At 65.0% G+C, this 50,438-nt stretch carries 51 protein-coding genes, 2 pseudogenes and 1 riboswitch; of the genes and pseudogenes, 24 read left to right on the top strand and 29 right to left on the bottom strand.

The window, feature by feature from the left end:
* A partial coding sequence (locus VFH65_RS05615; RefSeq protein WP_353320162.1) for a DUF3039 domain-containing protein occupies positions 1–165 on the top strand: 165 nt, incomplete at its 5' end.
* Here the strand turns inward: VFH65_RS05615 and VFH65_RS05610 are convergent.
* Positions 155–1,138 (bottom strand): YihY/virulence factor BrkB family protein, encoded by a 984-nt coding sequence (locus tag VFH65_RS05610; RefSeq protein WP_353320161.1) that lies wholly within the window; start codon positions 1,136–1,138, stop codon positions 155–157. The two genes, VFH65_RS05615 and VFH65_RS05610, sit on opposite strands and share 11 nt — an antisense overlap.
* A gap of 62 nt (positions 1,139–1,200) precedes the next feature.
* Positions 1,201–1,392, bottom strand: a complete 192-nt coding sequence (locus tag VFH65_RS05605; protein ID WP_353320160.1) for a DUF7455 domain-containing protein — start codon at positions 1,390–1,392, stop codon at positions 1,201–1,203.
* Positions 1,393–1,523: 131 nt separating this feature from the next.
* Here VFH65_RS05605 and VFH65_RS05600 point away from each other — a divergent pair, with 131 nt between their 5' ends.
* Positions 1,524–1,889, top strand: a complete 366-nt coding sequence (locus VFH65_RS05600; protein ID WP_353320159.1) for a DUF952 domain-containing protein — start codon at positions 1,524–1,526, stop codon at positions 1,887–1,889.
* Here the strand turns inward: VFH65_RS05600 and VFH65_RS05595 are convergent.
* A complete protein-coding gene (locus tag VFH65_RS05595) occupies positions 1,886–2,254 on the bottom strand; it encodes a RidA family protein (RefSeq protein WP_353320158.1) in 369 nt (122 codons plus the stop codon). The genes VFH65_RS05600 and VFH65_RS05595 overlap by 4 nt on opposite strands.
* Before the next feature lie 61 nt (positions 2,255–2,315).
* Here VFH65_RS05595 and VFH65_RS05590 point away from each other — a divergent pair, with 61 nt between their 5' ends.
* Positions 2,316–3,104 (top strand): hypothetical protein, encoded by a 789-nt coding sequence (locus VFH65_RS05590; RefSeq protein ID WP_353320157.1) that lies wholly within the window; start codon positions 2,316–2,318, stop codon positions 3,102–3,104.
* A 1-nt stretch (position 3,105) separates the two neighbouring features.
* Here VFH65_RS05590 and VFH65_RS05585 read toward each other — a convergent pair whose 3' ends face one another.
* The 3 genes from VFH65_RS05585 to ppgK all read right to left on the bottom strand — a co-directional run bounded on the left by VFH65_RS05585 (position 3,106) and on the right by ppgK (position 6,704).
* The gene (locus tag VFH65_RS05585) at positions 3,106–4,200 is read right to left on the bottom strand and encodes a methyltransferase (protein ID WP_353320156.1); all 1,095 of its coding nucleotides are present in this window, start codon (positions 4,198–4,200) and stop codon (positions 3,106–3,108) included.
* 6 nt (positions 4,201–4,206) lie between these two features.
* Complete coding sequence (locus VFH65_RS05580) at positions 4,207–5,679, bottom strand: RNA polymerase sigma factor (protein ID WP_353320155.1); 1,473 nt, start codon at positions 5,677–5,679, stop codon at positions 4,207–4,209.
* 215 nt (positions 5,680–5,894) lie between these two features.
* Positions 5,895–6,704, bottom strand: coding sequence for a polyphosphate--glucose phosphotransferase (ppgK, locus tag VFH65_RS05575; RefSeq protein ID WP_353320154.1), 810 nt, complete (start codon positions 6,702–6,704; stop codon positions 5,895–5,897).
* A 116-nt stretch (positions 6,705–6,820) separates the two neighbouring features.
* On the opposite strand from ppgK, the gene VFH65_RS05570 reads away from it, so the two are divergent.
* Positions 6,821–7,657 carry an inositol monophosphatase family protein gene (locus tag VFH65_RS05570; protein ID WP_353320153.1) on the top strand — a complete coding sequence of 279 codons (837 nt, stop codon included), beginning with the start codon at positions 6,821–6,823 and terminating at the stop codon, positions 7,655–7,657.
* 35 nt (positions 7,658–7,692) lie between these two features.
* Here the strand turns inward: VFH65_RS05570 and cei are convergent, their stop codons facing one another.
* Positions 7,693–8,346: an envelope integrity protein Cei gene (gene cei, locus VFH65_RS05565; RefSeq protein ID WP_353320152.1), complete on the bottom strand. Its 654-nt coding sequence runs from the start codon at positions 8,344–8,346 to the stop codon at positions 7,693–7,695.
* A gap of 165 nt (positions 8,347–8,511) precedes the next feature.
* On the opposite strand from cei, the gene VFH65_RS05560 reads away from it, so the two are divergent.
* Positions 8,512–8,814, top strand: a complete 303-nt coding sequence (locus tag VFH65_RS05560) for a DUF4193 domain-containing protein (protein ID WP_024445904.1) — start codon at positions 8,512–8,514, stop codon at positions 8,812–8,814.
* 13 nt (positions 8,815–8,827) lie between these two features.
* Here the strand turns inward: VFH65_RS05560 and VFH65_RS05555 are convergent, their stop codons facing one another.
* On the bottom strand, positions 8,828–9,304 hold the full coding sequence (locus tag VFH65_RS05555) for a DUF3093 domain-containing protein (RefSeq protein ID WP_353320151.1): 477 nt from the start codon (positions 9,302–9,304) through the stop codon (positions 8,828–8,830).
* Positions 9,305–9,329: 25 nt separating this feature from the next.
* On the opposite strand from VFH65_RS05555, the gene dut reads away from it, so the two are divergent.
* The gene (gene dut, locus VFH65_RS05550; RefSeq protein ID WP_353320150.1) at positions 9,330–9,794 is read left to right on the top strand and encodes a dUTP diphosphatase; all 465 of its coding nucleotides are present in this window, start codon (positions 9,330–9,332) and stop codon (positions 9,792–9,794) included.
* 50 nt (positions 9,795–9,844) lie between these two features.
* Positions 9,845–10,549: a DUF3710 domain-containing protein gene (locus VFH65_RS05545; protein ID WP_414688365.1), complete on the top strand. Its 705-nt coding sequence runs from the start codon at positions 9,845–9,847 to the stop codon at positions 10,547–10,549.
* 5 nt (positions 10,550–10,554) lie between these two features.
* On the opposite strand, the gene VFH65_RS05540 is transcribed toward VFH65_RS05545, so the two are convergent.
* A complete protein-coding gene (locus VFH65_RS05540) occupies positions 10,555–11,253 on the bottom strand; it encodes a serine aminopeptidase domain-containing protein (protein WP_353320148.1) in 699 nt (232 codons plus the stop codon).
* Positions 11,254–11,388: 135 nt separating this feature from the next.
* Between VFH65_RS05540 and VFH65_RS05535 the strand changes: the two genes are divergently transcribed.
* From VFH65_RS05535 to VFH65_RS05525, 3 genes are read left to right on the top strand one after another with little or no spacing between them, the layout of a single operon-like run.
* Positions 11,389–11,760 carry an OB-fold nucleic acid binding domain-containing protein gene (locus VFH65_RS05535; RefSeq protein WP_353320147.1) on the top strand — a complete coding sequence of 124 codons (372 nt, stop codon included), beginning with the start codon at positions 11,389–11,391 and terminating at the stop codon, positions 11,758–11,760.
* Positions 11,757–12,437, top strand: a complete 681-nt coding sequence (locus VFH65_RS05530) for a DUF3159 domain-containing protein (protein WP_353320146.1) — start codon at positions 11,757–11,759, stop codon at positions 12,435–12,437. The genes VFH65_RS05535 and VFH65_RS05530 overlap by 4 nt, the downstream gene beginning before the upstream one ends.
* Positions 12,438–13,877, top strand: coding sequence for an MFS transporter (locus VFH65_RS05525; RefSeq protein ID WP_353320145.1), 1,440 nt, complete (start codon positions 12,438–12,440; stop codon positions 13,875–13,877).
* A 6-nt stretch (positions 13,878–13,883) separates the two neighbouring features.
* Here the strand turns inward: VFH65_RS05525 and VFH65_RS05520 are convergent, their stop codons facing one another.
* Both VFH65_RS05520 and VFH65_RS05515 read right to left on the bottom strand, forming a co-directional pair.
* Positions 13,884–14,549 carry a potassium channel family protein gene (locus VFH65_RS05520; protein WP_353320144.1) on the bottom strand — a complete coding sequence of 222 codons (666 nt, stop codon included), beginning with the start codon at positions 14,547–14,549 and terminating at the stop codon, positions 13,884–13,886.
* Positions 14,546–15,220 (bottom strand): potassium channel family protein, encoded by a 675-nt coding sequence (locus tag VFH65_RS05515; protein WP_353320143.1) that lies wholly within the window; start codon positions 15,218–15,220, stop codon positions 14,546–14,548. Before VFH65_RS05515 ends, VFH65_RS05520 begins: the two co-directional genes overlap by 4 nt.
* Before the next feature lie 99 nt (positions 15,221–15,319).
* Between VFH65_RS05515 and VFH65_RS05510 the strand changes: the two genes are divergently transcribed.
* Genes VFH65_RS05510 through VFH65_RS05495 form a run of 4 tightly spaced genes read left to right on the top strand, consistent with a single transcriptional unit; the run spans position 15,320 to position 21,140 of the window.
* Positions 15,320–17,314: an APC family permease gene (locus VFH65_RS05510; protein WP_353320142.1), complete on the top strand. Its 1,995-nt coding sequence runs from the start codon at positions 15,320–15,322 to the stop codon at positions 17,312–17,314.
* Positions 17,311–18,537 (top strand): class I SAM-dependent RNA methyltransferase, encoded by a 1,227-nt coding sequence (locus VFH65_RS05505; RefSeq protein WP_353320141.1) that lies wholly within the window; start codon positions 17,311–17,313, stop codon positions 18,535–18,537. The genes VFH65_RS05510 and VFH65_RS05505 overlap by 4 nt, the downstream gene beginning before the upstream one ends.
* A 37-nt stretch (positions 18,538–18,574) precedes the next feature.
* The gene (locus VFH65_RS05500) at positions 18,575–20,686 is read left to right on the top strand and encodes a catalase (protein WP_353320140.1); all 2,112 of its coding nucleotides are present in this window, start codon (positions 18,575–18,577) and stop codon (positions 20,684–20,686) included.
* Between the two features lie 4 nt (positions 20,687–20,690).
* Positions 20,691–21,140, top strand: a complete 450-nt coding sequence (locus VFH65_RS05495; protein WP_353320139.1) for an SRPBCC family protein — start codon at positions 20,691–20,693, stop codon at positions 21,138–21,140.
* Here the strand turns inward: VFH65_RS05495 and VFH65_RS05490 are convergent.
* Positions 21,137–21,613 carry an Lrp/AsnC family transcriptional regulator gene (locus VFH65_RS05490; protein WP_353320138.1) on the bottom strand — a complete coding sequence of 159 codons (477 nt, stop codon included), beginning with the start codon at positions 21,611–21,613 and terminating at the stop codon, positions 21,137–21,139. The two genes, VFH65_RS05495 and VFH65_RS05490, sit on opposite strands and share 4 nt — an antisense overlap.
* Positions 21,614–21,779: 166 nt before the next feature.
* Between VFH65_RS05490 and VFH65_RS05485 the strand changes: the two genes are divergently transcribed.
* On the top strand, positions 21,780–22,274 hold the full coding sequence (locus VFH65_RS05485) for an MSMEG_6728 family protein (protein WP_353320137.1): 495 nt from the start codon (positions 21,780–21,782) through the stop codon (positions 22,272–22,274).
* On the opposite strand, the gene VFH65_RS05480 is transcribed toward VFH65_RS05485, so the two are convergent.
* Genes VFH65_RS05480 through VFH65_RS05470 form a run of 3 tightly spaced genes read right to left on the bottom strand, consistent with a single transcriptional unit; the run spans position 22,249 to position 25,069 of the window.
* A complete protein-coding gene (locus VFH65_RS05480) occupies positions 22,249–23,514 on the bottom strand; it encodes a D-amino acid dehydrogenase (RefSeq protein WP_353320136.1) in 1,266 nt (421 codons plus the stop codon). The genes VFH65_RS05485 and VFH65_RS05480 overlap by 26 nt on opposite strands.
* Entirely contained in the window at positions 23,511–23,648 is a 138-nt protein-coding gene (locus tag VFH65_RS05475; protein ID WP_353320135.1) for a hypothetical protein, read from the bottom strand. The genes VFH65_RS05480 and VFH65_RS05475 overlap by 4 nt, the downstream gene beginning before the upstream one ends.
* On the bottom strand, positions 23,645–25,069 hold the full coding sequence (locus VFH65_RS05470; protein WP_353320134.1) for a sodium:solute symporter family protein: 1,425 nt from the start codon (positions 25,067–25,069) through the stop codon (positions 23,645–23,647). The genes VFH65_RS05475 and VFH65_RS05470 overlap by 4 nt, the downstream gene beginning before the upstream one ends.
* Before the next feature lie 108 nt (positions 25,070–25,177).
* Here VFH65_RS05470 and VFH65_RS05465 point away from each other — a divergent pair, with 108 nt between their 5' ends.
* Positions 25,178–26,383 (top strand): CdaR family transcriptional regulator, encoded by a 1,206-nt coding sequence (locus tag VFH65_RS05465; RefSeq protein WP_353320133.1) that lies wholly within the window; start codon positions 25,178–25,180, stop codon positions 26,381–26,383.
* On the opposite strand, the gene VFH65_RS05460 is transcribed toward VFH65_RS05465, so the two are convergent.
* Both VFH65_RS05460 and VFH65_RS05455 read right to left on the bottom strand, forming a co-directional pair.
* Positions 26,301–26,774 (bottom strand): hypothetical protein, encoded by a 474-nt coding sequence (locus VFH65_RS05460; protein ID WP_353320132.1) that lies wholly within the window; start codon positions 26,772–26,774, stop codon positions 26,301–26,303. The two genes, VFH65_RS05465 and VFH65_RS05460, sit on opposite strands and share 83 nt — an antisense overlap.
* Positions 26,775–26,813: 39 nt before the next feature.
* Positions 26,814–27,287 carry a GbsR/MarR family transcriptional regulator gene (locus tag VFH65_RS05455; RefSeq protein ID WP_353320131.1) on the bottom strand — a complete coding sequence of 158 codons (474 nt, stop codon included), beginning with the start codon at positions 27,285–27,287 and terminating at the stop codon, positions 26,814–26,816.
* Positions 27,288–27,402: 115 nt separating this feature from the next.
* Between VFH65_RS05455 and VFH65_RS05450 the strand changes: the two genes are divergently transcribed.
* Genes VFH65_RS05450 through VFH65_RS05440 form a run of 3 tightly spaced genes read left to right on the top strand, consistent with a single transcriptional unit; the run spans position 27,403 to position 29,761 of the window.
* Positions 27,403–28,305 (top strand): ABC transporter ATP-binding protein, encoded by a 903-nt coding sequence (locus VFH65_RS05450; protein ID WP_353320130.1) that lies wholly within the window; start codon positions 27,403–27,405, stop codon positions 28,303–28,305.
* The gene (locus VFH65_RS05445) at positions 28,302–29,015 is read left to right on the top strand and encodes a fluoroquinolone transporter permease (protein ID WP_353320129.1); all 714 of its coding nucleotides are present in this window, start codon (positions 28,302–28,304) and stop codon (positions 29,013–29,015) included. Before VFH65_RS05450 ends, VFH65_RS05445 begins: the two co-directional genes overlap by 4 nt.
* Entirely contained in the window at positions 29,015–29,761 is a 747-nt protein-coding gene (locus tag VFH65_RS05440; protein ID WP_353320128.1) for an ABC transporter permease, read from the top strand. Before VFH65_RS05445 ends, VFH65_RS05440 begins: the two co-directional genes overlap by 1 nt.
* An 81-nt stretch (positions 29,762–29,842) precedes the next feature.
* On the opposite strand, the gene VFH65_RS05435 is transcribed toward VFH65_RS05440, so the two are convergent.
* Positions 29,843–32,752, bottom strand: coding sequence for a UPF0182 family protein (locus VFH65_RS05435; RefSeq protein WP_353320127.1), 2,910 nt, complete (start codon positions 32,750–32,752; stop codon positions 29,843–29,845).
* Between the two features lie 232 nt (positions 32,753–32,984).
* Here VFH65_RS05435 and VFH65_RS05430 point away from each other — a divergent pair.
* Positions 32,985–33,848: pseudogene (locus tag VFH65_RS05430) on the top strand (SAM-dependent methyltransferase).
* Between the two features lie 461 nt (positions 33,849–34,309).
* Here VFH65_RS05430 and VFH65_RS05425 read toward each other — a convergent pair.
* A complete protein-coding gene (locus VFH65_RS05425; RefSeq protein WP_353320126.1) occupies positions 34,310–35,599 on the bottom strand; it encodes an ArsB/NhaD family transporter in 1,290 nt (429 codons plus the stop codon).
* Between the two features lie 5 nt (positions 35,600–35,604).
* Positions 35,605–36,048 (bottom strand): CBS domain-containing protein, encoded by a 444-nt coding sequence (locus VFH65_RS05420; RefSeq protein ID WP_353320125.1) that lies wholly within the window; start codon positions 36,046–36,048, stop codon positions 35,605–35,607.
* Between the two features lie 251 nt (positions 36,049–36,299).
* Between VFH65_RS05420 and nhaA the strand changes: the two genes are divergently transcribed.
* On the top strand, positions 36,300–37,583 hold the full coding sequence (gene nhaA / locus VFH65_RS05415) for a Na+/H+ antiporter NhaA (protein ID WP_353320124.1): 1,284 nt from the start codon (positions 36,300–36,302) through the stop codon (positions 37,581–37,583).
* 28 nt (positions 37,584–37,611) lie between these two features.
* Positions 37,612–39,525, top strand: a complete 1,914-nt coding sequence (dxs, locus tag VFH65_RS05410) for a 1-deoxy-D-xylulose-5-phosphate synthase (RefSeq protein WP_353320123.1) — start codon at positions 37,612–37,614, stop codon at positions 39,523–39,525.
* Between the two features lie 176 nt (positions 39,526–39,701).
* Here dxs and VFH65_RS05405 read toward each other — a convergent pair whose 3' ends face one another.
* The 3 genes from VFH65_RS05405 to VFH65_RS05395 all read right to left on the bottom strand — a co-directional run bounded on the left by VFH65_RS05405 (position 39,702) and on the right by VFH65_RS05395 (position 42,770).
* Positions 39,702–40,376: a maleylpyruvate isomerase family mycothiol-dependent enzyme gene (locus tag VFH65_RS05405; RefSeq protein WP_353320122.1), complete on the bottom strand. Its 675-nt coding sequence runs from the start codon at positions 40,374–40,376 to the stop codon at positions 39,702–39,704.
* A 49-nt stretch (positions 40,377–40,425) separates the two neighbouring features.
* A complete protein-coding gene (locus tag VFH65_RS05400) occupies positions 40,426–41,880 on the bottom strand; it encodes an FAD-dependent oxidoreductase (RefSeq protein WP_353320121.1) in 1,455 nt (484 codons plus the stop codon).
* A 284-nt stretch (positions 41,881–42,164) separates the two neighbouring features.
* Positions 42,165–42,770, bottom strand: a complete 606-nt coding sequence (locus VFH65_RS05395) for a TetR/AcrR family transcriptional regulator (protein ID WP_353320120.1) — start codon at positions 42,768–42,770, stop codon at positions 42,165–42,167.
* 72 nt (positions 42,771–42,842) lie between these two features.
* On the opposite strand from VFH65_RS05395, the gene VFH65_RS05390 reads away from it, so the two are divergent.
* Positions 42,843–44,018 carry a cytochrome P450 gene (locus VFH65_RS05390; RefSeq protein WP_353320119.1) on the top strand — a complete coding sequence of 392 codons (1,176 nt, stop codon included), beginning with the start codon at positions 42,843–42,845 and terminating at the stop codon, positions 44,016–44,018.
* A gap of 22 nt (positions 44,019–44,040) precedes the next feature.
* On the opposite strand, the gene VFH65_RS05385 is transcribed toward VFH65_RS05390, so the two are convergent.
* The 6 genes from VFH65_RS05385 to VFH65_RS05360 form a co-directional block, all read right to left on the bottom strand.
* Positions 44,041–44,700, bottom strand: coding sequence for a (2Fe-2S)-binding protein (locus VFH65_RS05385; protein WP_353320118.1), 660 nt, complete (start codon positions 44,698–44,700; stop codon positions 44,041–44,043).
* Positions 44,697–45,482 (bottom strand): ABC transporter ATP-binding protein, encoded by a 786-nt coding sequence (locus VFH65_RS05380; RefSeq protein WP_353320117.1) that lies wholly within the window; start codon positions 45,480–45,482, stop codon positions 44,697–44,699. The genes VFH65_RS05385 and VFH65_RS05380 overlap by 4 nt, the downstream gene beginning before the upstream one ends.
* Positions 45,479–46,555 (bottom strand): FecCD family ABC transporter permease, encoded by a 1,077-nt coding sequence (locus tag VFH65_RS05375; protein ID WP_353320116.1) that lies wholly within the window; start codon positions 46,553–46,555, stop codon positions 45,479–45,481. The genes VFH65_RS05380 and VFH65_RS05375 overlap by 4 nt, the downstream gene beginning before the upstream one ends.
* Positions 46,552–47,409 carry an ABC transporter substrate-binding protein gene (locus VFH65_RS05370; protein WP_353320115.1) on the bottom strand — a complete coding sequence of 286 codons (858 nt, stop codon included), beginning with the start codon at positions 47,407–47,409 and terminating at the stop codon, positions 46,552–46,554. Before VFH65_RS05370 ends, VFH65_RS05375 begins: the two co-directional genes overlap by 4 nt.
* 168 nt (positions 47,410–47,577) lie before the next feature.
* A riboswitch (cobalamin riboswitch) is annotated at positions 47,578–47,719 on the bottom strand.
* A 6-nt stretch (positions 47,720–47,725) separates the two neighbouring features.
* Entirely contained in the window at positions 47,726–48,982 is a 1,257-nt protein-coding gene (locus tag VFH65_RS05365) for a ribonuclease D (RefSeq protein WP_353320114.1), read from the bottom strand.
* 1 nt (position 48,983) lies between these two features.
* The gene (locus VFH65_RS05360; protein WP_414688364.1) at positions 48,984–49,520 is read right to left on the bottom strand and encodes a DUF3000 domain-containing protein; all 537 of its coding nucleotides are present in this window, start codon (positions 49,518–49,520) and stop codon (positions 48,984–48,986) included.
* A 186-nt stretch (positions 49,521–49,706) separates the two neighbouring features.
* Here VFH65_RS05360 and VFH65_RS05355 point away from each other — a divergent pair.
* Positions 49,707–50,438, top strand: a pseudogene (locus tag VFH65_RS05355) (hypothetical protein); the annotation flags it as partial.

Genomic DNA, 50,438 nt, shown 5'->3' with positions numbered 1-50,438 from the left:
AAGTTCTTTCACTACGTCAAGAAGGACAGGATCGCTGAAAGTGCGGTGATGGGTACGCACGTCGTCGCGCTGTGTGGCGAGGTGTTCCCGGTGACCAAGGCCGCGAAGCCTGGCTCGCCCGTCTGCCCGGACTGCAAGCGGATCTACGAGAAGCTCAAGACGTAGCGCCGTCTGTCTTCGCGACGGCGGTCGCCGGCTGGGCGGGCGTCTCGCCGTTGAGCGAGTCTGCCTTTTCCTCCAGCCACCACCTCAAGCGGCGCGCATGCGTGTCGGGCGCCGGCCACTCCTCCTGAATCGCGGCGTTCAGCTCCGCGCCCACCATGATCGCGAAGCCCAGGAAGAACGCGAACAACAGGAACGCGATCGGGGTCGCCAGCGCGCCGTAGGTGTAGCCGGTGGCGGTGATCCAGGTCAGATACACGCGCAGGCCGAGTGTGGTGAGCAGAAAGACGACGGCCGCCAGGACGGAGCCCAGGAGCAGCCGATGGGACGGGAGTGGCTTCGGCAGCGAGACCCGGTAAAGGACGTTCACCGCGACCACCAGACCGAGGAACAACGCCGGGTAGTAACCGAAGCGCAGTGCGTTATCCCAGCTGTCAGGGAGAAACTCGGCGATCTTGAGCGGACCCAGCGCGATGAAGGGTGCGGAGGCGATCGCGAGCACCAGCATGACCACGTACAGGCCCAGCGCGTAGAACCGCTGCCGCACCGGGTGACGCAGCGGGGTCTGGTCGTGGGCTTCGGTGATCGAGTCGACGAACGCCGAGATGGCCGAGGAGCCCGCCCACAACGAGATCACAAATCCGACCGAAACCACCTCACCGCGGGCACCCTTGACGATGTCTCGGATCGTCGGCGCGATGATCTCGTTGACGACGTTGGGGGAGAAGAAGCTGTTCGCCGTATTGATGATCTGATTCTCGATCGTCGGCAGCGTCTCCGGACCGAACAGCGGCGCCACGTAGGCGAGACTGCCCAGCATTCCCAGCAGCAGCGGCGGCAGCGACAGCGCGCACCAGAACGCAGCCTGTGCAGATTCGGAGAAGATCGAATCGTCCCAGCTTTTCGACATCGTGCGACGCAAGAGGTGCAAAACGTGGTGACGCGATGGCTTAACCGGTGCCGGCTGGTCCTTCATGACCAGTCCAGCATTACTGACAATCGGCAGTACTGCCCACAATCGCGGCGTACCAGGCGGTACTAGGCGTCAACCGGGCTGATTTCGATCACGGCGGCGAGTTCGATCAGCTTGGCCTCGTGCTCGTTCGCGTGGTGCTGGCAGAACAGCAGTTCGGCGCCAGACGGCAGCTTCGCGCGTACCCGGGCAGCGGCACCGCAGCGATCGCAGCGGTCAGCCCTGGTGAGTTCGGGACTGGTCAACGTTGCGTTCATTGGCTCCTCCGTTACCTCCGGCGTTGTTCTACTGTCTCAGACGCTTTGGGTTCCGGCCTTGTTCCCCGGGGGTTTACCGGTGTGTCGTGTCTCACGATTGCGCCGGGTTGCCGGCACGGCAGGCTGGCGGTATGACCTCCCCGAGTGCGCTGGTGCACCTCTGTAGTGCCGACGAGTGGCGGCTGGCCCAGGTCCGTGGCGAGCATCGGCCCGATTCCCTGGACGCAAACGGCTTCGTGCATCTGTCGACACCTGAGCAGGTACATCTACCGGCCAACCGGCTCTACGCCGGCCGCGCCGATCTGGTGCTGCTGCGCATCGATCCTGCATGCCTGACCTCTGAAGTCCGTTGGGAGCCGGGGGTCGCCACTGATCCCGATTCGATGGTGTTCCCACATCTGTACGGACCATTGCCCGCGGCGGCTGTGACAAGCGTCACGCCGTACCGGCCCGGTGCCGACGGTCGCTTCACGCCGCTGGAAAAGGAATGCGGCTAAGCCTCGTGGTAGGCATCCGCCTCGATCTCGATCAGCAGCTCGGGTGAGATAAGGGCGGACACCTCCACCATGGTCGTGACCGGAGCGATGTCGCCGAACACCTCGGCGTGCACCGCGCCGACGTCCCGCCACAGCGAGATGTCGGTGACGTACATGCGCGTACGCACCACGTCTGACATTGACGCGCCAACCTTGTTCAGCGCAACCTCGATGCGCCGCAGCGCTTCCCGCGTCTGTTCGACGATGCCGTCGCCCGATCCGGTGGTCCCGGCGACCACGATCTGGGCGCCCGTTCGCACTGCCCTCGAATAGCCGACTGTCGACTCATATACCGAGCCGGTTGACACTCTGCGGCGCTGGGTCATCACTACAAAATAGGGCCCGACTGTTACGTGCTGAGCATCGGAGTCTCTACACTGACCCATCGTGGGCATTCTGGTTGGCTTCGCGCCGTGGATCGTTTATTGGGTGCTTGTCGGCAACGTTCCCTTCACGCTTGCCGCGGTGATCGCGCTGGTGATCGCCGTGGCCGCGTTGGTGGTCGGGCGGGTCACCGGTAAGCCGGCGCGCATCATCGAAATCGGGGCTGCTGCAACCTTTTTGGTGCTCATAGTTCTTTCGTTCTCGCTGAGTGCTTCGTTCGTGGAGCGCTGGACACTGCCGCTGAGCAACGCGGGGATCTTCTTGGCCGTGCTTGCCGGTGCGCTGATCGGCAAGCCGTTCGTGCGTGAATTCGCCGAATCGGAGCAATCCGCCGAGGTGATCAAGAGTGAGCCGTTCGGCCCGACCACCGCGTTGGTGACGTGGATCTGGGTAGCCACGTTCGCCGCCATGACGGTGTCGTCGGCGATCCCGCCAATCGTCGCTGCGGACGCCACGATCCTGGACAGGGGCAATCCGCTGTCGTTCGTGTGCTCATGGGCCATTCCGTTCACCCTGCTCGGCGGCGCGGCGATCGCGTCGCGCATGCTGGTGGACCGGATGGTCGCCGAAGCCACAAGTCCGCATACGGTCCGCCGCACCACGTTCTTGGCCTTCCGCGAACTCGAGATCGATCAGCTCTATTACCTCGCCCAGCAGAAAGCCGAACGCGAAGTCGGCGCCGGCATGGAACCGTACGAAGTCAAGATCGGCAGTCAGGGAGTTCCCTTGACGGGCGACGAATCTCGAGAGTCATGGCCCGCGACGTACAAGGTGCGCGAGCGACGGCATTAGCTCAGGCGGGTGTCGCCTCGATGATCGACACCGCGGTCGCGGTCTCGACGACGCGGTTCAACCGGAAGCCCGCGCGCCGCAGAAGGCTCGTCCACTCGGCGCGGGTGCGCTCCTTGCCGCCCACCGCGACGAGCATCTCTAGGTCGATGAGCATACCGATGTCTGACGAAGATCGTTCCGGCAGAACACTTTCCAGCAACAGCAGCTTGCCGTCGGACGCGATCGCGGTGCGCACGTGGCCCAGGATCTTCGCCGCGTCGTCGTCGTTCCAGTCGTGAATGATCGCCTTCATGATGTATGCGTCGCCGCCGTCGGGCACCGATTCGAAGAACGACCCGCCGACGACCTGACAGCGATCCGCAACGCCGGCCCTCTTCAACTCCGGCCCGGCACCCTCGACCACGACAGGTAGGTCGTAGAGCACGCCGCTGGTGTTCGGTGCCTTGCCCAGGATCATCGACAGCAGTCGGCCGTGGCCGCCGCCGACGTCGATGATCGTGCGGTAGGCGCTGAAGTCGTAACTCGCGAGCACCGCATAGATCGCGAACTCACTGCCGGCCGTCATCGCGTTGTTGAAGGACTCGGCCAGTTCGGGGTTGTCGTCGAGGTACTCGAAGAACGGCTTGCCGCGCAGCTTGACCACGGCGGGCTCGCCCGTCCGTACCGAATACAACAGGTTGCCCCAGTCCTCCCAACGCAGCGGGTGGCCGATGAACAATGCCATGTCGCTAAGTGAGCCGGGTATGCCGGTGCGCAGTGCCTTGCCGATCGAGGTCAGCGTGAACGTGCCGTCCCGGCGATGGCGGAGCACACCCCTGGACGCCAGCGCGCGCATCAGCCGGTACACCGCATCCGGATGGGCACCGACGCGGTGGGCGACCTCGTTGGCCGGCAGCGGACCGTCGGCCAGCACGTCGGGGATGCCCAGCTTGACCGCCACGTACACCATTTGTGTGATCCAGCCGCCGGTCAGCAGCTCCAGCAAGTTGATGCCGCCCGGCGCGAGTGAGCGGTGCGCCCGCTGCAGGCCAGCGCGTGCCGTGTTGATCGCGCGAACAAACGCCAGCGGCGGGATCCTCGGTGGCTTCTCAGGCATGGCCTGTTAGTCGAGGTAGTCGCGCAGAACCTGAGAACGGCTGGGGTGGCGCAACTTTGACATCGTCTTCGACTCGATCTGCCGGATGCGCTCGCGGGTCACGCCGTACACCTGGCCAATCTCGTCGAGGGTGCGGGGCTGGCCGTCGGTCAGGCCGAAGCGCAGCCGCACCACACCGGCTTCACGTTCGGACAACGTCTCCAGCACCGACTGCAACTGGTCCTGCAGCAGTGTGAAGCTCACCGCATCGACAGCCACAACGGCCTCGGAGTCCTCGATGAAATCGCCGAGCTGCGAATCGCCCTCGTCGCCGATGGTCTGGTCCAGCGAGATCGGCTCACGCGCGTACTGCTGGATCTCCAGCACCTTCTCCGGCGTGATGTCCATTTCCTTGGCAAGCTCTTCCGGCGTGGGCTCGCGGCCCAGGTCCTGAAGCAGCTCACGCTGGATGCGACCGAGCTTGTTGATCACCTCGACCATATGCACCGGGATGCGGATGGTGCGCGCCTGATCGGCCATCGCTCGGGTGATGGCCTGCCGGATCCACCACGTCGCGTAGGTGGAGAACTTGTAACCCTTGGTGTAGTCGAACTTTTCGACCGCACGGATCAGACCCAGGTTGCCTTCCTGGATCAGGTCGAGGAAGGCCATGCCGCGGCCGGTGTAGCGCTTGGCCAGCGACACGACGAGCCGCAGATTCGCTTCAAGAAGATGATTCTTCGCACGGTCGCCGTCGCGGCAGATCCAAGACATGTCGCGCCGCTGGGCGGCTGGCAGCTTCTCGCCCTTCTCGGCGAACTCGGCCATCAGCTGCGTCGCGTAGAGCCCAGCCTCGATGCGCTTGGCGAGCTCGACTTCTTCCTCCGCGTTGAGCAGAGCGACCTTGCCGATCTGCTTGAGGTAGGCCCGGACGGAGTCGGCCGACGCGGTGAGCTCAGCGTCCTTGCGGGCCTGCCGCAGTGCCTCGGATTCCTCCTCGTCCCAGACGAAGTCGCCGGAAGCCTTGTCCTTCTCGGACGGCTCGGCGATCTCCTCGTCATCGGCGGCCGGTGCCGGCTCGACGACTGCCGCTGTGGGCTCGGCCGCGGCGGGTTCGTCATCGGCGACTTCGAGATCTTCCAGATCGATGTCGGTCTCTTCGACCTCGAGGTCCTCGCCGGGCTCGGCCTCGAGGTCGTCGGTGGTCTCGAGCTCGTCGCCCGTCGCGCCCTCGGCCGTGGTGTCCGGTTCGGCCCCGGTGGCTTTCTTCGCGCGGCCGCGGGTGGCGGGAGCATCGTCGGTCTTGGCCTTCGGGGCCCGCGACTTGGCTGCGGCGGGCTTAGCGCCGGTGGCCTTGGCCGCGGCCGTCTTCGTTGCCCGCTTGGGGGCCGTCGATCCGTTGGCGGTTTTCGCCGCCGGGGAAGCCTTTTTGGCGGGGGTCTTGGTAGCGGTGCGCTTCACCGGCTCATCGGTCGCCGGGCGTGCCTTTGTCGCTGCCACGTACACCCTTTCGTCTTGCAATTTTTCGTGGCTGGACCCACCGCGTAAGCGTGGGGGACCTTGTGCACCATCGAAAAAAGTCGGTTATGTCGAATATTGGCGGTTGAACTCGCCGCTATTCGGTATGCGGCCGCCGTCGACCATTGTAACGACAGTGTGAGGTAGCGCCGCCCTGAGCGGCAAATTCGACCGTCAATGCGGCGAGCCGCAGGTGGCTACTTTGCAGTAGCGGTGACGTCGACGTCGGCGGCCATCGCCGCACCGACGATCCCTGCGGTGTTCTGCAGGGCCGCCCCCACCACCGGCGTGCGGTTCTTGAGCAGCGGAATCCACTTGTCGGCTTTACGGCTGATCCCGCCGCCCGCGATGAACAGATCCGGCCAGATCGCGTTCTCGACGGCTACCAGCACGCGGGTGACCTCCTCGGTCCACCGTTCGTAGCTCCAGCCCTTTTTCTCCTTGATCGACGAGGCGGCCCGGTGTTCGGCCTCCTTGCCGCCGACCTCGAGGTGGCCGAACTCGGTGTTCGGTAGCAGCACACCGTTGTGGATCACCGCCGAACCGATGCCGGTGCCGAAGGTCAGCAACACGATGACGCCGGTGTTGTCCTTGCCTGCGCCGAATTTCTCCTCGGCAAGGCCCGCGGCGTCGGCGTCGTTGAGCACGGTCACCGGTTGCCCGTCGAGCGCCGAGGCGAACACGTCCCTGGCGTTGACCCCGATCCATCGTTTGTCGACATTGGCCGCCGTGTGAACGATTCCGTCGGTCACCACGCCGGGGTAGGTGACGCCCAGCTTCTCGGTCCACCCGAACTCCTTGACGACCGCGGCGATGGTCTTGGCGACCGCGTCCGGGGTCGCCGGCTGCGGGGTGGCGAGCTTGAACCGTTCACCGATCAGAAGGCCGGTGTCGAGGTCGACGATGCCGCCCTTGACGCCGCTTCCACCCACGTCGATCCCGAAGCCACGGCGCGCAGGGCCGCCGTTCGTGTTCGGAGCGGCGGCGGGTGAATCGGTGGCGGTCATGAGCGCTCCTCTGAGGGGCGGGCAAAGTGCGACGCGCCCCACACCTTAGTAGCTCGGGAAAACTCATGCGCGGCTGTCGCGCAACCGGTTAGCGATATGTGTGTTGCGATGGAACCGTGACGGAAAACGACACCGATCCTGTCCTTTTGCGCTCGGTCGCGGAGGCACTGGCAACAGAGGCTGCCGAATTCGTCCGGCGGCGCCGTATCGAGGTTTTCGGCGATCCCCAGCCAAACGTCGCTCCGGAGGTGCGGGCCAAGAGCACGCCGACCGACCCTGTCACCGTCGTCGACACCGAGACCGAACGCCTACTTCGCGACAGGCTGGCCGAACTGCGGCCCGGTGAACACATCCTCGGCGAGGAGGAGGGCGGCTCTGCAGCCCTTGACGACGGGCTGACCTGGGTCCTGGATCCCATCGACGGCACGGTCAACTTCGTCTACGGGATCGAGACCTACGCCGTTTCGGTGGCGGTGCAGCGCGGCGGCGCGTCACTGGCGGGCGCGGTTGCCAACGTGCCCACTGGCGCCGTGTACTCGGCCGCGCTGGGGCACGGCGCATCTCTGCGGCGCGCCGGTGTGACAACGCCGCTGCGGGTCAACACCGTCGGCGAGTTGTCAATGTCGTTGGTAGGAACCGGTTTTTCCTACGCTCCGGATCAGCGGACCCGGCAGGCCGAGATCCTCGCCAGATTGCTGCCCGTCGTGCGTGACGTCCGCCGGATCGGCTCGTGCGCGCTCGATCTGTGCATGGTGGCCGCCGGGGGACTCGACGCGTACTACGAGGACGGCGTGCACGTCTGGGACTGGGCCGCAGGCGCGCTTATCGCCGCGGAGGCCGGCGCGACGCTGCTGTTGCCGCCGGCCGATGACAGAGCCGGATTGGTGGTTGCGGCCGCGCCGGGCGTCGCCGAGCCGCTAGTCGCGGAGTTGCGCCGATACGGTGTTGTCTAGGTCGCGAAACCGCTTTCGCCCCAAGGAGATACGAGCTAGCAGGAGCCGGTGTGGATCTTCTTGAGCAGTTCCGAGTCGGCGGGCTGCGTCGCGTCTGGCCGCAAACTGGTGAGGACAGCATCGATGTCCTCGTTGACGGTCAGCTCACTGAATTCGGTGCCGATGGCCAGGTCCACGGTGTCGTCGCTGCGTTGGTCCTGGAAAAGTTCGGTGCACGGCGCCACCAGCCAGACGGCCGCGGCGGCGGCGCGTCCGGACGGCCCGAACCGGATCTGGCCCTGGCACTCCAGGCGGGTGTTGACGTACACGGTGTCGTTCGCCGCGGCCGGTTCGGCGAAGCCAAGGTCACGTAGTTCGCCGGCGATCTCGGCGGCTTGGCCGCCCTGTCCGCTGGCGTTGAGAACCCTGATCTTGGTGTCGGCGAGCCGGGCCGGTGTGACCTCGGTCATGGTGGAGCGCGATACTTGCTCGCCGAGTGCCGGTGGATCGCTGGGGTTGGCCGCTGGCGGCGGCGGGTTACAGACCGCGGCCTCCTGCACATCGACAGGGCGGGACAGGGCGACGACCCAGACCAACATCGTCACCACCGACAGTGCGACGAACAGCAGAATCCCAGGCAGGAAATTACGCCGACGGAAGGGGCGACCGTGCTTGTCGAACGCGGTGCCGTCTGTGATTTGCGCTACCACGCCTGCACTCTAAGGCCCCGGTCGCTGGGGCGCTTACCGCCGCACCAGCCCCGGTGTGACGTAAATCACAGTGGAACGCGTGTCAATACGGGCACGAATCATTTGGGGAATGCGTTCGACGCTGGTACAAAGCTCTGCTGCAAGGTTTATGGAGGGGACATGGCTATGGCTACCGATTACGACGCCCCACGGCGCACTGAGACCGACGACGTTTCCGAGGATTCGCTCGAGGAACTGAAGGCACGGCGCAACGAGGCCCAGTCGGCAGTCGTTGACGTCGACGAATCTGAGTCTGCTGAGTCCTTCGAACTCCCTGGCGCCGATCTATCCGGCGAGGAACTGTCGGTGCGGGTCATCCCGAAGCAGGCCGACGAGTTCACCTGCTCGAGCTGCTTCCTTGTGCACCACCGCAGCCGGCTGGCCAGCGAGAAGAACGGCGTGATGATCTGCACGGACTGCGCGGCCTGACGGCGTAGGTGCCCTAAGTGCGCAGCGCGGCCAGTACACGGTCGGGATGGCGGCAGCTCACCAGCCAGTACGGCGTCGGATCGTCGGGATCGTCGAGAACCAGGAGAACCATTGGGCCGATCCAGGCCCGGTGCACGACGTAGGCCGCGGGGTCGAGTTGGCGGCCAAGAGCCGCCGACTTGGCCGACCGGGGCACCTCCGCCGACCGGGAAATCACGGTGACCGGCAGGTGCGCAGCGCCGACCCACAGTTCGGCCTCGCCGGATCCACCCACCACGCGGAGTTCGGTCTTGCCGAGCCACAGCAGCACCGTGACGGCGACCGGCAGCAGCAGGGCGAACGGCAGCCAATTCGGTAGGGCGCCAACGCCCTGGTTCACCTCGAGCGCGATCAACGCGGCAAGCCCCAGCCCGGGCGGCCACCACCACCACGGCACCCACAACCGTTCGCGGTAGCGCACGGTTTGCGACGTGGCGCGCGTGTCGGACACGGGGCCAAGAGTAATCTGTGACGTCGTGTCCACCTCTCTTGCGGTCGTGCGCCTGGATCGCGATTTACCGATGCCCAGCCGGGCCCATGACGGCGACGCGGGCGTCGACCTGTTCAGCGCGCTCGACGTGACGCTGGCGCCCGGCCAGCGGGCGCTGGTGCCGACCGGAATAGCCGTGGCCATCCCGCACGGGATGGTTGGCCTGGTCCACCCGCGCTCGGGTTTGGCTGCGCGCGTGGGACTTTCGATCGTCAACAGCCCCGGCACAATCGATGCCGGCTACCGCGGCGAGATCAAGGTGGCACTGATCAACCTCGACCCGCAGGAGCCCATCGTGGTGCACCGCGGCGACCGAATCGCTCAGCTGCTGGTACAGCGGGTCGAGTTGCCCGAGCTGGTCGAGGTGACATCGTTCGACGAGGCCGGCTTGGCCGATACAACCCGTGGTGATGGCGGCCACGGTTCCTCCGGCGGACATGCGAGTTTGTGATGGCATTCGGAAAAAACAAGAGCAGCGACGACGACCGCGAGGACCTCACCATGTCCCCGGATGACGGGGACGACCTCGACGGTCCGTTCGACGTCGACGACTTCGACGACCCGTCGGTGGCGGCCGTCGGCCGGTTGGATCTGGGTTCGGTGCTGATTCCGATGCCCGAGGCCGGGCAGGTCTCTGTCGAGGTGTCCGAGACGGGCGTGCCCAACGCGGTCTGGGTGATGACGCCCAACGGCCGATTCACCATTGCCGCTTACGCCGCACCGAAGACCGCGGGCCTGTGGCGCGAAGTTGCCGGCGAGCTGGCCGATTCGCTGCGCAAGGACGTCGCCAAGGTCAGCATCGAGGACGGTCCGTGGGGCCGTGAGGTGGTCGGCTTGGCCGCAGACCAGGGGCAGGGTGTCGCCGTGGTGCGGTTCATCGGCGTCGACGGCTACCGCTGGATGATCCGCTGCGTGGTCAACGGTCCTCAGGAGAACGTCGAAGCGTTGGCGGCCGAGGCGCGAAATGCGTTGGCCGACACCGTAGTTCGTCGCGGTGACACGCCGATGCCGGTTCGCACGCCACTGGCAGTGCAATTGCCTGAGCCGATGGCTGCCCAACTACGTGCGGCGGCGGAGCAGGCAGCGCAGCAGGCCCAGCAGGCCGCGCAGGCAGGCGGACAGGAGCCGCCACCGGCGCAGCCCGTCGCGCGCCGCAGTGCGCAGGGATCGGCCATGCAACAGCTCCGGACGATCACCGGCGGTTAGGCGCGTCAGGCGTCGTCCAACGCCGCCAAACACGCCGCGCCCAGCACCGAGGGGTCGGCACCCATTTCGTCGAGAGTGACCGTGCGCAGTGCGGCCCGCGGCGCCGCCGATGCCCACTCGATGCCGACCTCCACCGGGTGCACCGGGTCGTCGGTGGCGGCCGCCACTCCCATCGGGACCGTAAGGCCTTCCAGTTCGCTGCACGTCGGCGCGACATATTGCGATGCCTCATCCATGGCGTCGGGCAACGACGGCCATTGGCCCACCCACGACCTGGTCAGCTCGTCGGCCAGCCACGCAGGACTCGAGGCGCGCATCGCAGCGGTGGCTGCCACCAGCCCGTCGCGTCGCAACGCATGTGCCGAGTGGCGCGCCGCATGGGCGGCGGGCGCGGTGTCCGGTGCGCCCGTCCATGCGGGCAGTGCGGCCATCACGGCGACCACGTGCCCGGGATGGGCGAGCGCCCAAGCGGTTGCGACAGCGGCGCCGATGGAGACCCCGCCGACCGCGATCGGCTCGGCGCGCGCGGCGTTGTCCAGCGCGTCCCGGTAGCCGTCGATGAGCCGATCCGGGCGCGGCGGCGGCGTCACGACAACCGCGCCAACAGCGTGCAGAGAGGCAGAAAACGCCCGGTAGACGTAGTCGTCGTCGGATCCGGTGCCAGGCAGCAGAACCGTCGTCACACCGCGCAGATTGACCGCCATCAGATGATCGTGCCCGGTGCCGCAAGTCGCCGGCGCGTCGAGGTACGCCCCGCGTGGCAGATCGGAACCAAGAGGTCTACCGTGGCGTTGGATTGGGTAGATCCATGGTGGATCTGCGGAAGGTCAGGAGAGGCCATGGCTACGGCCGAAGGGTATCTGCGCCGGCTCACCCGCCGGCTGACGGAAGACCCGGAGCAACTCGACGTTCAAGAGCTCAGCGACGAAGCCGCCAACACCGGCGCCCAAAAGGCGATCGACTGTCGACGCGGTCAAGAAGTGACAATGGTCGGCACCCTTCGCAGCGTCGAATGCAACGGCAAAGGCTGCGCGGGCGGCGTCAAGGCCGAACTGTTCGACGGCACCGATTCTGTGATGCTTGTCTGGCTCGGACAGCGCCGCATCCCCGGCATCGAGTCGGGCCGCACGCTCAAGGTGCACGGCCGTATCGGCAAGCTCGATAGTGGCGCCAAAGCCATGTACAACCCGCATTACGAGATTCAGAAGTGAGTTCCCCCGGACCTGAACCGGGGAAGCAGACCAAAGCGCATGCCGTCCTCGACCAGATGGGCGGCATCAGCGGTCTGATCTATTCGTCCTTGCCTGTGGTGGCGTTCGTTCCGGTGTCGTCGGCGTTCGGGCTGCAGGCCGCGATCGCTGCGGCGCTCGGTGTGGCGGCGATCATCCTGGTGTGGCGGCTGATCCGCCGCGAATCGACCCAGCCTGCGATCTCCGGATTCATGGGCGTCGGCGTGTGTGCGCTGATCGCCTATGTGATGGGGGAGTCGAAAGGCTACTTCCTGCTTGGCATTTGGTCGTCGCTGCTGTGGGCGTCCGTATTCGCGGTCTCGGTGCTGATCCGCCGTCCAGTGGTCGGCTACGTCTGGGGCTGGGTCAACGGTCATGACCGCGGCTGGCGCAAGGTGCGTCGCGCCGTACTGGCCTTCGACATCGCGACCGTCTTCTGGGTGCTGGTGTTCGCGTCGCGGTTCGTCGTCCAACATCACCTCTACGACGCCGACCAGACGGGAATGCTTGGCGTCGCCCGCATCGCGATGGGCTGGCCGCTGACCGCCGTCGCCGCGCTGGTGACGTATCTGGCGATCCGGGCGGCTCAGCGCGCCATCCACGCGCACGACGGTCCTGCTGTGAAGTCGGAGCCCGAGGACGCGGTCCAGGAATCCTGATTGAAGTCCCGGGCCCGGGTTTCGGACCGACCGCTGATCGTGGTCGCGGTTCTCGCCTCGTTCGTGGCGTTTCTCGACGGTTCGGTGGTCAACTTGGCGTTGCCCGCGATCGGGCTCGAGTTCGGTGGTGGTCTGGCGCTGCAGCAGTGGGTGGTGGACGGGTACCTGCTGACGCTGGGCGCGCTGATCCTTGTCGCAGGCGCCATCTCGGATCAGTTCGGCCGGCTGTCGGTGCTGCGGATGGGTCTTGTCGTCTTCGCCGTGTCGTCAGTGCTGTGCGCAGTGGCGCCCAGCGGCTGGGTGCTGATCGCCGCCCGTTGCCTGCAGGGCGTGGGCGCGGCCTTCCTGGTGCCCAGCTCGCTGGCGATGATCAACTCCCGGTTCTCCGGTGCCGACCAGGCCCGTGCCATCGGCACGTGGACGGCGTGGACGGGTACCGCGTTCGTGTTCGGGCCGCTGCTGGGCGGCGTGCTGGTGGACGTACTGAACTGGCGCTGGATCTTCGGGGTCAACATCGTGCCGCTGGCCGTCACGCTCTACTTCACGACGAAGCTGTCCACCGACGAGTTCGCCGCTGACCGCTCTGCACGCATTGACTTCGTCGGGGCGGCGCTGAACGCCGTCGGCCTCACCGGTGCGGTGTACGCGTTGATCGAAGGCCAGCGGCTCGGCTTCGGTCATCCCGCGGTGGTGGCCACACTCGCGGTCGGACTGGTCTGCCTCGTCGTGTTCCCGTGGTGGGAGCGCCGCACGCCGCACCCGATGATGCCGCCCCACATCTTCGCGGCCCGCAATTTCGCGGTCGGCAACCTGGCCACGGTGTTCCTCTACGCCGCGGTGTCGCTCGGAATTCTGATCGCCGCGCTGTTCCTGCAGGAGACCGCGGGCCTTTCGGCTACGCAGGCGGGCCTGGCCACCCTGCCGATCCCTGTACTGTCGTTCTTCCTGGCGCGACGATTCGGCACCCTCGCAGGGCGGCACGGCCCGCGCCTGTATATGGCGGCCGGTCCGCTGATCGCGGCGCTTGGGTACCTGTGGATGGCGGCGGCGCGGGAACCGTTCGATTTCTGGTCGCAGATGCTGCCCGGCCTTGTGGTGTTCGGCCTGGGACTGTCGGTCACGGTGTCGCCGCTGACCGCCGCGATCCTCGCCGCGGTCGACCCCGCGCAGAGCGGCATCGGATCGGCGATCAACAACGCGGTGTCCAGGATCGCCGGTCTGATCGCGGTGGCGTTCACCGGTGTGATCATTGGCGGCGCAGTCGATTTCGCCGGTTTCCGGCAGGGCGCGATGGTGACAGCCGGCCTGTTCGCGGTGGCCGGGCTGATTTCGGCGGTGGGGATTCGCAACGAGCAGTGTGACTTCGACCGTGTGTCACCGGAGTCGGCGGCGGGTTGCCAGGACCGGGCGGCAGCGCCGCCGGCATACGTGAGGCGTTGACGAGCCTCAGCGTGACTCGGGGTGCAGTAACAGCTCCCGCAGCTCGTCCTCGACCTCAGCGACGACGACGAACAGCAACTCGTCGCCGCCCTCGAGAGGCTCATCGGATTCGGGCACGATCACCCTCGGGCCGCGCAAGATCGTCACCAACGTGGCGTCGCGGGGCAGATCGAGGCGTTTGACCGGTCTGCCGCCCCACGGTGTGTCGTCGGGCAGCGTGATCTCGACCAGGTTCGCCTGTCCCTTGCGGAACTCCATCAGCCGCACCAGATCACCGACAGCGACGGCCTCCTCGACGAGGGAAGCCAGCATGCGCGGCGTCGAAACCGCCACGTCGACACCCCAGCTCTCGTCGAACAGCCACTCGTTGCGCGGATCGTTGACGCGGGCCACCACGCGCGGCACGGCGAACTCCGTCTTGGCGAGCAGGCTGACCACCACGTTGACCTTGTCGTCGCCGGTCGCGGCGATTACCACGTCGAACTCATGGAGCTGCACCGATTCCAGCAGGGTCAGTTCGCAGGCGTCGCCGAGGCGCCACTGGGCGGCGGGAATGGCGTCGACGTCGATGTGATCGGGATTACGTTCCAGCAGCGTGACGTCGTGGCTGTCGACGAGCTCGCGGGCGATGGATCGGCCAACGGCGCCGGCCCCAGCGATCGCGACTTTCACTGGGCCTCCACGTCCTCGCTGGGCGGCAGCGCCGCAATGGCCAGTGCTTCGGCTATGTGCCCGGCGATCGCGGCCATGTACACCTGGTCGCCGGACTGGATGACCGTCTTCGGGTCGGGCAGCAGGCCGGCGCCGAAGCGGATGAGGAAGGCAACACGTGCGCCGGTGGCCGATTCGAGGGCGGTGATCCGGTGGCCCATCCAGCCTTCGTGCAGCGCCAGTTCGGTCACGCCGACGTTGCCGGTCGGGTCGCGCCATTTGGTGGTCTCGGTTTCGCGGGTGAGCACGTTGAGCAGCCGGTCGGTGGTCCACGGCACGGTGGCAACGGTCGGGATGCCCAGCCGCTCGTACACCGCGGCGCGCTTGGCGTCGTAGATGCGCGCGACCACTCGCTCGACGCCGAATGTCTCGCGGGCCACCCTGGCCGAAATGATGTTGGAGTTGTCGCCCGACGACACCGCCGCAAACGCGCCGGCCTCCTCGATTCCGGCCCGCAGCAGCACATCACGATCGAAGCCCATGCCGAGGACGCGCTCGCCGGAGAACTCGGGTGAGAGCCGGTGAAAAGCGGTGCTGTCGCGGTCGATCACGGCAACGTCGTGACCGATTCGGGCCAGGCTGTCCGATAGCGACGCGCCCACTCGGCCGCATCCCATCACCACTACTCGCACCTGACGGTCCTTCCCGGCCGAAGCCTGAAAAAGCTGTCTTCGCAACCCGCGCACTCGGAACGCTACAGCCAATCGCTCCTGCGCTTACTCTTGGCTCTCGTGTCCAAGCTTTCGACCGCCGCGCGGCGGTTGGTACTCGGCCGTCCGTTCCGCAGCGACAAGCTCGCGCACACGCTGCTGCCCAAGCGGATCGCCCTGCCGGTGTTCGCATCCGATGCGCTGTCGTCGGTGGCTTACGCGCCGGAGGAGATCTTCCTGGTGCTGTCGATCGCGGGTATGACCGCGATCACAATGGCCCCGTGGATCGGGCTCGCGGTGTCGATCGTCATGTTGATCGTCATCGCCAGTTACCGGCAGAACGTGCACGCCTATCCGTCGGGGGGCGGCGATTACGAGGTGGTCACCACCAACCTCGGGCATACCGCCGGCCTGACGGTGGCCAGCGCCCTGCTGGTGGACTACATCCTGACCGTCGCGGTGTCGATGGCGTCGGCGATGTCGAACATCGGGTCGGCGGTGCCGTTCATCGGTGAGCACAAGGTGTTGTTCGCGGTCACCGCGATTCTCATCCTGGCGTCGTTGAATCTGCGAGGCATCCGGGAGTCGGGCACCGCGTTCGCGATTCCCACCTATGCGTTCATGATCGGTATGTACCTCATGTTGGTCTGGGGATTGATCCAGATCTATCTGCTCGGTGAGCCGCTGCGAGCCGAATCGGCCGCGTTCGAGATGCACTCCGAGCACGGCGATGTGCTGGGATTCGCCTTGGTGTTCCTGATCGCACGGGCGTTCTCGTCGGGCAGCGCGGCACTCACCGGTGTCGAGGCGATCAGCAACGGGGTGCCCGCGTTCCGAAAGCCGAAGTCCCGCAATGCCGCAACCACCCTTGCTCTGCTGGGTCTGATAGCGATCACGTTGTTCATGGGCATGATCCTGCTGGCCGAGGAGACCGGCGTGAAGATTGCCGAGCATCCCGAACATCAGCTGATCGGAGCGCCTGCCGACTACCAGCAGAAGACGCTGGTCGCTCAGCTCGCCGAGACAATCTTTGCAGGCTTTCCGCTCGGGTTGTTGATCATCACCAGTGTCACCGCGCTGATCCTGGTGTTGGCGGCCAACACGGCATTCAATGGATTTCCTGTACTGGGGTCGATTCTGGCCCAGGATCGCTTCCTCCCGCGCCAGCTGCACACCCGCGGTGACCGGCTGGCGTTTTCCAACGGCATCCTGTTCCTCGCGTTCGCGGCGATCGCATTCATCGTGGCATTCCGGGCCGAGGTCACCGCGCTGATCCAGCTCTACATCGTCGGCGTGTTCGTGTCATTCACGCTGAGCCAGATCGGCATGGTCCGGCACTGGACCCGACTGTTACGCACAGAAACCGACAACGCCGCGCGGCGCAAGATGATGCGCTCTCGGGTGATCAACACGATCGGCTGCATCTGCACAGGGGCCGTGCTGGTCGTGGTGGTCGTGACGAAATTCCTTGTGGGAGCGTGGATCGCGATCCTGGCGATGGGCAGCCTGTTCGTCATCATGAAGCTGATCCGCAAGCACTACGACACCGTTGCGCGCGAGCTCGAGGAACAGGAAGCGCAAAACGAAGACATCGTCTTGCCGAGCCGCAACCATGCCATCGTGCTGGTGTCGAAGATGCACCTGCCGACGTTGCGCGCGTTGGCGTACGCCAGGGCCACCCGTCCCGACGTGCTGGAAGCGATCACCGTCAGCGTCGACGACGGCGAGACCCGCGAGCTGGTGCACAAATGGGAGGACAGTGATATCACCGTGCCGCTCAAGGTGATTGCCTCGCCGTATCGGGAGATCACCCGCCCGGTGCTCGACTACGTCAAACGCGTCAGCAGGGAGTCGCCGCGCACGGTCGTCACGGTGTTCATCCCCGAGTATGTCGTGGGGCACTGGTGGGAACAGGTGTTGCACAACCAGAGTGCGCTGCGGCTCAAGGGGCGGCTGTTGTTCGAGCCCAACGTCATGGTGACATCTGTTCCGTGGCAATTGAATTCGTCGGAGCGGCTGAAGACGCTGCAGCCGCAGTCGGCTCCCGGCGATATACGCAGAGGCTTCATGGAGTGAGTGAACAATTAACCGACCAGCCGCCGTTGCCGACGGACCTGACGTTGACGGTGGGACCGCCGGCCAACGGCGGCAGTTGTGTGGCGCGCCACGACGGCCGGGTGGTGTTCGTGCGGTACGCGTTGCCGGGGGAGACCGTCAAGGTTCGCATCGTCGCCGACCACGGATCGTACTGGCACGCTGATGTTGTCGAGGTGATCGAACCGTCCGCGGACCGCGTCGACCCGCTGTGCCCGATCGCCGGCGTTGACGGCGCGGGATGTTGCGATCTGGCCTTCGCTGCGCCTGATGCCACACGAGGTCTGAAGGGCGCCGTCGTTGCCAACCAACTGTCAAGGCTGGGCGGCTACCACTGGCGTGACGAGGAGGAGGCGGCGGCCGAGCCGGTCGGAGGGGGCAGTGCGACGGGCTGGCGGACCCGGGTGCGGCTGGACACCTCGAGTGAGGGCCGGGTGGGATTTCACCGCTATCACAGCGCCGAATTGGTCACCGACCTGGAGTGCGCCCAGCTGCCTGCGGGCATGCTCGACGGACTGCAGGACCGGACGTGGCCCCCGGGGGCACAGCTGCACGTGGCGCTTGACGACGACGGCGACCGGCATGTCGTGCAGTCCGGGCCGCGAGTCGGGCGCAAGACGTCGACGCAGGTGGTCGAGGGGGGCTACGAGGCTGTGCAGCGGGTCGGGAACCGGGTCTGGCGGGTGCCGGTGACCGCGTTCTGGCAGGCGCACCGTGACGCGGCACGGGTCTACAGCGAGCTTGTGGCCGGCTGGGCGCAGCTGGATGCGGGGATGACGGCGTGGGACTTGTACGGCGGCGCGGGTGTTTTCGCCGCCGTGCTGGCCGAGGAGGTCGGAGAGACCGGCAGGGTGGTCACTGTCGACACGTCGCGCGGCGCGTCACGATCGGCGCGGGCGGCGCTGGCCGACCTCGGCTGGGTTTCGGTGGTCACGGACTCCGTGCGCCGCGCGTTGGCCGCCGAGCGTCAGCGCGCAGACGTCGCGGTGCTCGACCCGCCGCGGGCCGGGGCGGGCCGCGAGATCATCGATCAGCTGGCCGCCGCCGACGTGCCGCGCGTCGTCCACATCGGTTGTGAGGCAGCATCATTCGCGCGTGACGTCGGGTTATACCGTGGGCACGGCTACCAGGTCGAAGATCTGCGCGTGTTCGACTCGTTCCCGCTGACGCACCACGTGGAATGCGTCGCAGTGCTCACCCGCTGAGCAGTTTGTTCCGTCGCGCTCTGGGTACCCGAGCGCCATGGCGGATAAGAATGTTGAAGATGCCAAGCAGCAGCAGCTGGACGGTTCGCGGGTCAGCCGCGAGACCGGGTTTCTGACCACTCAGCAGGGTGTCCGGGTCGACCACACCGACGACGCTCTGACCGTGGGCGAACGCGGCCCCACCCTGTTGGAGGACTTCCACGCCCGGGAAAAGATCACCCACTTCGACCACGAGCGAATCCCCGAGCGGGTGGTACACGCCAGAGGCGCGGGCGCATACGGGTACTTCGAGCCATACGACGACTCGCTGGCCGAGTACACCGTCGCGAAGTTTCTGACCACCCCTGGCAAGCAGACGCCGGTGTTCGTGCGGTTTTCGACGGTTGCCGGCTCGCGCGGTTCGGCCGACACAGTGCGTGACGTGCGCGGCTTCGCCACGAAGCTCTACACCGACCAGGGCAACTACGACTTGGTGGGGAACAACTTTCCGGTGTTCTTCATCCAGGACGGCATCAAGTTTCCCGACTTCGTGCACGCGGTCAAACCCGAGCCGCACAACGAGATCCCTCAGGCCGCCTCGGCCCACGACACGTTATGGGATTTCGTGTCCCTGCAGCCGGAGACGCTGCACGCGATCATGTGGCTGATGTCTGACCGCGCGCTGCCGCGCAGCTATCGGACGATGCAGGGCTTTGGCGTGCACACGTTCCGCTTCGTCAACGCCAGCGGTGAAGGGACGTTCGTCAAGTTCCACTGGAAGCCCAAGCTGGGTGTGCACTCCCTTGTGTGGGATGAGGCGCAGAAGATCGCAGGCAAGGACCCGGATTTCAATCGGCGCGACCTGTGGGACTGCATCGACGCGGGCCAGTTTCCGGAGTGGGAGCTCGGCGTTCAATTGGTGCCGCAGAGCGACGAGTTCACATTCGCATTCGATCTGCTCGATGCGACCAAAATCATTCCGGAAGAACAGGTCCCGGTGCGCCCGGTCGGCAGGATGGTGCTCAACCGCAACCCCGACAACTTCTTCGCCGAGACAGAGCAGGTGGCGTTCCACACCGCCAACGTCGTGCCCGGCATCGACTTCACCAACGATCCATTGCTGCAGTTCCGCAACTTCTCGTATCTGGACACACAGCTGATCCGACTGGGCGGACCCAACTTCGCGCAACTGCCGGTGAACCGGCCGCTCGCCGATGTGAGGAACAACCAGCAGGACGGCTTCAGCCAGCACGCGATCCCCCAAGGGAAGTCCAGCTACTTCAAGAACACCATGGGTGGGGGATGTCCGGCGCTGGCCGACGAAGACGTGTACCGGCACTACACCGAGAAGGTCGACGGACACAAGATCCGTCAGCGCGCCAAGAGTTTTCAGGACTACTACAGCCAAGCGCGGATGTTCTGGAAGAGCATGTCGCCGGTAGAGGCCAAGCACATCGTCGCCGCGTTCGCGTTCGAATTGGGCAAGGTGGAACTGCCTGACATACGCAAGCGGGCAGTCGAACAGCTCAATCGAATCGACAACGAGCTGGCCAGCCAGGTCGCCGCGAAATTGGGCTTACCCGAACCGGCCGCGGAGCCCGTCGACGACAAGATGCCCGAGTCACCGGCGTTGTCGCAGATGAACACCGCGACCGATAGCATCGCGACTCGCAAGATCGCCGTTTTGGCGGCCAACGGCGTCGATGCGAAAGGCGTCGAGAAGCTCAAGCGTGCGCTAGAACGGCAGGGCGCGATCGTGGAGGTGCTGGCGCCCGTCGCAGGCGGGACGCTGTCCGGTGGATCGGGCGGCGAGGTCGCCGTCGACCGGGCCTTCACCACCATGGCGTCGGTGTTGTACGACGCGGTGGTCGTACCGTGCGGCCCGGACTCGGTGGAGACGCTGTCAAAGGACGGGTACGCAACGCATTTCATCGTCGAGGCCTACAAACATTTCAAGGCCGTCGGAGCATTCGGATCCGGAGTCGACCTGCTGCGCAAAGTGGGCATAACGGAGCGGCTCGCAGACCACACCGACGTGGTCGTCTCCAACGGGGTGGTGTCGACTGCGGCGGCCGCCGATGACCTCACCGATGAGTTCTCACAGGCCTTCGCCTCGGCGCTGGCGCAGCATCGAGCATGGGACCGCGAGTGCGATCCGGTGCCTGCCTAGTTCCATGGCGCCGGTGGATGTCAACGTCGAGACCGTCATTGCGCGGCCACGCGATGTCGTAGCCGCTTATGCCGCCGATCCGGACAACGCTACGGCGTGGTACGTCAACATCAAGTCTGTCGAGTGGAAGACGCCTCGACCGCTCACCGTCGGTTCCCAGTTCACCTTCACTGCAGCGTTTTTGGGCAGGAAGTTGACCTACACGTATGAGGTCGTGGAGTTCGTCCCCGCCCGGCGGTTCGTCATGCGGACGGCCGAGGGGCCGTTCCCGATGGAGACCACATATGAGTGGGATGAGGCCGAACCGGATTCCACCCGGATGAGGCTGCGCAACCGCGGCGAGCCATCAGGGTTCTCCGGTGTCGCGGCGCCGATGATGGCTGTGGCGATGAAGCGCGCGAACATGAAGGACCTGAAGCGGCTTAAGGCGATTCTCGAATCGCAAGGCGGCTAGCGTGTACCCCAGTTGTATTGCTGTTTCACCGTTTTGAGATAGACCAGCGTTTCGGCTTGATAGACGTCGGGCAGTGATCGGATCTCCGTGTTGAGCACGTTGAGCAGATGCGCATCGTCCTCGCACACCACTTCCACGATCAGATCGAATCTGCCGGCGGTAAGCACGACGTAGTTGATGACGTCGATTGTTGCCAGCTTTTCGGCCGTCGCTGTGCTGTCTCCCGTACAGCAGATCCCGACCATCGCTTCGCGGCCGAAGCCGAGCTGCCTGGGATCGGTGACGGCGACGATCTGCATCATCCCGCTTTCGACCAGCCGGTGCACGCGTTGGCGCACCGTTGCCTCGGAGATCCCCACGGAATCGGCGATCGCGGAGTACGACCGGCGGCCGTCCTCCTGAAGGGCGTCGATGATGGCCTTGGACACACGGTCCAGCGGCGGCTTTGAAGGCGAAGTGGCGGAGTGAGCCATGGCCTGGATTGTGCTCCAGCGGGCGCCGATCAGGATGTCAAAACGATCAAACTAGTTTGCTCCAATCTGACGACGCTGCCGACTTCGGTGCGTTGAGCCAGCCAGATACCGGGTAGAGGTGTACTGGGAGCCTTACTGAATCACGCGCGTGGGAAGGCGGGGTGAAATGCAAACATTCCTGCCCTATGCCGGATTCATCGAGTCGGCACGGGTGCTCGACAAACGCCGACTCGGCAAGCAGCGGGTCGAGACCATTCAGATTCTCCGTGCGTTGACGGTGCCCGGCTACGGCTGGCGCCACCACCCGGCGGCGGCAATGTGGGCCGGGTACGAAGAGGCGCTGGTCCGGTACGGGCTTGACATGTGTTCGGTCTGGTGTGGCCTCGGCAACGCCGACACCTGTGCAGTCACGCTGATTGCCGATCTGACGCACGGGACCGGATGCACGGCAGCACGTACACAGAAGGAACTCGCGGGCGCCGGTGAGGTGCCGCCATGGCTCGGCGATGCAGCGTTTCACCGAAGCCATCAATCGGCGCTCCTGCGCAAGGCCCCGGCGCACTACCGGCGGTTCTTCCCAGGCGTGCCAGATGATCTGCCCTACTTGTGGCCCGCATCAGACAGAGAGCGACGGGTTACCCGCGGTGCCGGCGACGGGTGACCGGTGCGTAGGGCGTGGGATCGATGTCGGGCAGACGCCCCTCGATGAGGTCGGCGAGCATCCGCGCCGAGCCGCACGCCATCGTCCATCCGACATGCCCGTGCCCGGTGTTGTAGTACAGGTTGTCGTGGCGGCCGAGCCCGATCAGCGGCGGACCGTCCGGGGTCATCGGGCGCAGTCCGGTGCGGTACCGCGCACTGTCCCAATCGACTGCACCAGGAAATAGCTCTTCGGCGGCCTCGCTGATTCCGGCATAGTCAGCTGGTGTCGAGCTACGGTCGTAGCCAACGAATTCCGCGGTGGCCGACATTCGGATATCGGTGCCGAATCGCGACCATGCGACCAGGGATCGCTCGTCGATTCCGCCGACATTCGGTGCACGATCAGGGTCCTTCACGGCCGCCGTCAGTGTGTATCCCTTGGCCGGGTAGACCGGAATCCGCACGCCCATGGTCCGGGTCAGCAGTGAGCTAGCCGCGCCGGCGGCCAATACGACGGCGTCCGAACTGATGTGACCGTCGGACGTGCTGATCTCGGTGACGCTCGACCCGTCTGTTGTCAGTCCCGTGATCGGCGTCGACATGTGAAACTTCACACCGAGGGTGCGGCAGGTCTCGGCCAGGGCGACGGCGAACCGTTGTGGGTCGCCGGTGGCGTCGGAGGTGTCATGGATCGCGCCTGCGAAACGTGCCTTGCTGTGGCGCAGCGCAGGCTCGACGGCGGTGAGCTGGTCCGCATCGAGAATTGACTGGTGCCGTCCATGCTCGCGCAGGAGTGTCGAATTGCGTTCAGCAACACGAAGTTCGGATTCATCGCGGTAGAGATAGAGCACGCCGCTGCCGGTATGCCAGAACTGCAGGCCCTCCCGAAGCGCGAGTTCGTCCGTGAGCCGCTGGCTGTATCGTGCGAGTGCGAGTTTGGCCAGCGTGTTTGCCCGCGAGCGCGACGGCGTGCACTCCCGCAAGAACCTCAATCCCCACCAAATCAGGTCGGCGTCCGCGCGGGGTTTCACCTTGATCGACGTGTCGGCGCCGAGCAGCGACCGCAGCAACATCCGCGGCGCGGTCGGTGATGCCCAAGCGTAGGAGTGGCCGGGTGCGATCAGCCCGGCGGTGCTGGCGCTCGTATCGGAGGCAACGTCGGAGCGGCGGTCGTAGACGTGCACTTCGTGACCGCGTTCGGCTAGTTGGTGCGCCGTTGCCACCCCAACCACGCCGGCTCCGATGACGGCTATCTTCACGTTGTCGGATCCGCGTCATTAGCGTTGTCTCGCAGCACTTCCTGGACATAGAAGCGCCAGCCGAGGAAGCCGACCCACAAAGTGACGGCGATGACGGCACTCGGAACTCCGTAGAAGAGCAGGTTGGCGATCATGCGAGTTCTCCTTGGGGGACAAGTGCCGGCTGCCGGCGGGGTGGATATCGGTTTGCCGTGGCGGTCGCAACGATGCTGAAGACCAGCAAGTTGGCCAGCACGCCGGGGATGAGCCCGTCATCGAGACCGAACGGTGCGGGAAGGACCCATTGCCATACCGCGGTGACAACCGCACCCGCGGCGATTCCCGACAGTGCCGCAGGCGCAGAGCGGATTCCGAACAGAACGGCGGCGAAGAGTGGGACGATGATCGTCGGCGCCCAGAGCGTATAGCTGTAGAGCAACGCATCGACGATGGTGGGCACACTCAGCGCGAATACCGTTGCCGCGGCCCCGACGATCACGCTGGTGGCGCGTTCAATGGCCAGTCGGCGGGCGGCCGGTACGGGTGTCGGGCGCAACGGCTGATAGATGTCCTTTGTCAACACGACGGCAGTGGAGTTGAGATACGAACTGGCCGTTGACATCACGACCGCGAGCAGAGCTGCGATGACCAGACCCAGGACACCGATGGGCATCAGATTCATGACGACGGTCGGCAGCGCTTGGTCGGTTTCGATGTTCGGATAGAGCACGAGCGCGATGAGCCCGAGCGTTGCCGAGACGAAGTAGAAGGCGAACGAGAAGAAGCCCGCCATCGTGAAACCTAGCCGGGCGTGCCGGGAGTCGGGAGTGGAGAAGGTGCGCTGCGCGTACGGCGGCACCAACGTTTCCCCGAGCAGCAGGGCGCAGAACAGTGTGAGGAACTGCAGCGGCGTGTAGTCGCCCATCACCGTGAGGTGCGCCGCAGGCACCTGGTCGATCAGGTTGCTTGGGCCGCCGACCGCGTCCAGACCGATCAACAGGGCGACCGGCAACAAGACACCGAGGAACACGAACTGAAGCATGTCGGTCTGGATTACGGCCCATGCGCCGCCGAACGACGAGTACAGCACGACGACCCCCATGCCGATGAGTACCGCGGGCACAGTCGGAACATCGAGCGTCGCGTTGACGACCGTGCCGATCGCCAACGCCTGTGCGCCAAGGATTCCCGCGCACAGGGCGAGCGACAGCACGCCGGTCACGATGCGCGCCGGCTTGCCGTAATGCTCGTGCATGACGTCACCCAACGTGTGCGCGCCGACGTAGTTCTTCAGCCGGGGTGCGACGAACAGGCCAACGAGAACCGTCTGTATGCCGAACGCGCAGAACGCGAACATGTAGACGTATCCGTCGCGCATCGTGGCACCGGCGACGCCGATCGATGCGCCACCGCCGAGGAAGGCGGCGGCAAGGCTGCCGAAGAACACCGGCCAGACGATTCGGTTGCCGGCGACGGCGAAGTCGTCGGGATTCTTCACGCGCCGCATGGTCTGCACGCCGATGAGGATCAGGAGGGCGAAGTAGCCCGCGAGCAGAATCCAGTCCAGAGCTGCCATGAGAGAACTCCTTGTCGAGGATCGCTCAAGCGTAGGGACGGCACGTGATCGACGTCACTAGGCAAACCACATAGACTTTGGTTTCGGACACGTAAGAAATTGGGCGAAATGCCCAACAGGGCGCAGGGGGTTTACATGCTGGGACAGGCGCTGGCTCAGCAGATCGCCAACGAGATCACCGACGTCATCGGGCACAACGTGCTGATCACCGACGAGTCGGGAATCGTCCTCGGCAGCGGCGACGATTCCCGTGTCGGACAGTTCCACGAAGCGTCCGTCGAGGTCGTCCGCAGCCGGCGAACAATGGCGCACTCCAGCGAGGACGTTCGCGACCTCATCGGCACGCTTCCGGGCGTGACCATCCCTCTGGTCATCGACGACACAGTGGTCGGCACGATTGGGCTCTCCGGTTCGCCGGACGACGTCGTTCAGTTCGGGCTCGTCGTCAAACGGCAGACCGAGATCCTCATGCAGGAGGCCGCCCGCATCGGGACGCGGATGACGCACGAACGGGCCACGGCTGAACTGCTGCGGGAGATCTGCGAATGGCACCACTCCGGGGTGCCGAAATCGCGATTGCTCCGTAGGGGCCGCACGCTGGGACACGATCTGACTCTGCCGCGCCGGATGGTGTTGATCCAATGGGAGGACACAGGTCCGGAGGCGGACTCAGACCACATCGCACGTCGGGTCGAGCAGGTCTTCAGCTCGGCGGACGACCTCATTGCGCCCTTGGCGCGCATGGTGATCGCGGTCGCGACGCCCGAGGGCGCCGCCGAGGATCGCTGCCGCGAACTGGTTGCGTCGGCCGAGGGCAGCGGCGTTAGCGTTCGCGTAGGCGTGGGGTCGACCGCGTCAGAAATCGGCGAGCTGAACATCTCCGCGCGCGACGCTTTCGATGCGCTCCAGGTAGGGCCGATCGCTCATCCGGAGTTGACGATCCATGAGATCGAACATGTTCGTCTGCTACAGGCCTTGTCCGTTGTGCCGATCGACTCCCGGATCCGCTTGGTCGAAGGATTGCTCGCGCCGCTGTTGGGCGACCGTGAATGGTCGACGTTGCGCGCCACGCTGATCGCTTGGGGCGACTGCGCGTTCAACATCACCCGGGCGGCGGAGCGCCTTCACGTCCACCGCAATACGCTGATCTACCGCCTCGACAAGATCGCCCGCTTACTGCGGCGGTCGCTCGATGAGCCCGGCCTGGCTGTCGCGCTGTACGTCACGTGCGTCATCGATGAACTCGGTCGGCGAAATGCCGCTGAAGTCGACGGTGCCGGTGTCCGAACAGCGCGCGTATCCCAGCAGCGATGAGTGGCGTCGCCAGGCGCAGCGGTACGCGCAACTCGAAGGTAATGCGGTCCCGGACAACGGTTTTCCCGTCACCCTCGGGAGCCAGGCTGCGCTCGTGACGCCACGTCCGCATGCTCAGCATCGTCGACTGCTCGTCGAAGCCGCGCCCCGGTTGCAGGTCGGCGATCGTCAAATAGTCGTAGTCGAACGGGACGACGCCGAACAATCGCATCCAGCACCGACCGACCGGCTCACCGACGGGCACGTTGTCGACCGTCAGGGCTTCGGCGCCACGCGGCATCGACATCGTCATCCATGGCCGGAGTTCGTCGTTGATCCCCTCCGGTGTGACCACGCGTGCCCACACCTGCTCTGCGGGGGCCTCGACGACGCTCTGCCGTTCGATGATCATTGCGTTCCACGGTATTCGATGGAAACGGGTGGTGGGGGACTACGTCTTAGTGGAGCCGGACCGTTGATACCAGCGGTCAAGCAGCGCCGGGATCTCGTCGAGCAAGAAGGTGTAGAAGTCCCGCATCTGAATGAGGCGCTGGCGGGCCAGGCCATCCCCCTCGGTGGTGGCGATCCCGGCGTCCGCGGCCTTGATCACGGCGGCGGTCACTTCGTTTTGGTTGGTGTACTGGATGGCCCAAGCGTTGTCACGCAGCCGGTAGTGGTCTCGCCGGCTGCCGGGCGCGGGCACTCGCTCGACTATGCCCACTGAGGTGAGCATTTTGAGCGCGCCGGAGATCGCGCCCGAGCTGGCACGCAGCTGATCAGCCAGCTCACCCATGGTCATCGTCGGTTGTTCGGTGAACAGCAGGGCGGCCAGCACGCGGGCGGTCATGCGTTGCAGACCGTGACTACTGAGGACAAGAGCAAGTTCCTCGGCGGCCGCTGCCTGCTTATCAGAAGCCTCGGCCAATTGCCCTCCTTCAGAGACTTCAATAATTTCTGAAAGTTCAGTATAGTGACCCACGGCGCTCCGGGAAGTCTGGTCGGAACTAATATCCGCATACCCAGAGGAGGCCGGGCGCGCCATGCGATCCGCCAACATCGTCACACCGTCGAGTGTCACAACAGACGTGATCGAAGTCCGCGGACTCACTTTCACGTATCCGAAGTCAACCGAACCCGCGGTGCGGGGCATGGACTTCAGCGTCGCGCCGGGCGAGATCTTTGGATTCCTCGGCCCCAGCGGCGCCGGGAAATCCACAACGCAGAAGCTGTTGATCGGCTTGCTGCGCGGCCACGGTGGCGATGCCGCGGTGTGGGGGAAGGATCCGCTGGCCTGGGGCCCCGACTACTACCAGCGGATCGGAGTCTCCTTCGAGCTGCCGAACCACTACCAGAAGCTCACCGGTCTGGAGAACCTTCGGTTCTTTGCGTCGCTGTACGACGTCGACACCCTGGATCCGATGGAGCTGCTTGACGCCGTCGGCCTCGCTGACGACGCCAACACCCGAGTTGGCAAGTACTCCAAGGGAATGCAGATGCGCTTGACGTTCGCGCGGTCGCTGATCAACGACCCGGAGCTGCTGTTCCTCGATGAGCCCACGTCAGGTCTCGACCCCGTCAACGCGCGCAAGGTCAAGAACATCATTCTCGACCTGAAGGATCGCGGACGCACGATTTTCCTCACCACTCATGACATGTCGACCGCCGATGAACTCTGCGACCGGGTCGCTTTCGTCGTCGACGGTGGGATCGTCGCGCTGGACACTCCGACCGAGCTGAAAATTGCCCGCAGCCAACGACGTGTGCGGGTGGAGTATCGGGGCGACAGCGGCCGGCTCGATACGGCCGAGTTCGGAATGGACGACCTGGCCGACGATCCGGCGTTCCATGCGATGCTGCGAAACCATCACGTCGAGACGATCCACAGCCGCGAAGCCAGCCTCGATGACGTTTTCGTCGAGGTCACTGGAAGGCACCTGAAATGACCCGGCTGGCAAGTGCGTTGCGGCTTGAGGTAACCATTCAGAACCGGCAGAAGTTCCTTTACGCGGCGATATTTTCCGGACTCATCTGGTTGGCCGTGCTGCTGCCCATGTCGCATGGGCTGCGCCTGGCCGCTGAGCCCTACATCCTGTTGGGCGATACCGCGATAATCGGGTTCTTTTTCATAGGCGGGTCGGTGTTTTTCGAGAAGCAGGAACGTACCCTCAGCGCCGTCATCTCCACACCTCTGCGGTTCTGGGAATATCTGACAGCGAAACTGACTGTGCTCGTGCTTCTTTCACTGTTCGTGGCGCTTGTCGTCCCCACCATCGCGCACGGGTTCGTGTACCGGCTGGTGCCGCTGGTCGTCGGAATCGTGCTGGCCACGTTGCTCATGCTGCTGGTCGCTTTCATCACATCGCTGCCGTTCGACTCGATCAGTGACTGGTTTCTGTCAGCAACCATTCCGCTCGCGGTGATGTCGGCCCTGCCGGTCCTGCATTACTCGGGGGTGTGGCCGATACCGCTGATTTATGCGATCCCCACGCAGGGGCCTCTGCTGTTTCTCGGGGCGGCGTTCGATCAGGTCACGTTGGAGCCGTGGCAGGTCGTGTACGCGGTGGTGTACCCGGTGGTCTGTGTGGCCGGGTTGTGTTGGGCGGCAAAGGCGGCGTTCGGTCGCTATGTCATCGCGAAATCCGGAGGCATGTGATGGCAACCATTAATGCAGGTGCGCTGTTGGCGTTCGGGCGCAACGACATTCGCGGCACCTACCGTGACCCGCTGCTTGTCATGCTTGTCCTGGCTCCGGTCCTCTGGACCACCGGGGTCGTCCTTCTCACCCCAATGGTCACCGAGATGCTGGCCGACCGGTACCAGTTCGACCTGGTTCCGTATTACCCGCTGGTGCTGACCGGGTTCCTGCTCTTGACGAGCATCATCATCGCCGGTGGGCTTGGTGCGTTCCTAGTGCTGGAGGAAGTGGATGCCGGCACTCTTGCCGCGCTGCGGGTGACCCCAGTCCCGATGTCGATGTTCTTCGGCTACCGTGCCGCGACGGTGGTGCTCGTGACAACGGTCTATGTCGTTGCGACGCTGTCGTTCAGTGGGATCCTGGAGCCCGGCTTGGTGCCGACGCTCATTCCGATCGGACTGTTGTCGGGCCTGTCGGCGGTTGTCTGCCTACTGCTGATAGTCGTGTTGGCGAACAACAAGATCCAGGGCCTGGCCATGGTGCGTGCCCTTGGCATGCTCATCGCAGGATTGCCCGCCCTGCCGTGGTTCATCGGCTCGGCATGGAACCTGGCTTTCGGTGTGCTGCCGCCGTATTGGGCCGCCAAGGCGTTCTGGATTGCCAGTGCACACGGCACCTGGTGGCCATACCTGGTCGTCGGGGTGCTCTACAACGTGGCGATCGCGTGGCTGCTGTTTCGCCGCTTCCGTACCAAGCACGCCTGATGCCTAGAGATCGGGTTTGCGCTCGGCGCAACAATGTTCAGGCTGGCACGAATTACCAGTGCGCGTCACTGCAGGGCCGCGCTAACCCCCGCCGGGTTCGATCGAGTCAACCGCGCGCTGTACGCGGTCGAGCGCTTCGCGCAGTTCCGCCAGCGCTTCTCGTAGTTCCTCCACTGACGGGGTAGGACTTCCCGGCGCCGGAGGCGCAATGACAGGCGGCGGTTGCGCAGTCGCGGGCGGTCCGGTCCGTGGTGGTGTGCCGGCATCACCACCCGGAGCGGTGGCAGCGCGGCCGGCGCCGGGGCCAAACACCTGATCGAGCGCCTCGGCAAGGGTCGGGGCGTAGCCGACCCGGACCCCGCCGCCTGCGCGGGGTTCGCGCACGCTGACCAGTACTCGTGAGAGTTGAGGGAACGTTGAGCTGTTCGGGGCGGTCGAGATCCGCTCGGTGTAGAGCGGTTCCACGTAGAGCACGCCCCCATCGGCGATCGGAAGCATCAGTAGATTGCCGTAATGAATCCGGTTGGACCGCTCGAGCAGTGTCCGTTCGGACGCCACGCGGGTATCGGAGATCATCGAGTTCTGGATCTGTTGCGGGCCCTGGGTCAGCGTGTCGGTCGGCAAGCGCAGCACAATGAGCTTGCCGTAATCCTCCGGATCTGACTGAGCAGAGATGTAGGCGGACAGGAATTCCCGGTTGTAGCCGACCATCGCGGTGGCCAGTCGGAAGGACGGCTGAGCTGTCTGCTGGTCACCGACCAGGACATAGAAAGGCGGCTGCGTCGGGTTGGTTTCATCGGTGGGATCGCTGGGCACCGACCAGAAGGCGTTTGTGGTGAAGAACTCGCGCGGCTCGTCTACGTGATACTTCGCGAGCAGCTCTCGCTGAACCTTGAATATGTCCTCGGGATAGCGGAAATGCGCGCGCAGTTCGTCCGTGATGTCGTCATCGGGTTTCACCGTGCCAGGGAAGGCTCGCATCCACGCTTGCAGGACCGGATCGTCGCGATCAACCTGATACAGGGTCACCGTGCCGTCGTAGGCGTCGACGGTGGCCTTGACGGAGTTTCGCACGTATGACACCTCTTTGCCCGTTCTCAAGGTGCCGGCGGCATTGGCCACCTGTCCCTCCAGCGAGCTGCGCTGTGCGTAGGGATAGGTGTCGAGGGTGGTGTAGGCGTCGACGATCCAGACGATCCGTCCCCCCACCGCCGCTGGATAGGAGTTGGCGTCGGTTGTCAGCCACGGCGCCACCCGCTGCACACGGTCGATCGGGTCGCGGTGGAATATCACTTTGGAGTCCGAGCCGATGTCGCGGGAGAACAGGATCCTGTGCTCGGCGAACTTGGTGGCAAATACCGTGCGGTAGAACCAGTTTCCGATAGGAACACCGCCAGCGCCGGTGTAGGTGTACGTCGAGGTGTCGGTGTCGTATTCGCGTGGTGCGGATCCTGGGGCACCGCCGACGATCGCATAGTCGGGGTTGGCCTGGGCGATCACCTCGCCGAAGTAGATACGTGGCTGGTCGACCGGTATGATCTGGCGGCCGGAAGCCTGCGACGCGATGTCGCTCACCGTGTAGATGGGGTAACCGCTGTTGCTTTCGGAGGCTTCCGCAGCATCGCGGACCGCCGCGTTCACCCGGTTCGCGGGCGCGGCAACGAAACCGTTGCCATGTGTGTAGACCGTATGGCGATTGATCCAGTCTCGCTGATTGCCGGTGAGGCTGTTGGGCGACAGTTCGCGAGCGCTGACTACGTAGTCACGCAGTTCGCCGTCGATGCGATACCGGTCGAGGTCCAACTTGTCGTGGAAGTTGTAGAAATTCTTGAGCTGCTGCTGCTGGGTGAAGGTTCGGGACAGCACATTTGGGTCGAGCAGTCGCACGTTGGCGATGGTGGTCAAGTCCGCCGGAAAATCGCCGGGCGCCTTGGTTCCGACGCCTGGATAGTCGCGGTATTCGACCCAGTCGCCGCCGAGCCGAAACGCCTGACGTGTCGCGTCGATATTGCGCTGGATGTACGGGCGCTCGACATCGGCGGCGTTAGGGCGCACGGAGAACTGCTCCATTAGCAGCGGCCATACCCCACCGACAAGGACCGCGGACAGCACAAGCAGTGCGGCGGCCATCGCGGGAATCCGCATGTCGTGCAGGAAGATTGCGACAAAAAATGCCACCGCACACAGCACCGCTATCGCGAGGAGGACGAGCTTGGCGGGCAATGCAGCGTGGATGTCTGTGTAACCAGCGCCGGTGAAAGTCGGTTCCTTACGATTACCCGAAAGGAGCTCGTAGCGGTCGAGCCAGTATGCAACCGCCTTCAACAGGATCAGCGTGCCGGCAATCGCGGCAAGCTGAACCCGCGCGGCCTGGGTCAGCATGCCCTTGCCCTTCGTCAGTCGTACACCGCCGAACAGATAGTGCGTCCCAAGACTGACCACGAATGCCAGGCACACGGCCACGAATAGCCAGTTCAGCACCATCCGGTAAAAGGGCAGGTTGAAGACGAAGAACCCGATGTCGTGGCCGAATTCAGGGTCGACGATTCCGAAGGATCCGCCGTGTAGGAAGAGTTGCACCGTCACCCAGTTCGTCTTGGCGACCAGACCGCACAACACGCCAACAGCGACGGCGCTACCCAACCCGAACATCTTTGGCCGGCGCATCACCTGGGTCCGGTAGGGCTCTATCGGATCTTTCGACCGCGTATCGGGGATGAAGGCAGGCCGCGAGCGATAGGCCACGAGCATGGCCAGAAACACGGCGCCGCCCACTACCACCGCCACCGCGAAGAACGTCGCGATCCTGGTCAGCAACACGGTGATCCACACTCTGCGAAAACCGACTTCACCAAACCACAACCAATCGACGTAAGTGTCCACCAGCTGCGGGCCAATGACGAGCAATACGAGGAGGCCGAGGCCCACGATGATGAGCCGGCGGGCGCGCCTAGACAAGGTTGGGAGTTTCTCGGGCGAACGTGTGCCCATGTGGACGCTCCGAAGTTCGGGTAGCACGTGTGGCGTGCAACTCTCCGGCGATCAGCGCCTCGCCGCCGCGTGACCGATGTGCTGAATTCTACGCTCGAGTCGACCGATTAAATGGAAACTGACGGCACCGCATGGAGCGGCCTCGCAGTTCAGCCGGATGCGCTACTACGTTGTTTGTTGGTGTGCCGAGAAGCCTGGTCGGCGTTTTGTCTCAGCGACCCAGGAGCACACCGTGAAAAAACCTGCTGCCCAGACCGCGCTCGGCCCGATGGTCATCGTCGCCGCCGACCAATACGAATCCGCCCCTCTCGTGCACGACCCGTGGGCGCAGAGGCTGCTTCCGGCCGCCGGGCGTATGGTCACAACGCTCGCGCGGTGGGCACCTGTACGGAGGGCGCTGATCGGCGCGACCGAGAAGAAAATGCACGGCGGCTGGGCCAGCTTCTTGTGCCGCAAACGCTACATCGACGATCAACTGCTATACGCCATCACGAAAGGCATTGATGCCGTTGTCATTCTGGGCGCAGGCTACGACACGCGCGCGTACCGACTACCCGAGCTCGCTGGGATTCCGGTTTGCGAAGTCGATCTGCCCGCCGACATCGACCGTAAGGCCGCAGCGGTCCGGCGGTGCTTCGGCCGGGTGCCACCCGATGTGAGGCTGCTGCCGGTCGACTTCGAAACCGATGATCTCGCAGACTGTCTGGCCCGGAACGGTTTCGACCCGGGGATGCGCACGTTCTACGTCTGGGAGGCGGTGACGCAATACCTGACTGAGTCCGCCGTTCGCAAGACGATGGAGCATCTGGCTGGCGCCGCGCCCGGCAGCGGCCTGGCGTTAACGTTGGTTCGCTAGGACTTTCTGGAGGGGCAGGCCATGTACGGGGCGCAGTCGGCCTACCAGGACTTCGTCGTGGAAAAGGGACTCTGGCAGTTTGGGCTCCACCCAGAACAGGCTGCAGGCTTCTTAGCCGAATATGGCTGGCGTGAGATCGAGCAAGTTGGCCCTGATGAATACGCGGTTCGCTACCTCCAGCCGGTAGGCAGGAGTGAACCGGTATCGGAGATCGAGCGAGCCGTCTACGCCGAGCGCTGAACGTCTATGCGAGCAGATGCGCAATGAGTGCATACAGCGCCCAGACGAAGAGCGCAGCCATCACGATAATCTCCCGCCACGCGAGGCCCGGCCGAAGCTTGGATTGCGTACGACATGATTTTCCTTGGGGGAGCACCCGATTCGGGTGCCTTCTCTGGGTCAAGCGGTTGGTCGAAGCGGTGGAAGAAGATCTGAATGATGAGCATTCCGACGACTAGACCCGTGATGAAGCTGAGTTCCTGCATGTCGACCAAGAACAGAAGAATGACGAGCGCCACGATGATGACGAGGGTGACGCCTGTCGTAGATGCTGATGATGCGGCCGTCGTGCACGTAATAGGACGAGATCCGCTTGATCCTGGTGTCGTACGGCACGAGGAATCCAACTCCGAATCTCACCAATCCCTGTACGCAGAAGGCGATCAGCACGATCGTTAGCGCGACCGACATCCGTTTCCCTTCTACCCGAAGACGAAGTAGCGCAGCCAGAGGTAAAGGGCAGAGAGCACGATCGACACCACCGTGATCAGCGCACCTTTGCGGGTGAACTCCCAGAACGAGATGGGATTGTCTGCGCGGCGGGCGATTCCGAGCATGACGACATTGGCGCTCGCGCCCACCGCCGTAAGGTTCCCACCGAAGTCGGCGCCCAGCGCAAGCGCCCACCAAAGCACATCCGGGTGTGCCAGATCAGAAATGCTCGCTGACAACTCGCTGACGATCGGCGTCATCGTTGCGGTGAACGGAATGTTGTCGATGACGCCGGACACCGGTGCGGAAATGCCGAGGATCAGCATCGTCGTGAGTAACCCGTTGCCGTCGGTGAATTCGGTTGCCGACCGGGCCAACTGTTCGACAACGCCGGTCTTTACCAGCGCGCCAACCATGACGAAAAGCCCAACGAAGAACAGCAGCGTCTCCCACTCAACACTGGCCAGATAGTCGCGCTGTTCGAGCCGGGAGATCAGGATCAAGATGCCGGCGCCCAGCAGCGCGACCACGGAGGGTTCGATGTGCAGCACCGAGTGCCCGATGAATGCGGCGAATACCGCGATCAGAACAAGTCCGCACTTGACGAGCAGGCGCGGATTCTGAATGGCCTCGCGCTCGTTCAGTGTCATCACGTCGGCCACGCGCGCAGGATCGACATCGAAGGATCCGCGGAAGATGAGCGGCACCAAGGCGATGAAAGCGACCATGACGATCAACACGATCGGTGTCATGTGAATGAGAAAGTCGTTGAACGTCAAGCCTGCCCGGCTGGCGATGATGATGTTCGGGGGGTCGCCGACGAGGGTCGATGCGCCGCCGATATTCGAGGCGAGAACCTCTGCGATCAGGAACGGCACCGCGTTGATCGCGAGCCGCTCACATACCAACAGCGTGACCGGTGCGATCAGCAGCACCGTGGTGACATTGTCCAGAAGGGCCGATGCGAAGGCGGTCACCAGCACCAGCAAGATCATGATCCGCAGCGGAGAGCCGTTGGCGCGCTTGGCGGCCCATATCGCGATGTATTCGAAAACGCCGGTCTGCCGCAGCACGCCGACGATGATCATCATCCCGAAAAGCAGGAAGATGACGTTCCAGTCGATACCCGTCTCGTGTGAGAAGAAGGCATCGTCTGCGCCTACGATCCCAAGAGCGAGCACGATCGCCCCACCGCAAAGGGCCACCAGCGTCTTGTTGATGCGGTCGCTGGCAATCAGGATGTAGGCGATCACAAATGTGGTGATCGCAATGGCTGCCATAGGGATTAAGTCCTCAGCGCGGCGTCCAGCAGCCGCGACGCAGTGATCACACCGTGCAACTTGCCGTCCTTCATGACGGCGATCAACGGGCTCCTGAATCTCGCCATGAGTGCGGCCACTTCGATGATCGTGTCATCCGCATTGGCTGCCGGCACGTTGGTGAGGTGTTCCGGCAACACGTCGTGGACCTTTTTGTTGCCCAGCTTCTCCGCCGCACGATCGGCCCACGACTCGTTGATCACACCTGCCAGCGACGGGTCGTCCTGGACGTACGTCGGCACAATGAACCGCACCACCTGGGACGCGGGCAAGACGGCGTACGGCGACCCCGACGAGTCGGTGACGACGATCCCGGGCAACCGGTGCTCGGCCAACGTGCGGGCCGCGTCCAGCGCGTTGGAGTCGATGCTTATCACCGGAAATTCCTCGGCCATGTCCTCGGCGTGCATATCAGCTCCCTACGGCCGTGTTAAGGGAAGCATGCACCGGCGAAACTCGCGCTGCGTCAAGGGGAAAGCGAAGTTGAGAGCCCGGGATCGGCGGCGCCGGATGAGAGTGCACAAGGAGCCTTTCACGAGTCGGTCAACTGACTGCCGACCAGACTTCCCGGCGCACCAAGCGTGAATCTACTCGCGCCGGGCCTTACCCACCAGCGTTTAACGAGCTGATCCGCGGCGGCATAGTCACTAAGATCGGGCCGATGCCAACCAATTTGCGATTGCTGACGCGCGGCTCGTGGCCGGAATCGCAACGGTTGTCCCAGATTCTGCGCCAGGAGACCGTCGGCGGCCTGCTGTTACTGGCGGCCGCAGGCGCAGCGCTGGTATGGGCCAATTCGCCGTGGTCGGCCGCCTACCGCGCCATATCGGAGTTCACGATCGGGCCCGAATCGCTGCACCTGCGCCTGAGCAACTCGGAGTGGGCCGCCGACGGGTTGCTTGCGATCTTCTTCTTTATCGTCGGACTCGAACTCAAGCGCGAGTTCGTCGCCGGCGATCTGCGTGATCCGCGCAAGGCTGCGCTGCCGATCGCCGCGGCTATTGGCGGGATGGTCGTGCCGGCCGCGGTGTTCATTGCGATCAATCTGGCGGCTGATCGACCCGAGAATCTTGGTGGCTGGGCGGTACCGATCGCGACCGACATCGCATTCGCGCTCGCGGTTCTTGCTGTCCTGTCGACGCACCTGCCGACCGCGCTTCGCACGTTCCTGCTGACGCTTGCGGTCGTGGACGACCTGCTCGCGATCACCGTCATCGCCGTCTTCTACACCGACCATCTGTCGCTCGGACCACTGGCGCTCGCGTTGATCCCGATCGGATTGTTCGGGTTGGCCGTACAGCGTGGTGTGCACCACTGGTGGCTATTGGCACCGCTGGCGATCGCCGCATGGGCGCTGGTGCACGCCAGCGGTGTGCATGCCACCGTCGCAGGCGTGGTGCTCGGCTTCACCGTCCCGGTGCTGGGCCGGTTCGGTCACCCGACGGCGGAACTGTTCGAACACGCTATGCGGCCCGCGTCGGCGGGTTTCGCGGTGCCGGTCTTCGCGTTCTTCGCCGCCGGTGTGACGGTTGGGGGGTGGTCCGGTCTCGGCGCGTCGCTGCTCGATCCGCTAACCGACGGCGTGATCCTCGGGCTGGTCATCGGCAAACCCCTCGGCGTGTTCGCCACCGCCTTCTTACTGGCCAAATTCACGCACGCCAGCCTCGATGACGAGCTGGCGTGGCGCGACGTTCTCGGCGTGTCGCTACTGGCCGGCATCGGCTTTACCGTGTCGTTATTGATCGGTGAGCTGGCGTTTGGCCACGGCACCGCGGCGGGCGCTGACGTCAAGGTCGGTGTGCTCGTCGGGTCCGTTATCGCAGGTGTACTGGCGTCTTTGGTATTGGTGAGCCGCAACGCGGCCTATCGTCGCATCGAGGCAATCGAGACCGCCGACGCCGATCACGATGGTGTGCCCGACATCTACGACGCTCGACAGGACTGAGCCAGGAGCGCGTGCGTACACTGACCTAATGCTCGAACAGATCCGCGGGCCCGCCGATCTGCAGCACCTGTCACAGTCGCAAATGAGCGATTTGGCGCAGGAAATCCGCGAATTCCTGATTCACAAGGTCGCTGCAACCGGCGGACATCTGGGCCCCAACCTTGGTGTCGTCGAGCTCACGCTTGCGCTGCACCGCGTGTTCGATTCGCCGCACGACCCGATCATCTTCGACACCGGCCACCAGGCTTATGTGCACAAGATGCTGACGGGACGCAGCCACGACTTCGACACGCTGCGCAAGAAGGGCGGCCTGTCGGGCTATCCGTCACGCAGCGAGAGTGAGCACGACTGGGTGGAGTCCAGCCACGCCAGCTCCTCTTTGTCCTACGCCGATGGGCTTGCCAAGGCGTTCGAGCTGTCCGGGCACCGCAACCGGCATGTGGTGGCGGTGGTCGGCGACGGCGCGCTGACGGGCGGCATGTGCTGGGAAGCACTGAACAACATCGCCGCGTCACAGCGGCCCGTGGTGATCGTCGTGAACGACAACGGCCGCAGCTATGCACCGACGATCGGCGGTTTCGCCGAGCACTTGGCTGGGCTGCGGCTGCAGCCGGCCTACGAGAAGGTGCTCGAGGAAGGTCGCAAGGCGGTGCGCGGCGTGCCGCTCATCGGCGAGATCTGCTATCAGTGCATGCACAGCATCAAGGCGGGCATCAAGGATGCGTTGTCGCCGCAGGTGATGTTCACCGACCTCGGCATCAAATACGTGGGGCCGATCGACGGCCACGACGAACACGCCGTGGAGAGCGCGCTGCGCAACGCGCGGGGCTTCAACGCGCCGGTGATCGTGCACGTCGTCACCCGCAAGGGCATGGGCTACCCGCCGGCCGAGAACGACGAGGCCGACCAGATGCACTCCTGCGGGGTCATCGACCCCGAGACCGGACTGGCCACGTCGATTCCCGGGCCGGGCTGGACCTCTGCATTCTCCGAGGCCTTGATCGCCTACGGTGCCAAGCGGCGCGACATCGTCGCGATCACCGCTGCCATGCCAGGCCCCACCGGGTTGTCCAAGTTCCGGCAGCGGTTCCCCGATCGGTTCTTCGATGTGGGGATCGCCGAGCAGCATGCGATGACGTCGGCGGCCGGGCTGGCGATGGGCGGCATGCATCCCGTCGTCGCGATCTATTCGACGTTCCTCAACCGCGCGTTCGATCAGGTCATGATGGACGTGGCGCTGCACAAGCTGCCGGTGACCATGGTGCTCGACCGCTCGGGCGTTACCGGACCCGACGGCGCCAGCCACAACGGCATGTGGGACCTGTCGATGCTGGGCATCGTTCCCGGCATGCGGGTCGCCGCGCCGCGCGACGGTGCCCGGCTGCGTGAAGAACTCGGCGAAGCGCTCGACATCAATGACGGGCCTACCGCCATCCGCTTCCCGAGAGGCGATGTCGGCGAGGACATTCCGGCGGTAGAACGTCGCCGCGGTGTCGACGTGCTCGCGGTTCCAACCGAGGGACTTTCCGAGGATGTGCTGCTGGTGGCGGTCGGGCCGTTCGCGAAGATGGCGCTGGCCGTCGCCGAGCGGCTGCGCAATCAGGGCATCGGTGTGACGGTGGTCGACCCGCGGTGGGTGCTGCCGGTGCCGGAAGCGATCGCAGAGCTGGCGACCGCGCACAAGCTAGTCGTGACCCTCGAGGACAACGGTGTGACCGGCGGCGTCGGTTCGGCCGTGTCGGCGGCGCTGCGCCGCTCCGAAATCGACGTGCCATGCCGCGATGTCGGGCTGCCGCAGGAGTTTTTCGCACAGGCGTCGCGTGGCGAGGTGTTCGCCGACGTTGGCCTGACCGATCGCAACGTCGCCCGCCAGATCACCGGATGGGTGGCAGCGCAGGGCGCCGCCGTCACTGAGCGCGAAGTCAGCGAGCGCCTCGACTAACTCTGGCGCTGCAACTCCGGGGAGATCAGCGCATGCCGACAGCGTGCGCCTGGCCGCAGCCTCGGCAGGAACGTTCGTGCTTTATAAGGGCTTGTAGCTACCAGTTTCAGCTCGCCGTTGCGGACAGGACCCGTGGTCCGCCCGCCATGACGTGGCCGCGCATCAGTCAGAACGAGTCAATCGCGAGGGACGGGTTGATCGTCGTAGCGTGGGCCGAATAATCCGAAGCGCTTGATCATTTGCTCGGCCGGTGCGGGTGTCCAATTCCACGCGGCGATCTGTCGTTGCGAACGGCGACTGTGTGTCGCGCGCAGCAATTCGTAGCCGTCCGCCCGTAGCAGCGTCGCGGGCTCTCCCGAACCGCAACTCCATTGCTGCCCTTGCTCATCGCGGATGATCAGCGTCCTGTTGTGTCGGAGCTGTTTTCCGAGGAACAGCATCATCACTTCGAGGAAGGGTTGCCAGTGCTCGCGGTCTACGCGAGGAAGTCCCAGTGCCTCGTGAAGGTCTGCTTCATGGCAGATCGCATCTGCGGCCATATTGGGTCCGAAGATCTGTTCGTCCGTCAGGGTGGACTCGGCTGCCGGGCCGATGCGGCCCCACTCGTCGAGGAGCTCACCAATCGAATAATGCCGGCGTTCCTCGACATGGCGTGCCGTCCATTGTTCGCCCGGTGCTCCGTCCACCCGTCCGCTGGCCGCATCGGCGGCGCATCCGACCAAATGTGCCAATAGCTCGTGCATCGTCCATCTCGGTGTCGCAGGTACCGGTGTGTGTAACTGTTCATCGCTGAGCGTGGCAGCGAGGTCGGCGACGCGAGTACGGGCCTTGCGATAAATCACGTCAAGCACGCGGGTTGTCCTGTCTCATGGGTGGGACTGTCGGGAATCAGCGTCCCCATTAGCTTTTCGGCGATTCGGCGATGCTTCGTGTTCTGCGAGGCGGCCGGGGCAGACCTGAGGCCGAAAGGGACGTGCGGTGCCGCCGCAAGTTCGTCACGACCACGCGCGCATGAAACCTTGGGTCTTGCAGCCGATTCGGAGAGTCAGTGAAATTGCGTACCCGGAAAACTGTTTCGGCGATCGCGATGTCGTTCTCGACGGCGGTCATGATCTTCTCCATCCACCAGTTCATCAGCCGTCGCTGCAACTGCCTTGACAGCGAGCGCGCACGGCGGCGTTGACGCTGGCCTGAAGCGGGGGCGAATTCGCCGGTGAGCCGGTTTGCCTGCCAAATCATGTCGAGTTGCTTGGCGGCGGCGGTGAAGAACCGCCGACTCAGGTCGGCATCCCCACGGGCTAGACAGCCCTTGAGCGCTAGGGCCTGCAACGCCGCCATTGTCATGCCCTGGCCATAACTGGGATTGAAGCTTGCGATCGCGTCGCCGAATACCAGTAGCCCGGCCGGGAATCGGTGCATCTTGTCATAGCGTCGCCACATGCTGCCGGGGTAGCGATAGATGGACACCTCGCCAAGGGGCGTGCCCGCGTGCAGCGCTGCCAGCACCGAGGGTGGCGCGAATTGTGCGGCAGTGTGGAGCATTCCGGCCAGGTCGGTGGGTGGTTGGTGCTCGTGAATACCACTCACGGTGACGACCATGGTGTCGTTTTCGCAGAGCAAGATCCCGCCACCGGCCGGCTGGTCCTCGCCGGGCACCGCAAGTGTCAGCTTCTCGGTGACCATATCTGGGGTGATGCGCATCAGCTGACTGGCGTAGACCACGCGGGTCCCGGACCGCTGCTCTGCGGGCCTGCCGTAGCCCAGACTGTCGAGAAAGGCTGGCGTGGACGCGCCACGGCCCATTGCGTCAATCACCAGCTGGGCGTTGAGCACGGTCGCATCACCAGTTTCACGGTTGACCGCTCGAACGCCGGTGACGCGGGCCGGCGTATCTGCGACTGGCTCCACGACATCATGGCCGTCGAGTATCAGCACGTTGTCGATCGCCCGAACTCGCCGCCGTACATGGGCTTCAAGAAAAGGGCGGCTTGCCAGATACGTCGTAGACGCAACCGGGTCTGCGAATCTGCCAGAGTTCTTGAACTCATAGCCGCCGAAGCGGAAGCAGATGCGAGATAGGTCCCCGTCATCCCATACGTTCGCTCCCGCATCGACGAGTTCGTCGAGCAGCCCCGGAAACAGCCGACCCAACACTTGCGAACCGCCACTCGTGAACGCGTGGACGTGCCGCCCTTGCGGGATCCCCTTGCGCTGCACGGGATCACTCGGCAAAGTATCGCGCTCGACGATCGTGACCGTCTCGTAGAAGTCCGATACCACGCGGGCGGCTAACAGACCGGCCATGCCGGCACCGAGGACAACCGAGTGCTTGCGCGAACGATTAGGTGGCGTCATCGTCGAGCACGTTACACCGATAAATAAGAAAGTTAAGGTAAAACTAAGAATTTCTTAAGGAAATTGTGACCTAGCAGTTGGGTCCCGGTTCGAGGAACCGCCACGAAGATGGGCGAGAAACGCTCCGGCCATTTCGATGAGAATCCCGCATACGACCAGGTAGACGCTTCGCTTTTCCGCCCGCCGCAACGAATGAAGTCAGTTCAGCGCGCACGTCTACCTGGACGGAGGTTCCAATGAGAACTTAAATCCTCGGAACTGCCCGACGGCGCTGGCTCGCCCGGTCAGCCGGGATTCGCCGAGTCGATCACCGATTCGATTGCGCGCCAAATATGTTCGGCGGCGCGGTCGGGTTCCGGTTGGCCAATGTCCAGCCAGGCGATGACGGCCTCGAGGGTGACGGTGGGGACCAGACGCGCCGCCCAGTCTCGCCAGGGTCCGGCCGGAATCCGCTCGGTCAGGTGGTGGTGAGCGACCTCAATCGAGGTGGACCGGATGCTGTCGACCACGTCGCGAAAAGCCGGTTCCCTGGCGGCATGGCGGAACAGCAGCCGGAATCCATCTGGATTGGCCGCGGCGGCGCTCAACAGGCCGGGGATGGTCTCCTCGTCGTAGTGGTCGGCCCCGACCGCGTCGGCCAGCCGAGCGCGGGCGCGATCCAGCACCGCGCGGTAGAGGTCGGTCTTCGAGGCGAAGTGTCGATAGAGGATCACATGCGTGACGCCGGCTTCGGCGGCGACGTCGTCAAGGCCGGTCGCGGTGAACCCGGTGCGGGCGAACGCGCGGGTGGCCGCGTCGAGGATCTGCTCGCGACGCTCGGCGCGGGCCAACCGCCGGACCGGCTGCTCGCGAGTTGACACCGCGCGAGCCGGTTGGCGAGCCACTGTCATCGCACGAATCTCCTCTTGTTTAGGTCAGACTATACAAGTAGCTTTATACAAGCCGTCGAACTGGAGGCTCCCATGGTCGCCCAGACGCAGCTGCCCTTCGAGCAGACGCATCCGCTGCAGGTCGCGCCGCAGCTTCGCGAGCTGCAGGAGCAGGGCGCGGTACACCGGGTTCGCACCGATGTGGGCGATTCGGCGTGGCTCATCACCCGTCACCCTGAAGTGCGGCGGCTGCTGGATGACCATCGGCTCGGCCGCGCCCACCCAGAGCCGGAAACCGCGGCCCGGACTGGCGAATCGGCCGTATTCGGCGGGCCGATGGGCAATTTCGCCACCGAGCACGCCGATCACGTGCGGTTGCGCACGCTGTTGCAGCCGCACTTCACGCCTAAACACATGCGGGCGCTGCGCCCGAGGATCGAAGCCATGGCAGAGCAGTTGCTCGACGAGCTGGCCGAGCACGGGTCACCGGCCGATCTCCATGCGGCGCTGGCAGTACCGCTGCCGATCCTGGTGATCTGCGAGCTGCTCGGGGTGCCCTACGAGGACCGCGACCAATTCCGTCGCTGGACCGACGATGCGGCCAACACCCGCGACCACGATCGGTCCGAACGCGGGCTGCAACAACTGTTCGCCTATGGCCAGCGGCTCGTCGCCGCCAAGCGACACAATCCCGGCGACGACGTGATCTCCCGGTTGTCCGGAACCGACGGCGTGACCGACGACGAGGTAGCCGAGCACTCGATGTTTCTGCTTTTCGCCGGCCACGAAACCACAGTGGTCCAAATCGGATTGACCGCTTTCATGCTCTTGGCCAACCCCGACCAATGGCAGGCACTTGTCGACGACCCCGGTCTGGTTCCGAACGCCGTCGAGGAGACCCTGCGGGCCGCGCGAGCAGGTGGCGGCGCGATGGTCCGGTACGCGCGCACCGACCTGGACGTCGACGGGGTCACCATCAAGGCGGGGGAGTTAGTCCTTCTGGATATTGGTGCGGGCAACCATGATCCGGCGGTATTCGGCGAACCGGATCGGGTGGATATCACCCGGTCGGCTGCCGGCCATGTCGCCTTCGGCTACGGCGCGCGGTACTGCATCGGTGCGCCACTGGCCCGTATCGAACTGCAAGCTGTGTTCTCGCAACTGGTTTCTCGGTATCCCTCGATGCGTCTCGCGGTCGACCCCGAGACGTTGAGGGTGCGGACTGACACGTTGGCAGGCGGGCTGACCGAACTGCCCGTGCGGTGGTGAGGGGCCCGGTCGTTCGCCCGACTCACCTCAATGCGCAGTCGCTGCATTTCGAACCGGTCGGCGTGCGGTAGTACAGGCAGCAGCTGCGGCGACGAAACGCCAGATTCGGACCAGTGATCACTCCGGCGTTGCCGAGTTTGCCTGTCGCCAGCAGTGATTCGGTGAGCCGTGTGGCCGGCTCGCGCAGATCGGGCCGCGCATTCTGCAACGCCCGAGACGCCCCGACCAGTGCGGAGGCGGCATTGCCGAACAGTAATCCGGACGCCATCTTGACGCGCAGCCCTGCGGCAAGTGGTTCCAGGTGCCGCTGCACCACGATGCGGTACAGCAGGTCCGGTGGCGGATCGTCGCGGTCGACGGGTTCACCAATCGGATCCGGCAGGCGCAACCGCGCTGCGTCGTCGGCGCGTTCGAGCTGCGTCAGGTCAGGGACGACACCGTGGACGAGCGCGCACGCCAGGACCGGTGACCAGAGCCTGCTCGCGTGACTGAACTGGACCATGGAGGCACCGATCCGCACGTCGGCGGTGTCGTAACGCGCGGTGGTGGCGTCGATCAGTTCGGAGCAGCCGTTGTCGTAGAACCGGCGAACGGGCTGCCAGCCCGCGTCGGCACCGCCGACGGTGATGGTGAAAAACTCGCCGTACGAAGAGATCTCAGACAGAGCGGTGGAGATGTTCATATGCACTCCGCTACTCTCGGGATCACCGTGATCTGCGGCACGGCCATCCGCGGATGATGCGCGATGTCCACGTCGACACCGTAGACATCCGCGATCAGGTCGGCGGTGAGCACCTCGGCGGGGACGCCAAGGGCAACGATTTCACCAGCGTCGAGTACGCAGATGCGATCGCAGTAGGCGATGGCCAGATTGAGGTCATGCAACGCGGCGACCACAGTGGTGCCGGTCCGGCGCAACAGGTGCAGCGCGTCGTGTTGATGTCGCAGATCGAGATGATTCGTCGGCTCGTCAAGCACGATCGTGACTGCCCGTTGCGTCAAGGCCCGCGCGATCAGCGTGCGCTGCTTCTGTCCGCCGGACAATCTGCTGAACGGTGCATTCGTCAGATCGGCGATGTCCAGCGCCGACAATGCTTCTCCGATGATGGCGCGGTCGACGTCGGTATCGCCCTCAAAGGCCCGCTTGTGGGGCGTCCGGCCCATCGCGACGACGTCGAACACCGTGAGCTCGAAATCGCCTGTAGTGTCCTGCAATACCGCCGCGAGCCGTTGGGCGACCTTCTTGGCGGGCGTGCGCCACACGTCATCGCCGTCGAGCAGCACCCGGCCCGCTGTGGGTCGCTGGGCGCGATACAGCGTGCGCAGCAGCGTGGTCTTGCCCGCGCCGTTCGGACCCACCAACGCCACCACCTCACCGGGCGCGACCCGCAGTGAGACGTTGCGCACCAACGTTTTTGCACCGACGGACACGGACACGTTCTCGATCGTCAGCTCGCCGCTCATGCCGAGGTCCTACGGCGCATGAGCCACAAAAAGAACGGCCCGCCAATCAGCGCCGTGAGCACACCGACCGGCAGTTCTTCGGGAGCGGTGATGGTGCGTGCAGCGATGTCACACGCCACCAGGAATGACGCACCGAGCAATGCGGCGGCGACAAGCGCGCGACGATGATCAGCACCGACAAGCAACCGCACCACGTGCGGCATGATCAGGCCGACGAATCCGATCGCGCCGCTGACCGCCACCATCGCACCAACCATCAGCGCGACGACCACGAAAACCCCGGCGCGGAATCGATGTACGTCGAGGCCGAGCGCCGTGGCGGCTTCTTCGCCCGTGTAGAGCAGGTTCAGCGGCCGGGTCACGGCGAGCAGAATCACCGCCCCGAACAGCACGGCGGCAGCGGGAATCCACACCATCGGCCAGGTTGTCCCGCCAAGGCCGCCGAGCATCCACCGCACCGCGGACTGCGTCTTGTGCGGATCGTCGGAGGAGATGATCAGGTAGCTGGCGAGGGCGGACAGCACCTCCGCAACGGCCACCCCGGCCAAGATGAGGCGCACCGTGGTCATCCGACCGCCGGTCCTCGCGAGAAAGTACACCGCAACCAGGGCAGCCAGGGCTCCTCCGAAGGCGGCCAGCGGAAGCGTGAAGAACGGGAACACCCCAACGCCGAAGACCAGGACGCCGACCGCGCCGACTGAGGCGCCGGACGAGACGCCCAGCAGCATCGGATCCGCGAGCGGATTGCGAACCACGGCCTGCAGCGCCATTCCGCACATGGCCAGGCCTGCGCCGATCGCCGCAGCCAGAACCACCCGGGGCAGCCGGGCCTCCAGCACGATCGATTCGCGCACCGCGGGCCAGGTCGGTTCGATCAGCGTCGGATGGATGTGGTGCAACACGATGGCCCACACCTGGTCGAACGCGATGGGCACTGATCCGGCCGCGATCCCCGTCGTCATCGTCGCCACCAAGAGTGCCGCGAGCATCACGAGCACCGCGCGAAATGGCAGCCGCCGGGCAGCCGGTGCGCGGGTCGGCGTCGTCGGTGCGCTGACTTCTGTGACGGTCACTGGAAGCGGCCCGGATGCAACTGTTCTGCAAGGGACTTCACGGCGCCCGGCACTCGTACGCCGAGGACGACCGACGAGAGCGGCAACACGGCGAACTGCTTGTTCCGGATGGCTGGAACCTGCTGCAGCACAGGGTGTTCGAGCAGAAACTTCTTCTTGTGCTCCACCGGCTGGTCGCCATAGTCGTAGATGACGATGACGTCTGGTGCGCGCTCGGCGAACTGCTCGAACGACACGTCGGCCCATAGCTTGGGCAGGTCGGCGAACAGGTTTACCGCTCCTGCGGCCTTGATCACCTCGTTGCTGATCCCATGCCCGCCTGCGGTGTACACCGTTGTTTCGCCACTGTCGTAGACCGCGACGCGTACGGGTTGCGCGCCGTCGACCTTGGCGTCGACCTCTTTGAGCGTGCGACGGAGCCGCTCAATCTCCTGCTCAGCCCGGTCCTGCACGCCGAAAATCGTTCCGATGCTGCGGATCTCGTCATAAAGCTGCGCCATGGCCACCGGCCCGCTGGTGCATTCCTCGACGTTGAGGTGTGTGTCGATGCCCGCATCGACAAACCGCTGACGGCCGCGACCTTCCTTCTCGTCGAAAGCGCTGGCGAAGCCGCCGTAGACGAAATCCGGTTCGGCGGCCAGCAGCGCCTCGTATGAGGGGTACTCGTCGGCCAACACTGGAATCGCCTCGTATGCGGGCTGGTACTGCGGCAGGATCCGGTCGTCCAGATAGGCGGTGCCGCGGATCGATTTCTCCAGGCCGAGCGCTAGCAGGTTTTCGATCGCGTGCTGGTTCAGCGCGACGGCACCGATCGGTGGTCGGTCAAACGTTGTGGTGACACCGCAATTGATCACCGTGACCGGAAAGCCTTGAGGAGAACTGTGGTCTGCAGCAGCGGGATCTCGGGCGTCAGAACCGCATCCGGTTATCAGCAGCGCGGCGGTCGACAGGACAACAGCCCAGGCACGAAATAGACAAAACACACGCATAGTCGTCCTCCCTGGAGAAATCCGCCCCAGTCAGTTGAGGTGGCGACCACGGTGAGTATCTGGCTCTCGGGCATGGCTACCCGATCACAGTGGCGGGACCGCGCCGGTTTTACACCGGCTTCCTCGGTCCGCAGTCGCCTTTGGCGAGGCTCATACTGCCACAGCTAAATCGTGAGCGGCGCTAGCCGTCATCCTCCGGTGGTGTGAGCGCCTCCGTGAGCACCGGGACGACGAGCTCACGCTGCCACGGCCGCACCAGCGCCTCACGCAGGAAGTCGTCAACCGCTGCCGCGGTGTTCTCGACCGGCTGCCAATCCCAACACAACCGGCGCACCACGTCGGGGGAGACGAGGTTCTCCGTCGGCACCGAAACCCGTTGCGACACTTCGGTAAGGCCGGCGCGAGCAGCCTCCAGCCGCGCCGCCGCCTCTGGTTTGCGACGAGCCCACCGGGATGCGGGCGGCGGCCCGTTCGACGGCTCCTGAGCCTGCGGCGGATCCTCGGTGCTGCGCGCACGGGCCAGCGCATCCAGCCACACTTGCGCGCTTCGGCGTTGCCGTGACCCGCCAAACACCGGCAGTTCGGTCAGCTTCTCGACGGTCTCGGGGTTGGCGCTGGCGGCGTTGATGATCGCCGCATCGGGCAGGATTCGTCCCGGCGCGATGTCCCGGCGGCGGGCGATGTGGTCGCGGGTGGTCCACAACTCGCGCACCGCTGCCAGCGCACGCGGGTCACGAATCTTGTGGATGCCCGAGGTGCGACGCCACCGGTCGCGCCGCGTCGGAGCCGCCTCGAAGATGCGCAGGTGCTCGAATTCCTGTGCGGCCCAGTCACGCTTGCCCTGCTCCTCGAGCACCGCGGCGATGGCGTGGCGCAGGTCCAGCAGTACCTCGACGTCCAACGCCGCGTAGTTCAGCCATTCGTGGGGGAGCGGACGTTTCGACCAGTCGGCCGCGCCGTGGCCCTTCATCAACTGCACGCCGAGCAGCCGCTGCACCATGGTGGCCAGATTCACCCGGTCGAAGCCCGCAAGCCGGCCCGCCAACTCGGTGTCATACAGCTTCACCGGCGTCATGCCGATCTCGGCCAGGCATGGCAGATCCTGGTCTGCCGCGTGCAGCACCCACTCGTCGGTCGCCAGCACCTTGGCGATCGGGGCCAGCGTCGTCACCGGATCACCGCCGTGGTTGACCGGGTCGATCAGCACGGTGCCCGCCCCTGCCCGGCGGATCTGCAACAGGTACGCGCGATTCGAATACCGAAAGCCCGACGCCCGTTCGGCGTCGACCGCGAACGGTCCGTTGCCCGAGCCCAAAAGATCTGCAGCCCTTTTGATTTCGCTGGCGCTGACCGACAGCTCGGGCACACCGTCGCGCGGCGCAAGCAGCGGCGTGGCTTCCGGCTCGGTATCGGTCTCGTTGACTACTTCGTCGGTCATCTCAAGCGCGCGTGCGAGAGCCCAGATCGGTGACCCCGGTCGGGGGCAGGCCGGCGGCATGCTCGAGCACCTCGCAGAATGCCTGCACGTGCGGGCCCAGTTCCAGTGACGTCGCCGTCCACGAGGCCCGCAGCTCCAGCTGGTGCGCGCGCGGTGGGCCGGAGATGTCCCCGTAGCGCACCGACGTAGTGGCGGTGACGGTACCGCCGAGCGCGGTGACATGCTCGGCCCGCGCTTCCAGCGCGTCGACCAACCAGCTCCAGGCCACCTCGGGAAGCAGGGGGTCGACGGCCTCGCTGGAATCCAGGTCGGCCTGAATGTAGGCAACCAGCCGCATCGTGCCGTCCCAGGCCTCGGCGCCTTCGGGGTCGTGGAGCAGGATCAGCCGGCCGAACGCGTCGCCTTCTGAGCGCTCGGGCACGATCGCCGTTTCGGGGTGCCGGACCTCAGCGCCCAGCGCGTAGCTGAACGGCGCCAGCCGCTGCGGCGGGCGGATCGGGCCGAGCTCGATTTCCGGTCGCACGGTGGTGGCATTCATCGCCGCCACCGCTTCGCGGAATTGAGCCGGTTCGGCGGTGGTCACGGCGTTTGACGCTAGCCGATCTGGGCAGGTGTGTGCGCAGGCGCGCCGATTTGTACCCGATGTGAAACTACAGGGACGGCTGTGGCGTTCCGGCGCAGAAAGGCGCAGGAAGCACCCGGTTCGGAATGAGACGATGGCAGCATGCCTGAGCGGCTCGCAGATGCCATTGACGAACTCGCACAGCCCAACCGACCTGAGCGCCCTGAACCGCAGATCCAGGCCGATCCGGCGCTGCGCCGACCTCGGTTATTGCGTAACGCCCCGCCCCTGTTGGTCGCGGTCCTGGTCGTTGCTGCGGCTGGCGCCGCAGGCTGGGCGACGTTCTGGGCCCTCGGCATACCCGCCGTGGCGGACCTATTAGGCCCGCTGTCGGATCGTCTGGCCATCCGCGTCGCTGCCGCGGTACTTGTAGGCGTCATCGCCTGCGGCCTGGTCGCGTGGGCGTTCAGACCGGCCCAGACCCTTCGTGGCGCGACCCGCAGCTGGTTCATCACGTGGCGTCGGCGCACCGCGCGCGTTCCGTTGTTCGCGTCGGTGGCGGCGGCTGTGCTCATCGGGCTCATCCTGAGCGCGCTGGCGACGCGGGCGATCAGCGGTGCCTTCGTGATGGACGCCGGGGCCGCGACGGCCGTCGACGTCGTCAAGGCAGCCCTTCCCGCGATCGCGGGGATCGCGGTTGCGGTCGCCCTCGTCGTAGTGTACCGGCGCCAAAAGGGCTCGGAGCGAAGAGAATTCGAACAGCGCTTCGGCGCGGCCACCAATCAGCTCGGCGGATCGGATGTGGCAGTGCGCGTGGCAGGCGTCTACGCGCTGGCCGCCGTCGCCGACGAAAGTCCCGCCTTCGCGCGCCGCCAGCAGTGCATCGACATGCTG

It is taken from the genome of Mycobacterium sp. (assembly GCF_035697385.1).
Classification (GTDB): domain Bacteria; phylum Actinomycetota; class Actinomycetes; order Mycobacteriales; family Mycobacteriaceae; genus Mycobacterium.
The sequence above is the reverse complement of the archived record's forward strand: the minus strand, read 5'-3'. Positions and strand labels throughout refer to the sequence as shown.

Coding starts and splice junctions, on each gene's coding strand:
- VFH65_RS05610 (WP_353320161.1), bottom strand. CDS start 1,138: ATGAAGGACCAGCCGGCACCGGTTAAGCCATCGCGTCACCACGTTTTG.
- VFH65_RS05605 (WP_353320160.1), bottom strand. CDS start 1,392: ATGAACGCAACGTTGACCAGTCCCGAACTCACCAGGGCTGACCGCTGC.
- VFH65_RS05600 (WP_353320159.1), top strand. CDS start 1,524: ATGACCTCCCCGAGTGCGCTGGTGCACCTCTGTAGTGCCGACGAGTGG.
- VFH65_RS05595 (WP_353320158.1), bottom strand. CDS start 2,254: ATGACCCAGCGCCGCAGAGTGTCAACCGGCTCGGTATATGAGTCGACA.
- VFH65_RS05585 (WP_353320156.1), bottom strand. CDS start 4,200: ATGCCTGAGAAGCCACCGAGGATCCCGCCGCTGGCGTTTGTTCGCGCG.
- ppgK (WP_353320154.1), bottom strand. CDS start 6,704: ATGACCGCCACCGATTCACCCGCCGCCGCTCCGAACACGAACGGCGGC.
- VFH65_RS05560 (WP_024445904.1), top strand. CDS start 8,512: ATGGCTACCGATTACGACGCCCCACGGCGCACTGAGACCGACGACGTT.
- VFH65_RS05545 (WP_414688365.1), top strand. CDS start 9,845: ATGTCCCCGGATGACGGGGACGACCTCGACGGTCCGTTCGACGTCGAC.
- VFH65_RS05540 (WP_353320148.1), bottom strand. CDS start 11,253: ATGGCGGTCAATCTGCGCGGTGTGACGACGGTTCTGCTGCCTGGCACC.
- VFH65_RS05535 (WP_353320147.1), top strand. CDS start 11,389: ATGGCTACGGCCGAAGGGTATCTGCGCCGGCTCACCCGCCGGCTGACG.
- VFH65_RS05500 (WP_353320140.1), top strand. CDS start 18,575: ATGGCGGATAAGAATGTTGAAGATGCCAAGCAGCAGCAGCTGGACGGT.
- VFH65_RS05495 (WP_353320139.1), top strand. CDS start 20,691: ATGGCGCCGGTGGATGTCAACGTCGAGACCGTCATTGCGCGGCCACGC.
- VFH65_RS05490 (WP_353320138.1), bottom strand. CDS start 21,613: ATGGCTCACTCCGCCACTTCGCCTTCAAAGCCGCCGCTGGACCGTGTG.
- VFH65_RS05485 (WP_353320137.1), top strand. CDS start 21,780: ATGCAAACATTCCTGCCCTATGCCGGATTCATCGAGTCGGCACGGGTG.
- VFH65_RS05475 (WP_353320135.1), bottom strand. CDS start 23,648: ATGATCGCCAACCTGCTCTTCTACGGAGTTCCGAGTGCCGTCATCGCC.
- VFH65_RS05470 (WP_353320134.1), bottom strand. CDS start 25,069: ATGGCAGCTCTGGACTGGATTCTGCTCGCGGGCTACTTCGCCCTCCTG.
- VFH65_RS05465 (WP_353320133.1), top strand. CDS start 25,178: ATGCCCAACAGGGCGCAGGGGGTTTACATGCTGGGACAGGCGCTGGCT.
- VFH65_RS05460 (WP_353320132.1), bottom strand. CDS start 26,774: ATGATCATCGAACGGCAGAGCGTCGTCGAGGCCCCCGCAGAGCAGGTG.
- VFH65_RS05450 (WP_353320130.1), top strand. CDS start 27,403: ATGCGATCCGCCAACATCGTCACACCGTCGAGTGTCACAACAGACGTG.
- VFH65_RS05445 (WP_353320129.1), top strand. CDS start 28,302: ATGACCCGGCTGGCAAGTGCGTTGCGGCTTGAGGTAACCATTCAGAAC.
- VFH65_RS05440 (WP_353320128.1), top strand. CDS start 29,015: ATGGCAACCATTAATGCAGGTGCGCTGTTGGCGTTCGGGCGCAACGAC.
- VFH65_RS05435 (WP_353320127.1), bottom strand. CDS start 32,752: ATGGGCACACGTTCGCCCGAGAAACTCCCAACCTTGTCTAGGCGCGCC.
- VFH65_RS05425 (WP_353320126.1), bottom strand. CDS start 35,599: ATGGCAGCCATTGCGATCACCACATTTGTGATCGCCTACATCCTGATT.
- VFH65_RS05420 (WP_353320125.1), bottom strand. CDS start 36,048: ATGCACGCCGAGGACATGGCCGAGGAATTTCCGGTGATAAGCATCGAC.
- nhaA (WP_353320124.1), top strand. CDS start 36,300: ATGCCAACCAATTTGCGATTGCTGACGCGCGGCTCGTGGCCGGAATCG.
- dxs (WP_353320123.1), top strand. CDS start 37,612: ATGCTCGAACAGATCCGCGGGCCCGCCGATCTGCAGCACCTGTCACAG.
- VFH65_RS05400 (WP_353320121.1), bottom strand. CDS start 41,880: ATGACGCCACCTAATCGTTCGCGCAAGCACTCGGTTGTCCTCGGTGCC.
- VFH65_RS05395 (WP_353320120.1), bottom strand. CDS start 42,770: ATGACAGTGGCTCGCCAACCGGCTCGCGCGGTGTCAACTCGCGAGCAG.
- VFH65_RS05390 (WP_353320119.1), top strand. CDS start 42,843: ATGGTCGCCCAGACGCAGCTGCCCTTCGAGCAGACGCATCCGCTGCAG.
- VFH65_RS05385 (WP_353320118.1), bottom strand. CDS start 44,700: ATGAACATCTCCACCGCTCTGTCTGAGATCTCTTCGTACGGCGAGTTT.
- VFH65_RS05380 (WP_353320117.1), bottom strand. CDS start 45,482: ATGAGCGGCGAGCTGACGATCGAGAACGTGTCCGTGTCCGTCGGTGCA.
- VFH65_RS05365 (WP_353320114.1), bottom strand. CDS start 48,982: ATGACCGACGAAGTAGTCAACGAGACCGATACCGAGCCGGAAGCCACG.
- VFH65_RS05360 (WP_414688364.1), bottom strand. CDS start 49,520: ATGAATGCCACCACCGTGCGACCGGAAATCGAGCTCGGCCCGATCCGC.